Here is a 41680-nt window from a genome sequence, read left to right as displayed (position 1 = left end):
GTCCTTGCCGCGAACATTACTTGGTGGTTCACGTCGCCAGCTTTTGCGGGTCGACCGCCTCCTCGCCGGCAGCCTGTCAACGAGCGCTGCTGGCCGTAGAACGTTCGCCCGTAGCATCCAACGTTACTCGATGAGCGTGCGTCTGAGTGAGGTAAGCGACTTCTCCGGTCACCTCCGCAGGGTCCGCGTAAAATAGGTCAAGATTCGCGGGCTGGAGCAAAGCGTCGCGACCGTCCAAATATCCTTGACAAGCCAGTCGTCTTCTAACGATTGCAAATCACGTCTACCGCTGCGGTCTCGCAGTTTCGTTTCAACGTCAGAAGCTGTTCTGGACTTCATGGAAAGCAATACCGCGTACCCCAACAAAGACGAACTTGCCGGGCGGGGAGCAAGGCAGCCGGACTATGCGCTGAAAAACAGTGCGCTAGTTAGGCTTGCCAAGGCCCAGATAGGGCCGAGGGCCAATCTGCTGCAAGAAATCGTGGCGACGGCACAGTCGATTTGTGGTGCAGAAAGCGCAGGTACCGTTGATTCGCGTTGTCTGGACATCAATGTTTTCAGATTGCTCCGACACTTCAAGCTCCGTTCACCATCCCAGACTTGCAAATCGTTGAGAAACTCGCAATCGAAGGTCATGGATGGACCGTCCTTCCGGATTACCTGTGCGCCGATGCACTTGTTTCCGGCCGACTTGTGGAAATTCCACCTGGACATGCCGCCCCTACCAACAACCTCCTCCTGACCTGGAACAAGATGGCGATGCGCAATCCGCGCATCGCCTAGGTCCGCGACATCATTCTTGGATTGTTCAATTCCGAATCAGAGGTTTGACCATTCCCACGTACAACGTCGTAGGTGTTGGTCCGCACAGCGCGGATGATTGCCCGCAGACGTCAGGGGATGTAGCGCTGCCGTCTGAGGTCCTCCAACATCTCGAGATACATCTCTTCGCTGTCGATGCAGTCATGGAATCCGTGCTTGCGCGCCTTGATAGTGCTCGTGATGTTGTCGAACGTCGACTTGAAAATCATGTCCCCAAACTTCCAGGACACAATATCTTCGTAGGCGTAGGGACGAAGGCCGTGCTGCTGTACCAACTGATTCCACAAGCCGGCCTTGTCCGCCATCATCTGTTGCAGTGACATGGGGAATGGCTCACCAGGGGAAACATCAAAGAATTCGGCCAGCCGAGGCCAAACGCGAGACCACCGGAAGTAGTCGCCGTTGGTGATGTTGTAGACCTCTCCCTGGCAATCCTTCGTTTCACCAGCCCAATCGACAGCTCGGGCGAGGATTCTGGTGTCCGTTACTTGATACAGCGCGTCGTAAGCAGCGCGAGGCCCAGGGAACGACATGGGGACCCCAAGAGCTTTCGCGAACGTTCCGTAGACGGCAATCACCATCAAAAGGTTCATCGGATTGCCGACTGCTATCCCCGCAACTCCCTCGGGGCGAAAAGCGGTCCAAGACCAGGCTTTCCCCTTCGAGCGCTCACGAAGAAAGTCCTCCTGGTCATAATAGAAATTGGGTGGCATATGCCGGGGGTCACTCTCCTTTGCAGGAGAGAGAGGCATCGCTCCAAGATGTACACCATACGCCTTGCCCCCTTGCATCAGAGTGATATGTTGGAGATTCGAAGCATGCTTCTCCATTACCTCGACCATGTTCCTGAGCATCAGCAGATTTACTTCGACCAGCTCGGCAGGCGTCGGTTTCTCCTGATAAGCCGCGAATACGAGATGCGTCGCATCCGGTACCTGCGAAAGTAGTGCCTCACAGGAATCACGGTCAAGAAGGTCTACCGGCAGGTGTTTCGCACGCGAAGGAAAATCGGGCGTTCGACGCGAGACAGCGACCAGATTCACATCTTTATCTTCGTAATGAGCGAGGACTCCGCGACCAATTACTCCGACAGCACCAGCAACGACAACGGTCTTCATGGTTTCGAAAATCTCCCATTTTTGCGATAAGTTCTACGTTGACGACGACACTTCTTCCTCGCTTAGGCCGCGTAGATTCTTGACACTTTCACGACTAAAACCTAGGCGACATGCAGGCAGACTCAATCCGAGTATGGTATGTGGTCGGCATGAGTAGTAAGAAAACGACTGGCAGCCGTAAATCTTCCTATGCACGACCACATTTCGGCGTCGCACCACCCGACAGCCCATGGCGCGACGAGGTCTACGAATCCCCGGGCTCATTTTCTTCCATAGTGTCCTCCCCGCGCATCGGTCAGGTCTGCTAGCTGCCCTGGTAGATATCGCAGGACAGGCCCACCACGCACGGCGCACCGTTTCTGGCTCTGCCGCTGCTGCTGCTTCTGCCAGGCTCGGGTCCGTATCCCGGGTCAGGGCTGCGGTCCATATTTGTAGCCGGCTGGGCAGTTGTCATGGGCTGCTGGGAAGCTGACGGGCCGGCGGTGCCCGAAGGTTGCGTGTCCTGCGAATGAGCGGCGCCCGCAGCGAGCATAGATACCGCACTGATTACAGCGAAAAGTTGCACTTTCATCTCGTCACCTCTTTCCGGTCGGCACCAGGCACCGTGGCCCGGTTAATTTCCGTGGTAAATATCGCAGAAGGTCCCAGCACTAAAGGGCGCACCGTATAGTGTTCGCTCACCCGTTTGCGTTCTGGACATCGGCATGCCACCCACCGAGGTGTCGCGCACCTGTTCCTCTGTCGGCGCCGCACCTTGCTGCTGTCTGGCCGACTGATTCATTTGCGCAGACGGAGTTTGCTGCGCGTCCTGTGAATACGCGGCACCGGCTGCCGTCAATAGGCAAAGCGCACTTGCCCTTACCATCGCCTGTACGTTCATCTTGACGCCTCGCGTGGTGAGCAAGTTTCCGGACGACCACCTCGGGATACTTGCGGCTTCACTTCCGCCCCCCGAGTAGCAAGGCCCCCTGCACCGTCGGCGAGCAATGTTGTCGGTGAATCGACGCGAGACTGCCGCGACCGAGTGCGACCGTGTGGATGTGGGTGCTGCGCCGCTAAATACGTGTGTAGCTGATTAGCGCTGGCAGAATAGGTGCTGAAGGGCCGCACGGAAGCCTGCACGTGATGACCTCGTGGGTCCGCAACGGCACAAAGATTACGTTGCTCAGTCAGTTGCCTTCCATTTCTGGCTCGCGCGCCCTCAGCAGATTTTTAGCTCCCTCCGAAAAAAATGTTGCATTGCGGGTCCACCCTGCACGGCCTGGCATGTCTTGCGCCGCTTTGTACGCTTGTAGCAGGCATGCCGCCGTATGCTTCCATCCCTGGACCGGCAGAGGAAGCACTCTGAGTCGCGGCGTTTTCCTGTGGGGGGGGTTGTGGTATCTGCGTTGTGCTTTGGGAATGAGCAAGTCCTCCCATGACAAGCAACCCGGCAGCAGAAGCGACCATCAATTTTGATTTCATGTTAGCTCCTTGAATTGCGTTGAATTCCAATCATGCGATTCGCTATTCACGTGCGTGCACACGGCATAATCGGGCACGCGAAGTGTCCTTCGCATCTGCGGGCCAGTTGCCCGAGGCGAACCTTTCAGGTCGTTAGCAAAACGAGGAAAGCAGTGCGCCGAGCCGAGGTCCCGGGGGCGCAAGGTGGCGTGCCAACTGGCAATGTCAACGGATTTTGTGGACCCCCGACACGTAATAAGCGCCCTGCAACTAGGTTATAGGGCGCGGAATACCGGAGCGGTAGTGAATATTCGCGCCGCACTTCGCCCGCTATCTGGCAGGCGGCTTTTTACGCTAGTCCAGGCTTAAATGCTGGCGCCTGGCGGATTTGACCAGTGGCTGATATGGAGCCGGTCGCTACTGCATTGACGCTGCAGCGACAATATTGCGTTCAGCCTGCGCCAATGGTCGGCGCCGGACAAGAGCGCTGCCGTTATCGATGTCGGCGGAGGTGAATCGACGCTCGCAGATTATTGACGTGTACGCGGATATCCAAACCTGACGGTGCTCGATTTGTCCGCCGTTGCTCTCGATGCGACAAACGTCGGTTGGGTACTCTCTCCGACCAGATACGAAGGCAAAACACCGCTGACCGACTGCTGGCAGCGTTACCTTGACTCGCGTCTTGATACCTGTGCATCCGCGGGCGAGCAGCGTCGACTTGCCGCCCGTCCACACCCGAGTTCGGCTACGAACGGTACTGCATCAGTCAGTGTTGGGCACCGCCTTGTTTTCCAGGACGGCTCCATTCCGCGCGTCGACACGGAACTCCTCCTGAACGGTAAGGGGAGCACCTTGTGCGCAACGGTGGCCCGCCACGTCGACTATCAGGCGTCGCGAAGACCGCCGCAATACGGGAAACAAAAGGCCGATGCAGGATGTCAGCTCGTTTGGCGACGGTCGTTACGACAATACCGCGCGAATACGGAATAGCGGAATACTCATTGCTCGCCTCAGTCATGTTCAACGCAACCGGAGACCGACATGGCCACCCCGAAGGAACCGGACCGCACAAGTGAAAACTCCGACAAGGATGTCGATAAGGCTGTTGAAGACACTTTCCCCGCCAGCGACCCACCGGCGACGGGTGGAACCAGCCGCATTGTGTCGGAGGACGGCGAAGAAGCGGATGAAGATTCGCCCGAGTAATGAGAGGCGCACGCAAGGAGGGATCATTGCAGACATCTTTAAACCCGGCGAGACCGTCACGGTGTCGGGTATCTATTCGGTCATTCTTGAGGGCGGCGACAACGAGGGCCGGTCATTTGATGCTATTGTAAAATTCAAGAACCAATTCTAACAGTCGCTGAAAACAGGCGCATTTCCAAGAAAGCCATGGCATATGAAAGCGTTGAAATCGCTCAGTTGCGGACGCAGCGGGAGGCGTTGGATAGACAGTTGGCGGAAGCCAAAGAACGAGAGACGCAGCACGTGCTGCGGGAAATCGTGCAGAAGATGCACGAGTATGGAATCACACCCGATGAGCTCTTGGGGCGCGAGCCAAGCGCGCAGCCAGCCAGGTCTTCAGCAAAGTACCGCGACCCGGTAAGCGGCTCAACGTGGAGCGGCCGTGGGCGAGCGCCCGCCTGGATTGCCGGCAAGGACCGCAACGAATTCCTGGTCGATAAGCGCTCTGCGCCCCCGTCGATGGTGCAAGCGGCACTGTTCCCGGAGCACCACTGAGCCGTCAAAGGGCCTAGTCGACAGTAATTAAGCAAGCGCGTGCGGTCACACAAACTGGCAACTCGTCGGCAGGTCGCGCCCCACACAGTGAAAGTGCGCACACGCCGCGCACCGCCATCTGCAGCCGGGCTCATGTCGAAGCAACTTCACATGCAAGAGGTCGTTCCAGCTAACGAGCCTGACATGTCGAACATTCCTCGCCAGATGTACGGTCCCTGCAGCAACGGAAAGATTCGCAAGAAGGGAGCGACCGTAATCATGGAAGTACAAATCTTACGTTCGCCCGCGAAGCGCTGGCAGAAGCAAACTCGATGCGAAATCGATGATACGTTAAAATGTATTTGCATCGCAGTGATTCGAGGCATTGCATCGCTCTTCTAATCTGACACTCCCTAACTTCCGCCTGGATTTACATGAAACTCGTTTTCAAGAAGACTCTTGCTTTCCTCATCGTATCCTCGTTCGCAGCCCCCGCAGTGTCGTTCGCTGATACGCACCGCGACAGCCGGCACGCCCCGGTGCGGCACCATGCTCAGCCTCACCATTCTCAGCCTCACCATAACGAGCACTCGCACGACTAAGCGTCCGGCGCCGTCAAGGCTGGCCTAGGTGAGAAACGGTTTGACCCGCGACGGGCGAACCGTTTCTGGTTTGACCGCATATGTGTTGCGCCTGCCTCTTCGTTTTCGCTCAGACCCGCATGCAACCCCGTCGCAAGGCAAGACAGGTTCGCAATGAGACGCGGATTACAGAATCCGTAACCGGCGCGTCAGCTTTCGGTCAAACCAGGAAGTTCGCTATAGGGACGCAGTCCTGCGGAACACAGTGGGGCGGGCAGACCTTCGTCGTGCGTGCCGTGACGGACAGAGGCATCATCAAGCTCGTAGCGAGCGCTAGCGGCACATTCGACGACTCGGCCGACGGAGGCGTTTGCAGAGCCTGAATGTTGGCCGACTCAGGGTGCGCTCCCACAAATGGTATCGCAGACATGAGGTCATGCGCCAGATAATGGCCTGCGTGCACTGAGACCTTTGTCAGAGGTGGCGCCGGTTCTGCCGGCGACGAAGGCGATTCGTCATTTAGCACAGACGACAAACGTGACGTCACTCACCAAGAGGGTGGCATCACTGCCGGCGCGCAATCGACTGAACATCGGGCGCTGCGTTAGCTGACCACGTGCTGACGACGCGGCTCACCGTGGGGCAGACGCAGGTGTAATTTCCCAACTTTTGCTTGAGATACCCTTCGCGTCACGCAAAACCTCCGAGGAAAATAGAGGGGGAATTTTGGATATTTCTTCGCAGGCAAAACCTCGTTGCAGTCTCAATCAAATTGGCTGCAAAGCTAAGCTGGTGGAGGTGTCGCGGCTCTGACCCTGCAGAATTCCCAACTGTTGTGTACCGAAATTCACGACTATGATTGTGCTGTTTCAGCTGGCTCGTTTGAATAGCTTGCCGTCCGCTTTCTCTCTCGTCGCTGCCACAACCACCGCATCCCGACAGCTTTAACGCTGGAAAGAAACAGAGCCCGGTCCATCCAGACCGGGCTCTGTTTTTTTTGCTGACGCAATCCCTCACCAATTCCACCGCCACAGCCGAAACAAACTCGGCGCGTATGCTGTCGCCGACTTTCAACTCATCGAGCGGAAGGTCGCTGGCCAACAGCTTCCGCACGCCCGGGTCTACAACTCCGGACGCGCGAGGTCGCTGGTCACGATGTGCTCGCCATACACCTGGGCTGCCGCGACCGCTTCCAGCTTGGTCGCGTACGGACCGAGTTCGGGTGCGCCGTCGAAAGGAAAAAGCACGCGGCCGTCGGTGGTCCGCACCACTTTCAACACGCCGAAAAAACGCCGGTAGCCGGCCAGCTTCGACGTCGCCAATACTGCGAAATCGTTCTCCGACGTGCCGGGCACGCTGGGAATAAAAGCGGTCTTGCTCATACCTGAAAACATCTCTTGTTCAATGGATCGGCGCATGCGCGAAACGTCAAGGCTACACCCGGCACGCGCGGGCGGCGCTCATTGTCTCAAATCGGGGCGGCTTCAACCGGCCACGCACGCGAAGCGGCAACCTGCGGTCACCCGACGACCGATCTCACCAACACCCAGGAAGCGCCGAGCGCAGCCGTGCCGCTCGGCGATCACTACGCGACGCGCCACGACCGGTTCGAGTATTTCCACTCGATCATCGATTCGCCGGATTGCGCGAAGAACGTGGTCAATCTCAACAACCTGACCAACGACCGACCTGAAGTCGATCGACACGACAGCGAACTTCAACCTGATCACGCCGAACATCTGCGACGACGGCCACGATGCGCCTTGCGTGAATGGTCAGCCGGGCGGCCCGACGAGCGCCGACGCGTTCCTCAAGAAATGGGTGCCTGTCATCACCGCGTCGCCGGCGTTCCAGAAGGACGGGCTGCTGATCATCAACTTCGACGAAAGCAGCTACGCGACCGTCACTGCGTCGGCCAAGGAGGAAGATCTGATCTTCGCGGACACCACCTGCTGTAGCCAGCAGTCTGGCCCGAATCTCGACGCCTTCCCGCAAACCTCGTCGCTCGCCTACCGGGGCATGACGATCAACCTGACCAAGCAAAGCTTCGGCGGCGACCAGACCGGTGCGGTCATGATCTCGAAGTTCATCAAGCCGGGCACGGTGTCGACGGTGCAGTACAACCACTACTCGAGGCTCAAGAGCATCGAAGACATCTTCCAGCTTGATCATCTCGGGTATGCAGGGCAGGCCGGTCTGGTCGGCTTCGGCAGCGACATTTTCACGAACCTGTGCAGCGATTCGAAGCTGTCTTCTGCAACTCGGTCCACCGCGCGCTTCGGCGCGCGGTGCTCGCTGTTCTGCTCAGTGCGGCGCTGCTATCAGGTATGCAGGCCGCGGCAGCGGCGCCTGTCGATGCGGCGCCGACGACCTATAGCGACGCCGCTGCGCTCGGCAAGCTCATGTTCTTCGATCCGTCGTAATCGGCCTCGGGCAGGATGTCGTGCGCCAGCTGTCACAGCCCGTCGCACGCGTATGGGCCGCCCAATGGCCTCGCGGCGCAGCTCGGCGGGGTGGACATGCGCTCGCAAGGCACGCGCGCCGTGCCGAGCCTGCGGTCCGTGCTCAACCGCACGCCGATCTGGAGTCACCCACAGGCGGTGAGCCTGTCCGAACGGCTCAGCGAACGGACAACGCGCCGATGGGCGGCTTCGGCTGGGACGGCCGCTTCAATAAGCTGCACGACCAGGCGAGCTTCCCGCTCTTCAATCCGAACGAGATGGCGAACAAGGATCCCGCCACGGTGCTCGCCAAGCTGCCGCGCACGCCGTACGCGGCGCGCTTCAAGGAAGTGTTCGGCCAGAACATCTTTGCCGACCCCACCAAGGCGTTCACGCAGGCGATGTATGCGATCGAACGCTTCGAGCTGGAGGACCCGAGTTTCCGTCCGTACACCAGCAAGTTCGATGACTACCTCGATGGAAAATTGCAACTAACGGCACAAAAATTGCGAGGCAAAAGACTGTTCGACGACTCCGCGGGCGGCAATTGCGCGTCATGTCACATCGACCAGCCCGGCGTTAACGTCGCCCATCCGTTGTTCACCGATTTCACTTCCAGGCGCTCGGCGTGCCACCCAATGCCGAGCTGCGCGTGAATACCGATCCGAAGTACTTCGACGGGATTTGTGCGGGCCGATCCGCACCGATCAGTCGAGCGACAAAACCAACTGCGGACTTTTCAAGTCGGCCTCGCTGCGCAATACCGCGACCCGTCAGGCGTTTTTCCCTAACAGCCGCTTCCACACACTGAAGGACGCGCTGCGTTTCTACGTGCAGCGCGATACCAATCCGGCGAAGTGGTATCCGAAGGATGCACACGCCAAAGTCAACAAGTTCTACGACTTGCCGCTCGCTTTACGCGTGAACGTGGACACGACGGACGAGCCGCTCACGCGCAAGACCGGCGAGCTCCCCGTCTGGTCCGAGCACGATATCGACGATGTCGCGGCCTTCCTCACCACGCTCAACGACGACTACGACCTGAACGCGAAGCGTTCAAGGTAAAGCGTGCAGGATTCCCGTTGGCCTTGATTTCAAAAGAGAAATTCCGGTCAACAGGAGCCTCTGGACGAGGCGGCGCTATAATGCGCGAACCCTCCCTTTTTTCCGTCTTCCGTTATGAGCCGGTTACTTTGCCTGATCTTGCTTTCGCTCGGCCTGATGCGAACCGCGACGGCCGACGAAAACACCGACCGCATGTCCGCCTATCTGACGCACAAGTTCGGTCTGGCGAAGGAAAAAGCTCAAGAGATTTCCGACGCGGTGCAGTCCGCCGCTTCCAAATACTCTCTCCCGCCGGCGCTTCTGCTGGCCATCATTTCGATCGAATCCCGCTTCAAGGAAAAGGCCAAGGGGGCCAACGGCGCGACCGGGCTGATGCAGGTGGTGCCGCAAGCTCATCGCGGGCTGCTGAGGAACGTCAAGGACCTCACCGAACCCACCGCGAACATCGAAGCGGGTTCTGCCATCCTGTATGGCTATATGCGCTCGGCCAATGGCGACCTGAACGCAGCGCTCAAGAGCTACGGTGGATCGCAGGCATACGCGCAAAAGGTGAGCTTGCGCGTCGACGACTTTGCCGCAGCCGTGTCGCAGCAAGACGCGGGCGCGCATCCGGATGCGCGCGCCGGTCTATGCGAGGCCGATCGCTGCGCCGCACGCCGCTACTGGACCAACTTCTTTACCGTGCCGGTGGGCAATAGTGCAGCGGCGAGCGGCGCGTCGTCGGCGGCCTTGTCCACGGCGGCACACTAAACTCGGCGCGGGCTTGCGCGTTTTCCTTCTTTTTGCCAGTGGCGATGCTTTCGACGCGGTAATTGCTCGTCATGGCGCGTAAGGTGTTTGCTGCCTGCTTTCCACGCACACCTGGCCACCCGCTCTACAATGCATTTCCATTCGCGCTCCCGCAGCGCCCCTTGCGATCGACCATGTTGAACTCGTTTTCAAGAATCACGACCGCAGCCCTGTGCGGGCTGCTGACCCTCGCCGCGTGCAGCAGCACACCGCAGCCGAAATTCCAGCAGGAATTGTTCGAAACCGGCGCCAGCCCTTACGCACGCAATTTCAATTCGAGCACCACCGACAGCTGCGAAGCCGCGCGCCGTGCATTGTTGAGCCAAGGCTACTTGACGACGATGCTGCGCCCGGACACCGTCGACGGAACCAAGAATTTCCAGCCGACCAGCGATACCCATGTCGTCGTTGAATTTCACGTGGTGTGCACGCCGGGTGAAGAGGCGAGCGATACGAGCATCGTTTACGTCAATGCCGTGCAGAACGGTTTCGCGCTGAAGAAAAGCGATACGTCGGCCAGTGTCGGACTCAGCGTGCTGGGCTCGCTCTCGCTGCCGATCCGCTCGAATAGCGATGCGATGGTCAAGATCTCGAGCGAGACGATTCCGTCGGGCAAGTTCTACGACCGTTTCTTCGGACTGGTCGATCATTACTTGCAAACCGTGGTACGTACGCAGCCGGTCGCAAACAATCGGATCGAAACGCGGTTGTTGCCTGGGCCGGTGGAAGTGACCACCCCGGCGCTCGTGCCCAGCCTGCCGGACGCGATCAATCAGGCGGCTGCCGCCGTCCAGCCTGCAAGCGGAGTGGCGCCGTGAGGTGTCTTCGAGAAGTTGGCTTGACGGCTGATCAAGTGCTGATCAGCCTGCGTCTCTGCGCGTAGCGGCACTTATCCTATGTCTTTTACTTCAGATGTATACATATGTAGTAGTTAACAAGGGTTAACCCGTTCGGTGGATAACTCCCAAATGTTCCTTCGCATCAACATGATGCGAAACCCATAACCCTGCGCAACGATTCTGCACAAGAACTACAAAGCCGGGATAACTTTGACCCGGCGTTCTCGGCACCCCGCCTTATCAAGATTCCGCACACAGGCTGCGCCCTACGCTATCCCGAAGTTATTCAGAGATAAATGTGGATAACTCGGAGCGCCAGACTAGTTCTCCACAGGCCGTTCGCGATGACTTCACAAGGTGCGAAGCGCTCGCCAGCGCACAGACTGTCGGCCCTCGCACGCGCACATTGAAGCTGGAAGGTACAAAGATTGCGTCTCTCTTTTTGCAAGCGCAACTGTTGCTATTTAGTCAAAAACATTTCAGCAACGCCCGATCCAGGCATAGAGTTAAAGTGTTTTCTGAAGTTATTGGTGCAGTGCGGGGGATGTATGAAACGCAGATCAGCACGACAGCTTGTCCGGCTTCTCTCGGATATCCGGCACGCAACCCATTGCAGCACGTTGCGGGCGGCGGCTACCAATCGGGCGATCGCCCTCGCTTCCGCTGAAAGTGAAGCGGAAGCCGCCGACAGCGACGACAACACGGAGTCCACGCGCGACACTCGGCAGCACAAGCCAGTCAGGAGCGAATCATGAGATCCGCGAGCGAGCAGTCGCTGCGCTTTCTGGTTGAAAAGTGGCTCGCGCCGGCGGTGTCGGATGCGCTGCACGTCACTGAATTCAGCCGCACCCGGCACGGGGGCCGGCGCTATGTGCGCGTCGAGACTTCGTCCAACGGGACGGGCTCACGGAGCTTGTTCTTCTTTCGCCACGACGACGGTTGCTGGTGCGTGTTTCCGCCAACCGCCGATACCCGCAGTACCTCGCGTACGCCCAGTTTCTTTGCCTACCCGCGCGCGGCGTAGCGCGCAGAGGCAGCCGAACGACGCGCAGACAACTCGCGCGCCAAGGAACGGGACGATGGGCTACGGAGTCACGACGCGTGGGACACGCGGTCGCGTCCGCGTCGCCAGCCCGGCATCACCTGACACACGATCAAACCCGCCAGCATCAGCGCGCATCCGAATAGCGAGCGCGCGCTCAGCGTTTCGTCGAGCACCAGCCACCCCGCCAGCGCGGCGAACACCCCTTCCATGCTGAAGATCACCGCCGCATGCGACGGCGCCGCGTATCTTTGCGCGACCACCTGAATCGTATAGGCGACGCCGACAGACAGCGCCCCGCCGTACAAGATCGTCGGTGCTGCGCGCGTCAGCGCGGCGAGACTGATAGGTTCGATGACGAGCCCCACGGCGAGGCACACCACACCGCACGTCACGAATTGCACGAGAGCCAGCATCAGCGTGTCGTGCCGCAGCGCGAAGCGCCCCACCAGCATCATCTGCACGGAAATCACGAGTGCGCCGGCGAGCTGATACCAGTCGCCGTACAGCATCGAAAAGTGTTCGTCGACGCTCAGAAAATACATGCCGATCGCCGCGAGCGATGCGCCGAGCCAGGTCGCGAGTCCCGTGCGATGCCTGAACAGCACGCCGAGTAGCGGCACGATGACCACGTAGAGGGAACTGATGAATCCGGCATTGGCGACTTTCGTGTATTGCAATCCGACCTGCTGCAGCGAGATCGATACGGCCAGCACCGCGCCGAGCAGCGCGCCGGCACCCAGCAGCTCACGTGCTCCGCCGGGTTCGCGCTTCGTCAGTTCGGCAAGCGCGGAGGGGCGCACGCAGACGAGCATCGTCAGCACGACCAGTGCGCCGAGGAGGAAGCGCAGGCCGGTGAACAGAAACGGTCCGATCGTCGCGAGACTCAAACGTTGCGCGACGAATGCGGAGCCCCAGATCATCGCGGCAATCAGCATCAGCAGATTGGCGCGCAGGTGTTGGCGGGTATCGGAATTCAAAGGCTTTGAATTTTCTGGTTCGGTGATTCGCGCGACGCGCTTCCAACCGCGCGACGCGACGGCGCGGCGTGCTACACGGGGCGGATCGGGTTCGAGTGTGCTCGGCCACCGGTTTGGGATCGCAACATGATACGCGGGCAGGCGGCGACCGTCGGCACAACCACGCCGCGAATCGCGGCGTGGTGTCGCGGTGTCGTTGCGCGACCGGCATGGAGCTGCGCAATTTCGTCTGATATCGACCTAGGGAATATACCTAGTACGGGATGCTTAATGATTAAAAGTGTGACGAAAGGGGCGTTGTCTCCCGGAAAATACATATCGAGTTTTGCGCATGACAAACCGCCTACGCCAGGTAATACTCTCCCGCGGAGAGCGGGAAGGCGCCTGAGGCCCAGCCTGCTTTACCATGCAGTTTATTCATTCACATTGACTCAGTCGTCAGGTTTGGGGAACAACACATGAAAAAAGTTATTGTCTCGCTCGCAGCCGCATCGATCGCGCTGGTCTCCGTTCAAGCTTTCGCACAGGCATCGGGCGCTGCAGCGCCGGCCGCCGCAGCAGCTAGCGCACCGAAGAAGCACCACACCAAGGAACTGAAGACGCACGGCAAGCGCGCTCCGGTTTCGGCAGCAGCTTCGGCCGCTGGCACGAACGACAAGGGCACGCAAAACTAAGCTGAAGCCCGATTCTTCGGGCGAGCCGCTTCCCTTCGTCGCCATTCGCCGCGAGTCTGCCACGGCGGCGCGGGAGTAGAACAGGGCGTTGCCAGTAAAAAGGCCAGAGCATCAGCTCTGGCCTTTTTGCATGGAACGGCGGTTTTTTGCGGCGCGCGGATCAGCCGGCGAGGCCACGCTTGATCACTTCGTTCAGCAGCCCGGTCATGCCCTCGGGATGCGAGGCGGCGCGCGTTTTCAGTTCTTCGACCAGTTCGATATTGAGCTTGCACGCGAAGGCGACCAGGCCTTGCGCCTGATCGAGCTTGCGCTGTTCACGACGATCGAGCTTCGGGTCGGCGGCCGCGCTTTTGCCGAAGCGATCCGCGGTTGCCAGTTTCATTGCGTTGTTCAGCTTGAGCGCCTTGTTCTTTTCAAGGTCGGTTTTTTTCATCGACATACGGAAGGCCTCTGCCAGATAAGTAATCCCGCATTGTACGCGTCGCGCAAGAGGCAATCCGAGCGGCGAGCGACGCTCAGCCGGAGCGGTCCGGCGCGGCTGCCACGCTGTCCATCAGCGCGCGCATCCGTTGCCAGTGCGTGCCTTCCCAGAACACGCGCCGGCACACGTCGCAGGTGACGAACTGGTTATGACGCTCGAGCACGCCATCCGGCGCGCGGGTGCCGACTTCCTCCTTGCCGATGCGCCGTAGCGGCGCATTGCACATCAGGCATAGTCGGAACGGCTGCGCGCTGCCCGCCAGATCGAGCCGTTCGAACACTTCGCGCAATTGCTCGCGCGGCCGCAGCATGCGGACGTAGCACCCGTGCGTGATGCTGCGGCGTTTCAACAGTTCGCGATCGCGGGTCAGCACGATGCGCTGCTGCGCGGCGGCGAGCGCCTCGATATCGGCGTCGGGGAAGTGATTGTCGTAAAGCGTATCGAAGCCGGCCAGCCGCAGCAGCGGCGCAAGTCCGCCAAGGTGCGCATCGGCGATGAAACGCACCACGCGCAGCGGCCGTTCGCGCACGCGCAACAGCGGCTGAATGTCGAGCGCTTCGAACTTCGGATAGACGGCGACGCGGTCGCCATCCGCCAGCGGGTGGTCGAAACCGACCGACTCGCCGTTCACCAGAATCAGTTCGACCTCGGTATGCGGCACGCCGAGCGCCTCGATCATGTGCTTGGCGGTGGCGTCGGCCGCGCAGGCATAACTGAACGCCCGCCGCCGCAGCGGCCGGGCGAGAAAATCGTTCAGCTCCTCGTAGAAGCGGAATGTCGCGGTGACCATCGCACCAGTATCGCACCGTGTTTTGTTGCGCGCTGTCCTGCACATGTCGCATGGGTGTGCTTTACTGCCAGTTCTTTAGAAGACGGAGCGACAGATGGACATCGGTTTTATCGGTCTCGGCGAGATGGGCGCCGCGATGGTTGCAAACATTTTGAAAGCCGGGCATCAGGTGCGGGTGTGGAACCGCTCGCCGGAACGGGCGCAGCCGCTCGCCAAACTCGGCGCGCGGGTCGTCGGCACCCCGGCCGAAGCGTTTGCCGGCGACGCGGTGTTCTCGATGCTGGCCGACGATAGCGCGCTGCGCGAGGTCATCACCGCGCCGCTGCTGGAGCATGCCCCGCGCGGGCTGATCCACGTGAACATGGCGACCATCTCGGTGACGTTGGCCGAGGAACTGGCGACGGCGCACGCGTCGCGCGGCGTCCATTACGTCGCCGCGCCGGTGCTGGGGCGCCCCGATGTGGCGGCCGCGGGCAAGCTGACGATCGTGGCGGGTGGCCCGGCCGAGTCGATCGACCGGGTTCAGCCGATTTTCGACGTGATCGGCCAGAAGACCTGGCGCATCGGCTCGCTGCCGCAGCAGGCAAACGTGATGAAGCTAGCGGCGAATTTTATGCTGGGCGCCGCCGTCGAGACGCTCGGCGAAGCGGCTTCGCTGGTCACGGGGCATGGTCTCGCGATGCAGGATTTTCTCGATGTCATCACGAGCGGGCTGTTCCCGGGGCCGGTCTATTCGGGCTATGGCAAGATGATCGCGGAGCAGCGCTTCGAGCCGGCGCTGTTCAAGGCGCGTCTCGGGCTGAAGGATCTGCGCCTCGCGCTGGCCGCAGCCGATGCGGTGACAACCCCGATGCCGATCGCCAGCGTCGTGCGCGACAGTCTGATCGAAGCGGTGGCACACGGCGACGGCGAGAAGGATTTCGCGGTGCTGGGGCAGGTGGCTGCGCGGCGGGCTGGGCGGTAAGTAAGGGATGCCGGAGGGGGCGGGGTCGAGTTCGGAGTGGACGCTGATGGACTGATTTGGTCGTGGCTCGTGGCCCTCGGCCCCGGCTCACGGCTCACGGCTCACGGCTCACGGCTCACGGCTCACGGCTCACGGCTCACGGCTCACGGCGGGCCCGGGCTGTTGAGCCGGTGTCGCGATGTTGACGCGCTTCCACGCTGCTCACGCTTTACCCGACCAACCCGGCAAATCTCCTCGCACTCAGAGTCTACCCGGCGCCACGGCCGCCAATCCCGGACGCCACCGCCGCCCGCAGGCGCAGCTCGCCGCCGCGAACCGAACAGGCCGGGCATAATAGCCGCCCGATCCCAAACCCGTTTCGATTCCAATGACTCTACATACCTGGTGGCTGTTCGTTGCCACTGTCTTCGTCGTCTCCGCGATTCCCGGACCGAACATGCTGCTCGTGATGACCCACGGCGCCCAGCACGGCTTGCGCCGCTCCAGCGCGACGATGGCAGGCTGCCTGTCGGCGCTGGTGCTGATGCTGGCGGTGTCGGCGGCGGGTCTCGGCGTGTTTCTCGCGGCGTGGCCGGCCATGTTCAACGCACTGCGCATGATCGGCGCCGCTTACCTCGTCTACCTGGGCATCAAGGCATGGCGCGCTCCGGGTGAAGAATCCGCCGCTGGCAGCATCGACGATCTCGCCGCGAAACCCGCGCGTTCGCGCTTCGCGCTGTTTCGCAACGGCTTTCTGGTGGCGGGCAGCAACCCCAAGGCCATCCTGTTCGCGGCCGCATTGCTGCCCCAATTCATCAATCCCGCGCAGCCCAAGCTGCCGCAGTTCGGCGTCCTGGTCGCCACCTTCGCAGCGATCGAGGTGAGCTGGTATCTGGTGTACGCGGGTTTTGGCACGCGCATCGGTGTCCGGTTGAAGAGTCGCAATGTGGCGCGGATGTTCAATCGACTGACGGGCGGGGTATTCATCGGTTTCGGCGCGATGATGGCGCTGGTGCGCCACTAGGCGAACAGCCCGCAAAGGGCCGGTTCAGGTCAGCAATGGAAAGAGACGACGTTCAAATGTGACTGTTGCCTGAAAGCAACAGTGAGGGTCAACCCTAATTTGTATGTTGCGGCGCACCAAACTCTTTGCTATAGTACCTCTTGTCTCCTCCATGTCTCCTCTGATATGGATTCAGCCCGCCCACATAGGCGGGCTTTTTTTTGCCCCGAATTTTCCCGCGCCGACGATCTTCAACGCCATCCGGAAAAAACAAAGCCGGCGGACCCCTGCGTCGGGTCGCCGGCGTTGCCGTATTGGAAAATGGGCTTAGCGTTTCAAGCCGCTTTCTTCTTCCGCGCCGATGGCGAGGTTCATGCATTGGATCGCCGCGCCCGATGCTCCCTTGCCCAGGTTGTCCAGACGCGCGACGGTCACGAAGCGCTCTTCGTTGCCGAACACGAACAGGTCGACGCGGTTGGTGTCGTTGTTCGCCTGCACGTCGAAGAAGCCGCTGTCCAGATTGGCTTCGGCGTCGAACGGCGCGACGCGCACGAACGCTTCGCCCGCGTAGTACTCGGCAAACAGCGCCTGCACGTCTTGCGGCGTCGCCTTTTTTGCCAGCTGTTTCGGGGAGAAGAACGTGGTGACCGCGAGACCCTTGTAGAAGTCGCCGACGATCGGCGTGAACACTGGCGCCGAGGTCAGACCCGTGTGCGCGGCCATTTCCGGCAGATGCTTGTGGGTAAGGCCGAGCGCATAAGGACGCGGGCTCCTGAGCTTGTCGTTGCCGCCGGCTTCGTAGTCGGCAATCATCTTCTTGCCGCCGCCGCTGTAGCCGGTGATCGAATAAGCGTGCGCGGCGAAGTCGGGCGCCACCACACCGGCTTCGACGAGGGGACGCATGGCGAGCACGAAGGCCGACGCGTGGCAGCCCGGCACGGCGATGCGCGTGGCCGTGCGCAGGCGCTCACGCTGCGAGCGCGCCAGTTCGGGCAGACCGTAGGCCCAGTCGGCGGAAGTGCGGAACGCGGTGCTCGCGTCGATCAGCACGGTGCGATCGTTGTCGACCAGCGAAGCGGATTCGCGCGAAGCGACATCCGGCAGGCACAGGAACGTGACGTCCGACGCATTGATGAGACGGCGGCGCTCTTCGAGGTCTTTGCGCTTCGCTTCCTCGATGCGCAGGATCTCCACGTCGGCGCGTTGCGACAGGTATTCAAAAATCTTCAGGCCGGTCGTGCCTTCCTGTCCGTCGACAAAAACTTTCGTGCTCATCTCGATCTCACTCGCTTGCAAAAGACGGGGGCGCGACGCCGCGCCGGAACGCTATTTTAAGACCTCATGGCCGGCGGCGCGCAAAACGGGATGAAAAAGCGACGATGCGCGCTGAAAGTGACACCGGCGTGACCTGATGCACGGCAGATACAAGCTGATGCGACCAGGTTCGCGACAACCAGCCCCGCACTACCCGCGACTGGCAATCCACCGCGCCGTGACGCCCGCGACGCGTGCGCCGAACATCCGCGCCGTTTCCAGATCGCCCTCAGGCGGCGCCTCTTCCGGCGACGCGTCGGCGGGCGACTGCGTGAGCAGTCCCGTGAAGCCGCCCACATAGTTCAGATCGTTGCGGGTCGCTGCCTTGGTATTCGACGGCATCATGCCAGTGCCCGCCCAGATCATGCTGTGCTGCATCGCCAGCGTGACGAAGTACTGGATCGTCGAGAACTTGTCGCCGTTCATGGTCGCCGAGTTGGTGAAGCCGGCCGCGATCTTGTCCTTCCACGCCTGGCCGAACCACGGCTTCGAACTCGCATCGGCGAATTTTTTGAAGTCGGCCGACGGGCCACCCATGTAGGTCGGCGCACCGAAGACGATCGCGTCGGCCGCGGCCAGTTCGGCCCAGCCGGCGTCGTCGATGTCGCTGACCGGCATGAGCCGCGCCTCGGCGCCAGCTTCGAGGATGCCGGCGACTACGGCTTCGGCGACTTTCTTCGTGTGGCCGTAGCCGCTGTGATAAACGATGACGATCTTCGACATGACACTCCCCTTTGGACGTGAATCAGGATGGATCAGGCGCGGCAATGGTGTGCAGGTGCAGCGGCGCCGCACCGACTCGCATTGCGCACAGCGCTTCGCCGCACATTAGCGTGATGACAGGAATTCCGCGCGAATCGCAATGTGGTGCAAGCCGCACGCCACGCCGATGTGTGTCCTTGAATGGGCTCGACGGCCGAAGCTACCGCCCGTAACTGACCACCATCTTCGCGCTGCCGAGCGCGGCGGTGCCGATCTCGTGATCGAACATCAGCGCCGGACGCCCTTGCGCGAGACGCAGGTCGGCGGTGCCGAGCGCATACACGGTGATGATGTAGCGATGCGGTTTGCCCGGCGGCGGACAAGGGCCGCCGTAGCCGTCGGTATCGAAGTCGTTGCGCGCCTGCACCGCGCCGAGTTTCGACAGGAAGCCGGAGGCGCTCGCGTTTTCCGGCAAGCTGTCGACCTTCGCCGGAATGCCGGCGACCGCCCAGTGCCACCAGCCGCGTCCGGGCGCATCCTGATCGAACATGGTGATGGCGAAGCTGCGCGTGCCGGCCGGCGCGTCGCGCCACGTCAATTGCGGCGATCGATTGCCGCCTTTGCAGTCGTCCAGATTAAAAACTTGCGCGTCATCGACGGTGCCACCCGGATGGAAACTGGCGCTGGTTAGCGTGAACGTGCCTTCTGCAAACGCGTGCGGACTATGCGCTGTAAATAGCGCAAGAGCGAGCATCGCGCAGGTGAACAACAACTTACGGCACGACAGTAAAGCAAGCGAAACGACCAGGCAACGCGAGCGCATATGCCGGTTCTCCTATCAGGGCGCGAGGCGCGTGTCCTCGCGATGGTTATTGTCCTTAATTGAGCCCCAAGGTTGGACCAAGTCTAACATTAGCAATGCGATGCATCATTGTTGCCATACCGAGGATTTGCAGGGGGAAATCGGCTATAGTCAGAGGAATTGTCCGCGCGACCCTGGCCCGCGCTTCCCATTCGTTTCAACATCCAGCATAGAAAGACATGGTAGAAGTCGTGGAGAGTGGCTCATCAATCGAGAGGAGAGCGATGCAAGTTCCAATCAGGGTCGTGGTCGCCGACGACCATCCGGTCATCCTGTTCGGCGCGGAACACGCACTGCTCAAATTTCCCGGTCTGCAGATCGTCGGACGCGCGCGGCAGTCCACTGAACTGGTGAAGATGCTGCAAACCGCGGCTTGCGACGTGCTCGTTACGGATCTGGCAATGCCCGGCGGCCAATACGGCGACGGCCTGCAACTGATTGGCTATTTGCGCCGCAATTTTCCCGACCTTCCGATCGTCGTGCTTACCATGCTGGAGAACGCTGCGTTGCTCAAGCGGCTGAGCGAGCTCGGCGCGACCTCGGTCGTCAATAAGTCGGACGATCTGAGCCACATAGGGCTTGCCGTGCAGCATGTGAGCCGCAAGCTCGAATACATGAGTCCGTCGGTCAAGGCGTCGCTTGATGCTCTGCGCATGAATTCCGGCGGCAAGGGCGACGAAGTGATGTTGTCCAGGCGCGAACTCGAAGTCGTGCGTCTGTTCGTGTCGGGCATGACGATCAAGGAAATCTCGGAGCAACTGAACCGCAGCATCAAGACCATCAGCACGCAGAAGAATACGGCCATGCGCAAGCTGGGCATCGATCGCGACTCCGAACTATTCCAGTACGCGCAGAGCAACGGTTTGCTGAATCTGTCGTCGCGTTCGCCGGATCACGCGGGCGACATGGCTTGACGTCGCGTCGCCCGCATGCCGGACACATGCCGGGGCGGAAAAAAAGCCGCCAGTCGTGAAGACAGGCGGCTTTTTCAAATCAATCCGCTAAAAGCGGCTGCGCTTACTGCGGCGTCGAGGTTGCGCCACCATGCGCCGCCGACCATTCAGCCGGTGCGTGCAGGAATTTTTCCACTTCGTCCAGCGTCTTGGTGTCGAAGTACTTGTTTTCCTTGGCGACGCGCAACACGTCCCACCAGGTGGCCAGCGCGTGCAGATCGACATCGATGTCTTTCAGCACCGACACGCTTTCCTTGAAGATGTTGTAGTGGAACAGCACGAAGCAGTGGTTCACCGTGGCGCCGGCGGTGCGCAGCGCGTTGATGAAGTTGATCTTGCTGCGGCTGTCCGTGGTCAGGTCCTCGACCAGCAGCACGCGTTGACCTTCGGTCAGCAGGCCTTCGATCTGCGCGTTACGGCCGAAACCCTTCGGCTTCTTGCGCACGTATTGCATCGGCACCATCAGGCGATCGGACAGCCAGGCCGCGAACGGAATGCCTGCAGTTTCGCCGCCGGCGACCGCGTCGATCTGCTCATAGCCGACATCGCGCAGGATGGTGGTCTCGGCCATTTCCATCAGGCCACGGCGCACGCGCGGATACGAAATCAGCTTGCGGCAGTCGATATAAACCGGGCTCGCCCAGCCGGACGTGAAAATGTACGGTTTCTCCGCGTTGAAGTGCACTGCCTGTACTTCCAGCAGCATTTTAGCGGTCGTGTCGGAGATCGTCTGGCGATCGAAGCCTGTCATGGGCGGATCCTTGGGTGTGAGCGAGGAGAAGCGGGCGCGGGGCCCGGTGGCGCAGCAAGCGGGGTATGCCGCGCCATGTTGGGCGGAATACGCTGCCGGTCAGTGGCGCCGTTTAGTGGACAAAGGCCGGTTTTTGCTGCGCGCGTAGGCCGATATTTTACCCGAAACCGACCCTTCGGACGAGGCTGTCGTGCGCGGCTATCGCGAATGGCGGGCATAGCGGCCGCGCTGGACGGGTTTCCTGGGCCGCGCCGGTGCGGGGCTCGGGCAGGCAGCGTGACGCACTTTTGGCTGGCTTGTGAGGAGCCAGGGGCGCCTTTACACTCACGCGAATTTCTCCGGGCGCCGCCGCCCGCTGCCCGCCCAACTCACCTACGGAATGCTTTCAATGACCGCCGCTTCTCCCGCCACCGACACCCGTGCATCCGCCAAAAATGGCTACGCGGGCCGCGCGTTGCTCGCGTCGGTGCTCGGCTACGCGATGGACGGCTTCGATCTGCTGATTCTCGGTTTCATGCTGCCGGTCATCGCCGCCGACCTGCATCTGAGTTCGACGCAAGCAGGCTCGCTCGTCACGTGGACGCTGATCGGCGCGGTCGCCGGTGGTGTGATTTTCGGCGTGCTGAGCGACTATCTCGGGCGCGTACGGATGCTGACCTGGACGATCCTGATCTTCGCCGTGTTCACCGGGCTGTGCGCGCTGGCGCAGGGCTACACGGACCTGCTGATCTATCGGACCATCGCCGGCATCGGACTGGGCGGCGAATTCGGCATCGGCATGACGCTGGTGGCTGAGGCGTGGCCGGCGTCGCAGCGGGCGCGCGCGTCGTCGTATGTCGGGCTCGGCTGGCAGCTCGGGGTGCTGGCCGCCGCATTGCTGACGCCGCTGTTGTTGCCGGTGATCGGCTGGCGCGGCATGTTCGCGCTCGGATTGCTGCCCGCGGTCGTGTCGTTTTTCGTGCGGCGCCGCGTCGAGGAGCCTGCGCTGTTCAACGAACGCGTGACGCGCGGTATGCGCAAGCTGCCATTCAGATTGCTGGTGGCTGACGGCCGCACCACGCGCGCGAGCATCGGCGTGGCGATTCTCTGCTCGGTGCAGAACTTCGGCTATTACGGCCTGATGATCTGGCTGCCGAGCTATCTGTCGCAAACCTTCGGCTATTCGCTGACCCAATCCGGCGTGTGGACCGCGGCGACGATTCTCGGCATGACCTGCGGCATCTGGCTGTTCGGCATCGCCGCCGACCGCTTCGGCCGCAAGCCGGCTTTTCTGTTCTACCAGGCCGGCGCGGTGGTGATGGTATTCGTCTACGCACACCTGAGCACGCCGACGGCGCTGCTGATCGGCGGCGCGGCGATGGGCGTGTTCGTCAACGGGATGATCGGCGGGTACGGGGCACTGATCTCCGAGCTGTATCCGACCCATGCGCGCGCCACCGCGCAGAACGTGCTGTTCAATGTCGGCCGGGCGGTCGGCGGTTTCGGGCCAGTGGCGGTCGGCGCTTTGGCCGCGCGCTATTCGTTCGGCGCTGCGCTCGCGCTGCTCGCGTCGATCTATCTGCTCGACATTTTCGCGACACTGTTTCTCATCCCTGAACGCCGCGGCGCCGAGCTCCAATGAGCGCGCAAACCTGGCCTATCGCTTGCGCGTGACTCGCGTATGACAAACGGCACAACGCCGCTTGCGATGCCGCAATGCAACAACGCAGGCTCCTGTTTCGCCGATGGCGAGTCCTGTTAACCACTCAGTGCATCGACGCATGCGGGGTGTACACTAACCGGCCCGCGAAGCACTCCGCATTGTCATCGCATCGTCCTGCTTGCCGTCGCGATTCAACGCCGCGCCCCAACCGGTGTATGCGCAAAACCGCGTCGGCCGGTGCTTCATTCGACCGAGGCAGGCGAACATAGCTGTGCGGTGTGCCGGGCCCAATTACTTACGTCTCGCAGGCCAAAAAATGGACGAACAACTTAAGCAAAGCGCTCTCGCATACCACCAGAATCCGAAACCCGGCAAGATTTCGGTTACGCCCACCAAGCCGCTATCGAATCAGCTCGATCTGTCGCTCGCGTATTCGCCGGGTGTCGCCGCAGCCTGTATGGCGATCTACGACGAACCGCTCGACGCGCAGAAGTACACCTCGCGCGGCAACCTGGTCGGCGTCATCACGAACGGCACGGCCGTGCTGGGCCTAGGCAACATCGGCCCGCTCGCGGCGAAGCCGGTGATGGAAGGCAAGGGTTGTCTGTTCAAGAAGTTCGCCGGCATCGACGTGTTCGACATCGAACTGTCCGAATCCGATCCGGACAAGCTGGTCGAAGCCATCGCGATGCTCGAGCCCACGCTGGGCGGCATCAATCTCGAAGACATCAAGGCGCCCGAGTGCTTCTACATCGAGAAGAAGCTGCGCGAGCGCATGAAGATTCCCGTTTTCCACGACGATCAGCACGGCACTGCGATCATCGCGTCGGCGGCGATCCTGAACGGCCTCAAAGTGGTCGGCAAGAAGCTCGATGAAGTGAAGCTGGTGTGTTCGGGCGCGGGCGCGGCTGCCATTGCGTGTCTGGATCTGCTGGTGAACCTGGGTCTGTCGAAGCAGAACATTCTCGTCACCGATTCCAAGGGCGTGATCTACGAAGGCCGGGGCAACCTCGATCCGTCGAAGGAACGCTACGCGGCGAACACCGAAGCGCGCACGCTCGCTGACGCGATTCGCGGCGCCGATGTATTCCTCGGCTGCTCGAGCGCTGGCGTGCTGAAGCCGGAAATGGTCGCTGAAATGGGCACCCAGCCGCTGATTCTCGCGCTGGCGAATCCGGAGCCGGAAATCCGCCCGGAAGAAGCGCGCAAGGTTCGCCCGGACTGCATCATCGCGACCGGCCGTTCGGACTACCCGAACCAGGTCAACAACGTGCTGTGCTTCCCGTTCATCTTCCGCGGCGCGCTGGATGTCGGCGCGACCACGATCACCGAAGAAATGAAGCTCGCGTGCGTGCGCGCGATTGCCGAACTGGCCGAAGAAACGGATCAGGGCGATGAAGTCGCGAAAGCCTACGAAGGCCACTCGCTGGAATTCGGTCCGGAATACCTGATTCCGAAGCCGTTCGATCCGCGCCTGATCATCAAGATCGCGCCGGCTGTAGCCCAGGCGGCGATGGACTCGGGCGTCGCGACCCGTCCGATCAAAGACATGGACGCGTACCGCGAAGAACTCGGCACCACGGTGTATCGCACCGGCATGGTGATGCGTCCAGTGTTCGCCGCGGCGAAGTCGGAGCCGGCGCGCATCGTGTTCGCCGAAGGTGAAGACGAGCGCGTGCTGCGCGCCGCGCAATTCGTGCTGCTGGAAAAGATCGCCAGGCCGATTCTGGTCGGCCGTCCGTCGGTGATCGAGATGCGTCTGAAGAAGATGGGCTCGAAGCTCAAGTGCGGCGAGGACGTCGAGATCGTCAATCCGGAAGACGATCCGCGCTATCAGAAGAGCTGGCAGGCATATCACGAACTCGGCGCGCGCCAGGGCGTGACGCCCGACGTCGCGAAGGCCGCGATGCGCAAGTTCAATACGCTGATCGGCGCGATCCTCGTGCATCTCGGCGACGCGGACGGCATGATCTGCGGGATGATCGGCCAGTACCACATGCATCTGGACTTCATCGAACAGGTACTTGGCAAGGCGGACAACGTGGAGACCTTCGCCGCGATGAACCTGCTGATGCTGCCGGGCCGCAATCTGTTCATCTGCGACACCTACGTGAATGAAACGCCGACCGCCGAACAGCTCTCCGACATGACGATGCTGGCTGCGCGCGAAATCGAGAAGTTCGGTATCACGCCGAAGGTCGCGCTGCTGTCGAATTCGAACTTCGGCAGCGCGCCGTCGTCCTCGTCGCAACGGATGGCCGCGGCTCGCAAGCTGATTACCGAACGTGCGCCGGCGCTCGAGATCGATGGTGAAATGCACGGCGACGCGGCATTGTCGGAAGTCGTCCGCAAAGCTGCGTTCCCGGGCACGACGCTCACCGGTGAAGCGAACCTGCTGATCATGCCGAATGTCGAAGCGGCGAACATCGCGTACAACCTGCTGAAGATGGTCGGCGGCGAAGGCGTGACGGTGGGTCCGTTCCTGCTGGGTGCGGAAAAGCCGGTGCACATCCTGACGCCGGCAGCGACCGTGCGCCGGATCATCAATATGACGGCAGTGGCTTCGGCAAACGCACGCAAGCACGCGAACGCGAAGTAGTGCGGATGGGTTGAGGTTGACGCGGCGCTGCCTCAACGCGTGCGCCGTCAGCCAACGAGAGAACGCCACGGAAGTGATTCCGTGGCGTTTTTTTATAGCTGGAAAAAAAGCGGCTGTCCGTGAGAGGACAGCCGCTTTGCCGTTTCACAGCGCTTTTTACGCCGCGTGTTGCGTCTTGCCCGCCTCTGGCGAACGCCAGCGCGTCAGCAACTCGTTCCACTTGATCCGCACGCCCTTCAGGTTGTTTTCCTTCACGTGCCCATAACCGCGGATGCCGTCCGGCAGATTCGCCAGTTCTAGCGCCAGCTCACGGTTTTGCGCGCTCAGCCCGCCGATCAGTTCGCGCACCAGCGCTTCATACTCGACGATCAATGCGCGTTCCGTACGACGCTCCTCGGTCTTGCCAAAGACGTCGAACGCCGTGCCGCGCAGGAACTTGAATCTGGCGAGCACCTGCATCGCGCTGAAAACCCAGGGGCCGTACTTCTTTTTCACCAGATGGCCCTGAGCGTCCTTTTTCGAGAACGTCGGCGGCGCGAGGTGGATGTGCAGCTTCCAGTCCCCTTCGAAACTTCCCTTCAGCTTTTCGACGAACGCTGGGTCGCTATACAGCCGGGCGACTTCGTACTCGTCCTTGTACGCCATCAGCTTGTGCAGGTTCTTCGCGACTGCTTCGGTCAACGGCAACTGGCCGTCGATCGAATCGAGCGCCGATTCCGCTGCGCGGACTTGCGACACCAGTGCGCGGTAACGCTCGGCATACGCGCGGTTTTGCCACGCGGCGAGGTAGTCGGCACGTTTGTCGATCAGCGTGTCGAGCGCCTTTGGCGTGTGCAGCGCGATGATCTTGCTGCCCGCCGTATCCGCTGCGGCGCCTCGTCCCGGAGCCTGCGCGAGCTTGCGCACCGCAGCCAGATCGTGCGCGGCGCGGCGGCCCCATTCGAATGCCGCGCGGTTCTTCTCGATCTGCACGTCGTTCAACTCGATCGCGCGCATCAGCGACTGATACGTCAACGGCACCCAGCCGCGCTGCCATGCGTAACCGAGCACGAACGGATTCGTGTAGATCGCGTCGCCGAGCAGCGCGACCGCGAAGTGATTCGCGTCGACCGTATCGACGTTCTCGTCGCCCGCGCCGGCGCGCACGTCGGCTTCCGTGCTGCTGCCCGGAAAGCGCCAGTTCGGATTCTTGATGAGCTCGGCAGTCGGCGTATGCGCACTGTTCAGCACCACTCGCGTGCGGCCCGCCTGCATCCGCGACACGCATTCGTCGCTCGCGGTGACGATCGCATCGCAGCCGATCACGAGGCTCGCTTCGCCCATCGCGATGCGGGTCGCGTGGATGTCGGCCGGATGCGTCGCGATCTGCACGTGGCTCATCACGGCGCCGCCTTTTTGCGCGAGGCCGGTGACGTCGAGCACGGTGACGCCCTTGTTCTCCAGATGCGCGGCCATGCCGAGCAGCGCGCCGATCGTCACGACGCCCGTGCCGCCGACACCCGTGACCAGCACGCCATACGGACGGTCGATTGGCGGCAGATCCGGTTCCGGCACCGGCGGCATCGCGTCGCCTGCGACGCCCGAGGCCGCCTTCGGCTTGCGCAACTGGCCGCCTTCAACGGAGACGAAGCTCGGACAGAAGCCGTTCACGCACGAATAATCCTTGTTGCAGGTCGACTGATTGATCTGGCGTTTGGTGCCGTACTCGGTGTCGAGCGGCTCGACCGACAGGCAGTTCGACTTCACCGAGCAATCGCCGCAGCCTTCACACACGGCCTCGTTGATGACGATGCGCCGCGCCGGGTCCGGATACGTGCCGCGTTTCCTGCGACGGCGCTTCTCGGTCGCGCAGGTCTGGTCGTAGATCAGGATCGTGGTGCCGGAGATTTCGCGCAGTTGGCGCTGCACCTCGTCGAGCTTGTCTCGATGATGGATGTCGATGCCCGGCGCGAGGCCGACGTTGGCCGAATACTTCTCCGGCTCGTCGGTGACGATCACGATTTTCGACGCACCTTCGGCGGCCAACTGATGCGTGATCTGCGGCACCGTCAGCACGCCGTCGACCGGTTGACCGCCCGTCATCGCGACCGCGTCGTTGTAGAGCAGCTTGTAGGTGATGTTCGCCTTCGAGGCGATCGCCGCGCGAATCGCCAGCAGCCCCGAATGGAAGTAGGTGCCGTCGCCGAGATTGGCGAACACATGCTTGTCATTGGTGAACGGCGCCTGGCCGATCCACGCGACCCCTTCGCCGCCCATCTGGCTGAAGGTGCTGGTGCTGCGGTCCATCCACACCGTCATGTAATGGCAGCCGATGCCGGCCATCGCGCGCGAGCCTTCCGGCACATTGGTCGACGTGTTGTGCGGGCAGCCCGAGCAGAACCACGGCTTGCGCTCGGCTTCCACGCGCGGGCGCGCGAGCGCCTTTTCCTTCGCTTCGATCACGGCGATGCGCATCGCGATGCGGGCGCGCACGTCCGACGGGAGATCGAACTTGTCGAGCCGCGTCGCGATTGCCTTGGCGATGATCGCCGGCGAGAGTTCGTAGTGCGCCGGCAGCAGCCAGTTGCCCATCGGCACCGACCATTCGCCGCCTGCGCCGTCCTTCTCGTCGAACTTGCCGAACACGCGCGGACGCTGCGCGTCGGGCCAGTTGTACAACTCTTCCTTGATCGCGTATTCGAGAATCTGGCGTTTTTCCTCGACCACCAGAATTTCGTCGAGACCGCGCGCGAAGGCCTGAGCGCCTTGCGCTTCGAGCGGCCATACACAGCCGACCTTGTACAGCCGGATGCCGATGCGCGCACAGGTTTCGTCGTCGAGACCGAGGTCGGTCAACGCCTGACGCACGTCGAGATAGGCTTTGCCGCCGGTCATGATGCCGAAGCGCGCATGCGGCGAATCGATTTCGACGCGGTCGAGTTTGTTGGCGCGCACGTAGGCAAGGGCGGCGTACCACTTGTAGTCGAGCAGACGCGCTTCCTGCACCAGCGGCGGATCGGGCCAGCGGATATTCAGGCCGCCTTCGGGCATCGCGAAGTCTTCCGGCAGGATGATCTGCGTGCGGTGCGGATCGATGTCCACCGAAGCAGACGACTCGACCACGTCGGTCACGCACTTCATTGCTACCCATAGGCCGGAATAGCGGCTCATCGCCCAGCCATGCAAACCGAAGTCGAGATATTCCTGCACGTTCGACGGGAACAGGACCGGCAAGCCGCACGCCTTAAAGATGTGCTCCGACTGATGGGCGAGCGTCGAGGATTTGGCTGCGTGGTCATCGCCGGCGAGCACGAGAACGCCGCCGTTCCGCGACGAACCGGCCGAGTTGCCGTGCTTGAAGACGTCGCCGGAACGGTCGACGCCAGGGCCTTTGCCGTACCACATCGAGAACACGCCGTCGTATTTGGCGCTGGGATACAGATTGACCTGTTGCGAACCCCACACGGCGGTGGCCGCGAGGTCTTCGTTGACGCCGGGCTGGAATACGACCTGATGCGCGGCGAGATGCTTCTTAGCCTTCCACAGCGACTGGTCGAGTCCGCCGAGTGGCGATCCACGGTAGCCGGAGATGAAGCCGGCGGTATTGAGCCCGGCGGCCTGGTCGCGTTCCTGTTGCAGCATAGGCAGACGCACCAGCGCCTGGATGCCGCTCATGTACGCGCGGCCGCGTTCGAGCGTGTATTTGTCGTCGAGCGTGACGGAAGACAACGCGGCTTCAAGCGAGGCTCGCTGACCTGCGTCTAGCGGGGCATTCATTATGTGTACTCCTCCACTCAGTTTGGGATCGCCAAAACTTTGTTGGGCCGTAGCATCTTGTGAATGCGTTGGGCCGGGGCCGTCATATTGACGTGTTTTAAGTGATGGTAGCACTGGTGGAAACCCGCCGCAGTGCGTTGAAAAGGTTGGGCTGCGGCAGCTTTGCGCGCAAACCGAAGCGGGTTGCCGTGCGGCTTGTGGATTGCCTGACGAGGGCTCTGTAACAAGCTGTAAAAGCTAAAAATTCGTGGAACCGTAGGGTAAATCCCTGTCTAACCCGGCACCTGTGAGCAATGTCTACGCAACGCTCCGCATTCGGCGGAGCTTCACGACAACAGGGCAGTTAGAAAAGGAGTACGCATGAACACCAGAAACATCCAGACTTTCCTGATGGTCTCTGCCGCATTTTTCGCCATGAGCGCGCCGGTGCGCTCGGACCCGGGCAGCCCAGGGGCCTTCTCCAACGCCGTTACCCGGACAGCGCAGGTCGCGCCCGCACGCATTGCCATGGAGCGCGTCTCGCGTGCCACCAAGTCGGACGAGGAAAGCCAGAATTCGTGATGTGCCGCTGAGGCGGTACGTCGGTTGATAACCGGTCGTTGGTTCTATTCGAGGCAACGGCGTCAATGAAAAGGGCGAGGATCTTGCGATCCTCGCCTTTTTCATTTTGGTTTCATGGCGCCAAGTTTCCGCGCAACCGGCGGCCGCTTCTCGTCAGACTTTGTCCTGCACCACGCCGCGGCGAATCTGATCCAGTTCAATCGATTCGAACAGCGCCTTGAAGTTGCCCTCGCCGAAGCCCTGGTTGCCCTTGCGCTGAATGATCTCGAAGAAGATCGGACCGATCTGGTTTTCGGTGAAGATCTGCAGCAACAGGTCGTCCGGCGCGCCGTCGATCAGAATCTTGCGCTTGCGCAGTTCTTCGAGCGGCTCAGCGTGATTCGGCACGCGGCGGTCGACCAGTTCGTAGTAAGTGTCGATCGTGTCGAGCAGCGAAATGTTCGCCGCGCGCAAACCGTCCACCGTGCGATAGATGTCCTGAGTGCCGAGCGCGATGTGCTGAATCCCTTCGCCGTGATACGCGTCCAGATATTCCTGAATCTGGCCGGCGGTCTCCGAGCCTTCTTCGTTGATGGGAATGCGGATCTTTCCGCATGGCGAGGTCATGGCCTTCGACTTCACGCCCGTCACCTTGCCCTCGATATCGAAGTAACGCACCTCGCGGAAGTTGAACAGGCGCTCGTAGAACTCCGCCCATTCCTGCATGCGGCCGCGATGGACGTTGTGCGTCAGGTGGTCGATGTAAGTCAGACCGTGGCCGACCGGGTTCGGGTTCGCGCCCGCAATGGGTTCGAAGTCGACATCGTAAATGTCGATGTTGCCGATGCTGCTCGGCTCGGCGCCGTTCTTGCCGCGCCAGCGGTCGACGAAGTAGATCAGCGAATCGCCGATGCCCTTGATCGCCGGGATGTTCAGTTCCATCGGGCCGGTCTTGTTGTCGAAGCCCCACGCGCCTTTTTCCAACGCCTGCTTGTAGGCCTTGGCCGCGTCCTGGACGCGGAACGCGATCGCGCAGATCGACGGACCGTGCAAACGCGCGAAGCGTTGCGCGAAGGAATCCTGTTCCCCGTTGACGATGAAGTTGATCTCGCCCTGGCGATACAGCGTCACGTTTTTATGACGATGCCGCGCGACAGCGGTGAAGCCCATCTGTTCGAACAGCTTGCCAAGCGCTTTCGGGTCCGGTGCGGTGTATTCGATGAATTCGAAGCCGTCGGTGCCGACCGGGTTTTCCCAAGTTGAAACCTGCATATGTGTCTCCTGTTGTGCGCGGGCGATAGCGCGAGCGGGATGGCGATTAGGTGCGGCTTGATGACGCAAAGTTTAAAGTCCGGCCTGCGCCGAAAACTTGCGAATTTAATCGCGTACCGATACGATTGCGCTGTTTTCTAGCTCAAATTTCACAACGGACGGCAGAAGATGGCGAATGCAGAGATTGACGCGATCGACAGGCGCATTCTGGCAATCCTTCAGGAGAATGGACGGCTCTCCAATCAGGAGATCGCCGAGCGTATCAATCTGTCGCCGAGTCCGTGCCTACGGCGGATTCGTCGGCTGGAAGAAAGCGGCGTGATTCGCGGCTATGTCGCGCTGCTCGATGCTAAGCGGCTCGGACTCGACCTGCTCGCCTATGTCAATGTGCGGCTGGAGAAGGGGGGCGGTTGGGCGCTCAGTCCACGTTCGGGCGAAGCCACGCACGCAGATCTGTTTCGCGCGGCGGTTCAGACCTGGCCGGAGGTGGTCGCGTGCCACGCGATGACCGGCGAGATGGACTACCTGCTGCGCGTCCAGGTGGAGGACATGGCTCACTTTTCGCGCTTCATGCAGGATCAGTTGCTGCACCATCCGTCGGTGATCGACGTGAAAACCAGTTTCTCGCTGGAAAAGATCAAGGAGACGACCGCGTTGCCGATCGTGTGAGCACCGGCGCGGGGGCGGGCAGGGAGCAAAGAAAAAGGGCAGCCTCATGGCTGCCCTTCATCATTTCCCCGTAGCGTTTCTTTCAGGCTGCAACGGCCGTTGGCATGAATGATTCGAACAACTTCGACGCCTGGCGCGCCTGGCGCTTGAGCGCATAGTCGAATACGGCGGCCTGCTCTTGCAGCATCTCAGCAATGATGCTCGATTGGTCCGCCGGCGGGAGCGTCAGATAAGCGTCGGCTTCGCCATACGCGTATTCGATCTTCATGCCGGCCTTCTTCGCGATATGCATCATCGTCGAGTTGCGCGACAGGCAGTGCATGTAAAGCATCGTGACGTGCGTGTTGCGGCTGCGGATCGCGGCGCGCTCGAAGAGCTTCGAGCCGATACCCTGGCCGCGAACACTTTCCAGCACCGACACGCCGAATTCGGCCGTGCGCTTGTCGCCTTCAGCAGGCAGATAGGCAAGGTGGCCGACGCCGGTGAGTTCCAGGTTGTAGCCGAACACGCCGAAAACTGTGTCGCGCTTGAAGTCGATCGCCCGGACGTAGTTTTCGATCACGTGGTTCGGCACGACCTGGCCGAAGCGCAGCAGGCGGTCGTTTTCGTCGAGCGCGAGGAAGTGGGTCAACAACCGTTCACGGTCGACAACGGTGAGTTCACGGACCAGAGCTGGTGCGTGACCAGTTGGCTGCGACAAGCCATCGTGCGGGACGATCGGCCGGGCGGCGTGTGGGTGCATCAGGTTCATGGTCGGGTTCTCCTTTTAGTCGAGCGGCGTGCTGCACCGCAAAAGCGATTTTAACGGAAACCGCAATCGATCACTAGGGAAAACCCGTATCAAAATTTGAAGAGAATGCCTAAAACCTTCACGCCCTGTTTTTAATTAATTGATTTTTAACAATAATAAAAATTGAACGAACGTTCTCGATGTGGCGCTCTATGTCAGTAAACGCCAACGCGGCGGGGCATTCTATTGTTGCTCTGCGTCATTTGAGCGCACCGGCCTTAGCCCATGTTCCACCATGCCGACCACCTGTTCGGCGAATTCGCGGTAACCCATCCGACCGTCCGGCTTGAGCCAGGTGAACGTCCAGTTGATCATGCCGAACACCATCATGGTGAGAGCCGTCTGATTTTCGCGGGTCGCGCGCTCCGGATAAGCGCGCGACAGCTGTCGCGCGAAAGCCGCGACGACATCGCGCTGGCGGTTCAGGATTACTTCCCGCTGGGTGTCGACCAGATATTTGACGTCGTTCAACAGCGCGACGTGCCGGCTATGGGACGTTTCATACTCGGACAGAAAGGCCCGGATCAGCTCGGCGAAGGTCTCCCGCTCGCTGAGGCCGCGCCGCTGACTCGCGCCTTCCACTTCGGCGATGATCAGCATCAGCCGTTTCGTGTAGCGGTCCAGCAAGTCGAACAGGATCGCTTCCTTGCTCGCGTAGTAGTGGTACAGGCGTGCTTTCGACGTGCCGCTCGCGGCGGCCAGATCGGCCATCGAAGTGCTGGGATAGCTGGTCTGGGCGAATTTTGCCGCCGCCAGTTCGAGAATCTGCTCGCGTTGAGTTTCGTGGTCGGGGGCTCGAGTGCGGGCCATAGTCGTCGTTTTGTAGTGTTATTAGTTTGCGCAGGGCGCAAGCGCCGCGCACAGCTCCAACGTGCGCCATGCGCTGACGTCGCCGCGTAATCTGATGCGCCGGCTCGCGGCCATTTCGCGCAGACGCCATAGCAACACGATGTCGCTGACCAGAAACCCGAGTTCGGCGGCCGTCAACTCGGCGGCGACGCGCGCCGCGGGCTGCCAGTGTTCGGTCGCGTGTTCGAGAAGCTGCGCGTCCAGTTCGGCAAAACTGCCGCTCGTGAAAGTGTTGTCGCGCCAGCGCCGCGTCTCGCCGTTCGCCTGTTTGACTTCCTGCCATTCGAGCGCCAGCCGGCTGATGCGCAGCACGGAAATCGGCGCGGCGTCCGGCAAATGCGCCTGCAACACCGCAGGCGCAAACATGCCGACCGACGTCGCGCGATCCCGCCGGCTGTGCGCCCATGCGCCCGGATCGGTGAGGTCGCGAATCGACAGGCGGACCTCGTTCAGGCGCTGCGGGCTGTTGCGCAGGTGGTAGCACACGCGGCGCAGCATCAATTGATCGGCTGCGCTTTCTGCGTGCCAGACCACCAGATTCGATTCGCCGCGTCCGATATTGTCGAGCGCCGTTGCCTGGTCGCGGAATTCCCGCTGGAAATCACGCCGGGTATCCGTGCTGACGCGATCCCAGAAGTCCGCGCGCACGTCCGCCACCTCGTCGATGCCGCGTAAAGGGCCGACCGCCAGATCGTCGCGCAGCGCATACACGTCATCGTCGCGGCCCGCAGCGTGGAGCGCGGCGCGCAATGACTCGGCGGCGACATCGCCGTTAGTAAGGTGAATCGTGCTCATTGGCGGTGGCTTGCAGTGCAATGACAAAAGGGGCCGCTCGGCGACCGGAACCGAATTCCGATCGCGAGCGGCCCCTAGTGTAAGCGGATCGCGATGCCGCCGAAAGCGTTGCCAGTGTGACGCCAGGACAACCGGCGCGGGCGGCTCAGCGTTCGTCGTAGCTCACCACCACGCGGTCGCTGAGCGGATGGCATTGGCACGTCAACACGAAACCGTCGCGAATTTCGTGTTCTTCGAGCGTGTAGTTCTTTTCCATCTTCACTTCGCCTTCGAGCACCTTCGCACGGCAGGTGCAGCAAACGCCGCCCTTGCACGCGTAGGGCAGCGCGAGGCCGGCTCGCAGGCCCACATCGAGCACGCTCACGCCCTGATACGGCAGACGCAGCTTGCGCCGTTTTCCGTCGAGCACGATTTCGAGGTCCGCGGCCGGCGTGTCTTCCGTGATCTCGACCGGCGGCACGCCCGCTTGCGGCAACGGCGAGCCGAAGCGCTCCACGTGCACTTTTTCGGGCGGCACGCCGGCGGCCTTCAATGCGGCTTCGGCGGCGTCCATCATCGGGCCCGGGCCACAGATGAAGGCTTCGTCGATCGCGTCGGCGGGCAACAGGTTGTCGATGAAGGCCGCGCACTTTTGCTGATCGAGCACTCCGTTGAATAGCTCGACGTCCTGCAGATCGTCGGAGAGCACGTGATAGAGCACGAAGCGGTTCATGAAGCGGTTCTTCAGATCTTCGAGCTCTTCCGCGAACATGATCTGATCGACACTACGGTTGCCGTACACGAGCGTGAAGGTGCTGCGCGGCTCGACCTCGAGCGTCGTCTTGATGATCGCCAGCACGGGCGTGATGCCCGAGCCGCCCGAAAACGCAAGGTACTGCTGACCTTGCTCGGCGTTCAGATGGGTGAAAAAGCGACCGTCCGGCGTCATCACGTCGATCGTGTGGCCGGGCTGCAGCGTGTCGAACGCGAAATTCGAGAAGCGCCCGCCACGCACGCGCTTGATGCCGATGCGCAGTTCGCCGTCGCGATCGTAGTCCGTGACGCCGACGCAGATCGAATATGAGCGGCGCGTTTCCTCGCCGTCGATGTGCGTCTTCAGCGTGACGAACTGGCCTTGCGTGAAGCGATACTGGTCGCGCAGCTCGACCGGGACTTCAAAGGCGACCGAGACCGCGTCGGCGGTTTCGGGCCGCACTTCGCGGATACGCAGCGGGTGAAATTGCGGGGTGGCCATATCAGTATGGTTTGAAGTAGTCGAAGGGTTCGTGGCAATCGAGACAGCGGTACAAGGCCTTGCAGGCGGTCGAGCCGAATTGCGCGACACGCTCGGTATGCGCGGAGCCGCAACGGGGACAGGACGGCGCCGGCAGCGCCCGCGGCATGAAGCGCAGCACTTTTTCCTGCGACGGCCCTGCCGAACCGCAACTGCCCGTCGGCGGCGCGATGCCGTAGGCACGCAGCTTCTCGCGGGCCTCGGCGGTCATCCAGTCTGTGGTCCACGCCGGTGCGAGCACGGTGGCGATCCGATACGGCTTGAGTTCCGCCACGTCGAGCGCGTGCGCGACATCCTCGGCAATCTGCGACATCGCGGGACAACCGGAATAGGTCGGCGTGATCACGACTTCGAGCGTGCCGTCGGCGGCGCGACGCACGTCGCGCAGAATCCCGAGCTCACGGATCGACACCACCGGGATCTCCGGGTCGGGCACCGTTTCGAGTACAGCCCATGCGTGTTCAAGCGCGGCGTCGGTCGTGTGTGTGGCAGTCGAAGTCGTCATCGTCGGATTACCAGTTGGCGCCGGGATGCTGGCGTGCGAGGCTCTGCATTTCAGCCAGCACGAAGCCCATGTGCTCGGAATGTTCGCCGTGTTTGCCGGTCGTGATGTGCTTGACCGCTTCGGGCAGCGTCAGCGTGGCTTCGTCGAGCGTGGCGCGCACGTCGTCGAGCCATGCCGCCTCCAGATCGGACGTGCGTGGACCAATGCCGGCCGCGGCGATCGTCTCTTCCACGCTGTCCGTGCTGAAAAACTCGCGCGTGTATGGCAGCAGGTAGTTCAGCGCGTCTTGTGCGCGGGGGTGCGATTCCTCGGTCCCGTCGCCGAAACGGATCAGCCACTCGCGCGCGTGATGCACGTGATAGCTGGTTTCCTTGATCGACTTCGACGCGATGGCCGCCAGTTGCTCGTCGGTGGATGTCGTCAGCGCGGTCCAGAGATGCGCCATCAACGTCGAGTACAGAAAATTGCGCACGATCGTGACCGCGTAATCCTTCTCGGCTTGCGCGGTGCCGCACAGCGGCCCGAAATGCGGCAACTCGGCCAGCGTGTAGTTGGCGAACTCGCGTTCGGCGCGAAAGTACGCGTAGTCGTCTTCTGTACGGCTCCTGCCGGTGAGCTGCTGTTCGAGCGACGCGGCGTGCGTGTACAGCAGGCGCGCCTGGCCGATCAGATCGAGGCTCATGTTCGACAATGCGATGTCCTCTTCGAGGATCGGGCCGTGGCCGCACCACTCCGTATTACGCTGACCGAGGATCAGCGCGGTATCCGCGAGGCGCAGCACGTATTGGAGATGTTGGGGGGTGATGTCCATGGCCGCGCTTACATGTGGTTGACTTCGTCGGGGAGCGTGTAGAACGTCGGATGGCGGTAGATCTTGTCGCCGGCCGGTTCGAACAGTTCGGCCTTGTCCTCCGGAGCGGACGCCGTGATTGCCGACGACGGCACCACCCAGATGCTCACGCCTTCCTGGCGGCGCGTGTAGACGTCGCGCGCCATGCGCAGCGCCATCGGCGCGTCGGCGGCGTGCAGACTGCCGCAGTGTTTATGGTCGAGTCCCTGCTTGCTGCGCACGAAGACTTCCCAAATCGGCCATTCCTTGTTCATTGCTGATCTCCTGTGTCGACCGGAGTTAGCGCTTTAGCGCTTACTCCGGTCCCATGCAATCCTTGCGGTCGACCGGAGTTAGCGCTTTAGCGCTTACTCCGGTCCCATGCAATCCTTGCGGTCGACCGGAGTTAGCGCTATAGCGCTTACTCCGGTCCCATGAAAGACGGGTGCTGTTTCTTCCTGGCGCGCCCTGGTGGTCAGGCGGCGTGCTGTTGTGCGCGCTGGCGCTGCTTTTCGGCGTGGGCGAGCGCAGCTTCGCGTACCCAGGCGCCCTCGTTATGTGCTTTGACTCGGGTGGCGAGGCGTTCGCGATTGCAGGGGCCGTCGCCGTTTACGACACGCCAGAATTCTTCCCAGTCGATGTCGCCGTAGTCGTAGTGGCCGCGCGCCTCGTTCCATTTGAGGTCGGGATCGGGCAGCGTGACGCCGAGAACCTTGGCCTGGTCGACGGTGGCGTCGACGAATTTCTGGCGCAGGTCGTCGTTGGAAATGCGCTTGATGCCCCATTTCGACGACTGACTGCTATGGATCGAGTCCTTGTCGCTCGGGCCGAACATCATCAGCACCGGCCACCACCAGCGATTCACCGCTTGCTGGACCAGCTCACGCTGCGCTTCGGTGCCGGACATCATCGACATCAGCGCGTCGAAACCCTGGCGCTGGTGAAACGACTCTTCCTTGCAGATACGGATCATCGCGCGGGCATACGGGCCGTAGGTGCAACGGCACAGCGGGATCTGGTTCATGATCGCTGCGCCGTCGACCAGCCAGCCGATCACGCCGACGTCGGCCCACGTGGGCGTCGGGTAATTGAAGATGCTCGAATATTTGGCCTTGCCGGAATGCAGTGCGGCGATCAGTTGATCGCGCGACACGCCGAGCGTTTCGGCAGCGCTATACAGATAGAGGCCGTGACCGGCTTCGTCCTGAACTTTGGCGAGCAGAATCGCTTTGCGTTTCAGGCTCGGTGCGCGCGTGATCCAGTTGCCCTCCGGCAACATGCCGACGATTTCCGAATGCGCGTGCTGCGAAATTTGCCGCACCAGCGTCTTGCGGTACGCGTCAGGCATCCAGTCCTGAGCCTCGATCTTGCCGTCGGCGGCCATCACCGCATGGAACTGTGCCTGTGCGGGCGAACTTGCGTCCGCATCGAGCGGGGCGACATTGCCGGGAATATCCAGGGATTGCGTGTACATGGGGACGCTCTCTGCGGAAGTTGTCTGGGTTTGCGTAGTATAAACCAACCGACCGGTCGGTTAATAAATTTTTTGACCGTGGTCGATCGCGTCGATAGGGGCTAGACGGGGCTGCTTCCGGGTCGTTGCGACGGCGGATTCGTCGGCGTCTGCGCCCCTTGCTGACGCTTAACCTATAAAATTGCGAATTGGCCGCGATTTGCGGCCCACCTGCATCCCGGTACTCATGTTACGTCTAAGCGAAATCAAACTCCCGCTCGATCATCCCGACAGCGCCCTCGAAGCCGCCGTCCGCGCGCGCCTCGCGGAACTCGGTGTGGCCGGGGACGGGCTTATCCGATACACCGTGTTTCGCCGCGCGCACGACGCGCGCAAACGCGCCGACATCAAGCTCACTTACATCGTGGACGTCGAGGTAACGGATGAAGCGGCGGCGCTCAAGCGGCTCGCCGACGTGCCGCACTGCGGCGTGACGCCTGACATGACGTACCGCTTCGTCGCCAGGGCGCCCGCGCAATTGGCCACGCCGCGGCCGGTCGTGATCGGCATGGGTCCGTGTGGGCTGTTCGCCGGCTTGATCCTCGCGCAGATGGGCTTCCGGCCGATCATCCTGGAGCGCGGTAAGGCCGTGCGCGAGCGCACCAAAGACACTTTCGGGCTGTGGCGCAAGTCGGTGCTAAATCCGGAGTCGAACGTGCAGTTCGGCGAGGGTGGCGCCGGCACGTTCTCGGACGGCAAGCTATATAGCCAGATCAAGGACCCGAAGCACTACGGCCGCAAGGTGCTCGACGAATTCGTCCGTGCCGGCGCGCCGGAGGACATTCTGTATCTGAGCCGGCCGCATATCGGCACGTTCCGGCTGGTCAGCATGGTCGAAAAGATGCGCGCGACCATTTACGAGCTGGGCGGCGAGGTGCGGTTCGAGACCCGCGTCGAGGATATCGACATCGACGGGGGTAAGGTGCGCGGATTGAAGCTGTCGACCGGCGAGACGTTGCGCTGCGATCATGTCGTGCTGGCGGTCGGTCACAGCGCGCGCGACACCTTCCAGATGCTGCATGACCGCGGCGTCTATCTCGAGGCGAAGCCGTTTTCGCTCGGCTTCCGGATCGAGCATCCGCAGGGTTTGATCGATCGTAGCCGTTTCGGCAAATTTGCCGGTCATAAACAGCTTGGCGCCGCCGACTATAAGGTGGTGCATCACTGCAGCAACGGACGCGCGGTTTATAGCTTCTGCATGTGTCCGGGCGGCACCGTGGTGGCGGCGACTTCGGAGCCCGGGCGCGTAGTCACCAATGGGATGAGCCAGTATTCCCGGGCAGAGCGCAATGCCAATGCGGGGATTGTGGTCGGCATTACACCGGACGACTATCCGGGCGGTCCGCTCGCCGGCATCGCTTTCCAGCGTAAATGGGAAGAGCGGGCGTTCGAACTGGGCGGTGCCAACTATATGGCGCCAGGCCAGCTGGTTGGTGACTTTATTGCCGGGCGGCCGTCCACGTCGCTGGGTTCGGTCGTGCCGTCCTACAAGCCCGGTGTGCATCCGACCGACCTCAGCACCGCGCTGCCCGATTACGTGATCGAGGCAATTCGCGAAGCGCTGCCGCAGATGGACAAGAAAATCGCGGGGTTTGCGATGCATGACGCGGTGCTCACTGGGGTGGAAACGCGAACGTCGTCGCCGATTCGCGTGCGTCGCCGGGATGACTATCAGAGCATGAACGTCGAAGGGTTGTATCCGGCGGGCGAGGGTGCGGGATACGCCGGCGGCATCTATTCGGCAGCCATCGACGGGATCGAGGTCGCTGAAGCGCTTGCGTTGAATATGACTGGCGCGCAGGCGGCCTGATTTGGGCAGGGGCGGCCGGTCGCGGCCACCGGCTGTTGATGTTGTGATCGGGCACAATGCGCGTTTGGCCTCGAACCCATTACCCGAATGACCATTCGCTCTCTCGCTGCCGCATGTGGCACGGCGCTGCTTGTCCAATTTTCTATTTCCCCAGCGGTTTTCGCTGCCGACGCCCCTCCGTACTGGGTCGCCGCCTGGGCGACGGCGCTGCAACCCATCCCGCAGCGGTCCGACTTGCCGCCGTTGTACCGTGCGCCGGAAGTGGCCGGGCGCACCGTGCGGCAGATCGTCTATCCGACGCTGTCCGGAAAATCTGTTCGCGTCCACCTGAGCAACGAATACGGCAAAGTGCCGCTTGTCATTGAAGACTTGCGGATCGCGCGTTCGACGGGCGGCGGCGCCGCGGCCGGTGACGGCGCGGCACGCGTGACTTTTGGCGGCAAGAGCGCCGTCAGCATTCCGGCCGGCGCGGAGTTGGACAGCGACCCGGTTGCGATGGATGTCGCAGAAGGCGCGCCGTACGCAATCAGCGCTTTTATGGGACCGGAACAGCGGATTGCGGCATGGCACCGCGTTTCGAACCAAGTCAACTATGTTTCCACGCCGGGCAACCATGCAGCGGACGCCTCCGCGGAAGCTTTTCGCGGCCGGTTTACACAGTATGTCTGGGTGACCGGGTTATCGGTGGAGGCGGCTTCTTCATCGGCGGCGGTTGCGGCGATCGGCGATTCGATCACCGACGGCATGCGTTCCAGCTTGAACCAGAATCGTCGTTGGCCGGACGCGCTGGCCCGGCGGCTAGCCGGCTCCGGCGATCGTACGACCGCGATCGTCAATCTCGGCATCAGCGGCAATCGACTGTTGAGCGATTCCCCATGCTACGGCGATGCGCTCGCGAGCCGCTTCGAACGCGACGTTCTCCGGCGGCCCGGCGTCAAGACGGCGATCCTGTTGATCGGCATCAACGACATCAACTTCGCGGCGATGCCGGTCCGTAGCGGTCTCGATTGCGACTTTCCGCATACCTCGGTCACTGCCGCCGATCTGATTGCCGGCTACCAGCGGGTGATCTCCGCCGCGCGGCACGCCGGCGTGAAGGTGTTTGGCGCAACGTTGACGCCGGCGTCATTGCCGCCGGAGCGGGAGAGCATCCGTCTAGCCGTCAACCAGTGGATCCGCACCAGTCACGCTTTCGATGGCGTCGTGGATTTCGACGCGGCGCTGAGGGACCGGGTCCAGCCGGACCGCTTGCAACGCGCTTTCGACAGCGGCGACCACATCCATCCCAGCGATGCCGGCTATGCCGCGATGGCCGCGGCGGTTCCGGTGGACGCCCTTGTGAACTCGACCCGTAAGTGAGCCGCCAAAAAGACCTCACCAAATGCTTGTCACAAGGACGAAGCTCACCTATGATTCGGCCTCTCGTTTGCGAACGGGGGCCGCGGCGGAAACCAGCGGCTGTGGCGTCAGCAAGTTTTAAGCGAAAGCGAAAAAATCTTGTTGACGAAACGAAAAAGAGCCTT

37 protein-coding genes and 2 pseudogenes are annotated in these 41680 nt (G+C 61.6%); 19 read left to right on the top strand and 20 right to left on the bottom strand.

The annotated features are described in order from the left end of the window. Positions 1-537: 537 nt before the first annotated feature. Positions 538-783, top strand: a complete 246-nt coding sequence (locus PQR02_RS30800; RefSeq protein ID WP_408240572.1) for a LysR substrate-binding domain-containing protein — start codon at positions 538-540, stop codon at positions 781-783. 110 nt (positions 784-893) lie between these two features. On the opposite strand, the gene PQR02_RS30795 is transcribed toward PQR02_RS30800, so the two are convergent. After that, entirely contained in the window at positions 894-1940 is a 1047-nt protein-coding gene (locus tag PQR02_RS30795; RefSeq protein ID WP_408240569.1) for an SDR family oxidoreductase, read from the bottom strand. A gap of 2487 nt (positions 1941-4427) precedes the next feature. Here PQR02_RS30795 and PQR02_RS30790 point away from each other — a divergent pair. Beyond that, positions 4428-4592 carry a hypothetical protein gene (locus tag PQR02_RS30790; protein ID WP_408240566.1) on the top strand — a complete coding sequence of 55 codons (165 nt, stop codon included), beginning with the start codon at positions 4428-4430 and terminating at the stop codon, positions 4590-4592. Between the two features lie 186 nt (positions 4593-4778). Next, on the top strand, positions 4779-5126 hold the full coding sequence (locus PQR02_RS30785) for an H-NS histone family protein (RefSeq protein WP_408240563.1): 348 nt from the start codon (positions 4779-4781) through the stop codon (positions 5124-5126). A 1681-nt stretch (positions 5127-6807) separates the two neighbouring features. Here the strand turns inward: PQR02_RS30785 and PQR02_RS30780 are convergent. Beyond that, complete coding sequence (locus PQR02_RS30780; RefSeq protein ID WP_408240560.1) at positions 6808-7068, bottom strand: DUF6723 family protein; 261 nt, start codon at positions 7066-7068, stop codon at positions 6808-6810. Positions 7069-7170: 102 nt separating this feature from the next. After that, complete coding sequence (locus PQR02_RS30775) at positions 7171-7425, bottom strand: hypothetical protein (RefSeq protein WP_408240557.1); 255 nt, start codon at positions 7423-7425, stop codon at positions 7171-7173. 28 nt (positions 7426-7453) lie between these two features. Between PQR02_RS30775 and PQR02_RS30770 the strand changes: the two are divergent. The 6 genes and pseudogenes from PQR02_RS30770 to PQR02_RS30745 form a co-directional block, all read left to right on the top strand. Beyond that, positions 7454-7792 (top strand): annotated as a pseudogene (locus tag PQR02_RS30770) (alkaline phosphatase family protein); the annotation flags it as partial. A 332-nt stretch (positions 7793-8124) separates the two neighbouring features. Next, positions 8125-9192 (top strand): annotated as a pseudogene (locus tag PQR02_RS30765) (cytochrome-c peroxidase). Between the two features lie 114 nt (positions 9193-9306). Continuing rightward, positions 9307-9942, top strand: coding sequence for a transglycosylase SLT domain-containing protein (locus tag PQR02_RS30760; RefSeq protein ID WP_408240554.1), 636 nt, complete (start codon positions 9307-9309; stop codon positions 9940-9942). A gap of 173 nt (positions 9943-10115) precedes the next feature. Then, positions 10116-10799 (top strand): DUF2242 domain-containing protein, encoded by a 684-nt coding sequence (locus PQR02_RS30755; RefSeq protein ID WP_408240551.1) that lies wholly within the window; start codon positions 10116-10118, stop codon positions 10797-10799. 427 nt (positions 10800-11226) lie between these two features. Next, entirely contained in the window at positions 11227-11487 is a 261-nt protein-coding gene (locus PQR02_RS30750; protein ID WP_408240548.1) for a hypothetical protein, read from the top strand. Between the two features lie 84 nt (positions 11488-11571). Continuing rightward, entirely contained in the window at positions 11572-11844 is a 273-nt protein-coding gene (locus tag PQR02_RS30745; protein WP_408240545.1) for a hypothetical protein, read from the top strand. Positions 11845-11912: 68 nt separating this feature from the next. Here the strand turns inward: PQR02_RS30745 and PQR02_RS30740 are convergent, their stop codons facing one another. After that, a complete protein-coding gene (locus PQR02_RS30740) occupies positions 11913-12800 on the bottom strand; it encodes a DMT family transporter (protein ID WP_408240575.1) in 888 nt (295 codons plus the stop codon). A gap of 500 nt (positions 12801-13300) precedes the next feature. On the opposite strand from PQR02_RS30740, the gene PQR02_RS30735 reads away from it, so the two are divergent. Continuing rightward, positions 13301-13516 carry a hypothetical protein gene (locus PQR02_RS30735; protein WP_408240542.1) on the top strand — a complete coding sequence of 72 codons (216 nt, stop codon included), beginning with the start codon at positions 13301-13303 and terminating at the stop codon, positions 13514-13516. Positions 13517-13676: 160 nt separating this feature from the next. Here PQR02_RS30735 and PQR02_RS30730 read toward each other — a convergent pair whose 3' ends face one another. Together PQR02_RS30730 and PQR02_RS30725 are read right to left on the bottom strand one after the other, a co-directional pair. After that, complete coding sequence (locus PQR02_RS30730; protein WP_408240539.1) at positions 13677-13955, bottom strand: hypothetical protein; 279 nt, start codon at positions 13953-13955, stop codon at positions 13677-13679. A gap of 76 nt (positions 13956-14031) precedes the next feature. Beyond that, on the bottom strand, positions 14032-14787 hold the full coding sequence (locus PQR02_RS30725; protein ID WP_408240536.1) for a Mut7-C RNAse domain-containing protein: 756 nt from the start codon (positions 14785-14787) through the stop codon (positions 14032-14034). 94 nt (positions 14788-14881) lie between these two features. Here PQR02_RS30725 and PQR02_RS30720 point away from each other — a divergent pair, with 94 nt between their 5' ends. Both PQR02_RS30720 and PQR02_RS30715 read left to right on the top strand, forming a co-directional pair. After that, positions 14882-15751, top strand: coding sequence for an NAD(P)-dependent oxidoreductase (locus PQR02_RS30720; RefSeq protein WP_408240533.1), 870 nt, complete (start codon positions 14882-14884; stop codon positions 15749-15751). Between the two features lie 367 nt (positions 15752-16118). After that, positions 16119-16754 (top strand): LysE family translocator, encoded by a 636-nt coding sequence (locus tag PQR02_RS30715; protein ID WP_408240530.1) that lies wholly within the window; start codon positions 16119-16121, stop codon positions 16752-16754. A gap of 306 nt (positions 16755-17060) precedes the next feature. On the opposite strand, the gene argC is transcribed toward PQR02_RS30715, so the two are convergent. From argC to PQR02_RS30700, 3 genes are all read right to left on the bottom strand, one after another. Continuing rightward, complete coding sequence (gene argC / locus PQR02_RS30710; protein WP_408240527.1) at positions 17061-18008, bottom strand: N-acetyl-gamma-glutamyl-phosphate reductase; 948 nt, start codon at positions 18006-18008, stop codon at positions 17061-17063. A 189-nt stretch (positions 18009-18197) separates the two neighbouring features. Next, positions 18198-18770, bottom strand: a complete 573-nt coding sequence (locus tag PQR02_RS30705; RefSeq protein ID WP_408240524.1) for a flavodoxin family protein — start codon at positions 18768-18770, stop codon at positions 18198-18200. 199 nt (positions 18771-18969) lie between these two features. Next, positions 18970-19572 (bottom strand): YbhB/YbcL family Raf kinase inhibitor-like protein, encoded by a 603-nt coding sequence (locus PQR02_RS30700; protein ID WP_408240521.1) that lies wholly within the window; start codon positions 19570-19572, stop codon positions 18970-18972. Positions 19573-19835: 263 nt separating this feature from the next. Between PQR02_RS30700 and PQR02_RS30695 the strand changes: the two genes are divergently transcribed. Further along, on the top strand, positions 19836-20525 hold the full coding sequence (locus PQR02_RS30695; protein ID WP_408240518.1) for a response regulator: 690 nt from the start codon (positions 19836-19838) through the stop codon (positions 20523-20525). A gap of 103 nt (positions 20526-20628) precedes the next feature. On the opposite strand, the gene PQR02_RS30690 is transcribed toward PQR02_RS30695, so the two are convergent. Beyond that, positions 20629-21315 (bottom strand): orotate phosphoribosyltransferase, encoded by a 687-nt coding sequence (locus tag PQR02_RS30690; protein WP_007179868.1) that lies wholly within the window; start codon positions 21313-21315, stop codon positions 20629-20631. Positions 21316-21703: 388 nt separating this feature from the next. Here PQR02_RS30690 and PQR02_RS30685 point away from each other — a divergent pair, with 388 nt between their 5' ends. Further along, a complete protein-coding gene (locus PQR02_RS30685) occupies positions 21704-22936 on the top strand; it encodes an MFS transporter (RefSeq protein ID WP_408240515.1) in 1233 nt (410 codons plus the stop codon). Between the two features lie 337 nt (positions 22937-23273). Next, positions 23274-25556, top strand: coding sequence for an NADP-dependent malic enzyme (locus PQR02_RS30680; protein ID WP_408240512.1), 2283 nt, complete (start codon positions 23274-23276; stop codon positions 25554-25556). 156 nt (positions 25557-25712) lie between these two features. Here the strand turns inward: PQR02_RS30680 and PQR02_RS30675 are convergent, their stop codons facing one another. After that, the gene (locus tag PQR02_RS30675) at positions 25713-29312 is read right to left on the bottom strand and encodes an indolepyruvate ferredoxin oxidoreductase family protein (RefSeq protein WP_408240509.1); all 3600 of its coding nucleotides are present in this window, start codon (positions 29310-29312) and stop codon (positions 25713-25715) included. Positions 29313-29672: 360 nt separating this feature from the next. Here PQR02_RS30675 and PQR02_RS30670 point away from each other — a divergent pair, with 360 nt between their 5' ends. Continuing rightward, positions 29673-29873 (top strand): hypothetical protein, encoded by a 201-nt coding sequence (locus PQR02_RS30670; protein WP_408240506.1) that lies wholly within the window; start codon positions 29673-29675, stop codon positions 29871-29873. A gap of 153 nt (positions 29874-30026) precedes the next feature. On the opposite strand, the gene hppD is transcribed toward PQR02_RS30670, so the two are convergent. After that, positions 30027-31124 carry a 4-hydroxyphenylpyruvate dioxygenase gene (hppD, locus tag PQR02_RS30665; RefSeq protein ID WP_408240503.1) on the bottom strand — a complete coding sequence of 366 codons (1098 nt, stop codon included), beginning with the start codon at positions 31122-31124 and terminating at the stop codon, positions 30027-30029. A 168-nt stretch (positions 31125-31292) separates the two neighbouring features. On the opposite strand from hppD, the gene PQR02_RS30660 reads away from it, so the two are divergent. Then, entirely contained in the window at positions 31293-31793 is a 501-nt protein-coding gene (locus PQR02_RS30660) for an Lrp/AsnC family transcriptional regulator (protein WP_408240500.1), read from the top strand. 82 nt (positions 31794-31875) lie between these two features. On the opposite strand, the gene PQR02_RS30655 is transcribed toward PQR02_RS30660, so the two are convergent. From PQR02_RS30655 to paaA, 8 genes are all read right to left on the bottom strand, one after another. After that, complete coding sequence (locus tag PQR02_RS30655; protein WP_408240497.1) at positions 31876-32544, bottom strand: GNAT family N-acetyltransferase; 669 nt, start codon at positions 32542-32544, stop codon at positions 31876-31878. Positions 32545-32766: 222 nt separating this feature from the next. Next, positions 32767-33393: a TetR/AcrR family transcriptional regulator gene (locus PQR02_RS30650; RefSeq protein ID WP_408240494.1), complete on the bottom strand. Its 627-nt coding sequence runs from the start codon at positions 33391-33393 to the stop codon at positions 32767-32769. Between the two features lie 21 nt (positions 33394-33414). After that, entirely contained in the window at positions 33415-34227 is an 813-nt protein-coding gene (locus PQR02_RS30645; RefSeq protein ID WP_408240491.1) for a DUF1835 domain-containing protein, read from the bottom strand. A gap of 145 nt (positions 34228-34372) precedes the next feature. Continuing rightward, positions 34373-35461 carry a 1,2-phenylacetyl-CoA epoxidase subunit PaaE gene (gene paaE / locus PQR02_RS30640; protein WP_408240488.1) on the bottom strand — a complete coding sequence of 363 codons (1089 nt, stop codon included), beginning with the start codon at positions 35459-35461 and terminating at the stop codon, positions 34373-34375. A gap of 1 nt (position 35462) precedes the next feature. After that, positions 35463-36005 (bottom strand): 1,2-phenylacetyl-CoA epoxidase subunit PaaD, encoded by a 543-nt coding sequence (gene paaD, locus PQR02_RS30635; RefSeq protein ID WP_408240485.1) that lies wholly within the window; start codon positions 36003-36005, stop codon positions 35463-35465. A 7-nt stretch (positions 36006-36012) separates the two neighbouring features. Continuing rightward, on the bottom strand, positions 36013-36816 hold the full coding sequence (paaC, locus tag PQR02_RS30630) for a 1,2-phenylacetyl-CoA epoxidase subunit PaaC (RefSeq protein ID WP_408240482.1): 804 nt from the start codon (positions 36814-36816) through the stop codon (positions 36013-36015). 8 nt (positions 36817-36824) lie between these two features. Then, complete coding sequence (gene paaB / locus PQR02_RS30625) at positions 36825-37109, bottom strand: 1,2-phenylacetyl-CoA epoxidase subunit PaaB (RefSeq protein WP_007179854.1); 285 nt, start codon at positions 37107-37109, stop codon at positions 36825-36827. A 200-nt stretch (positions 37110-37309) separates the two neighbouring features. Further along, positions 37310-38308, bottom strand: a complete 999-nt coding sequence (gene paaA / locus PQR02_RS30620) for a 1,2-phenylacetyl-CoA epoxidase subunit PaaA (protein WP_408240479.1) — start codon at positions 38306-38308, stop codon at positions 37310-37312. A gap of 226 nt (positions 38309-38534) precedes the next feature. Between paaA and PQR02_RS30615 the strand changes: the two genes are divergently transcribed. Further along, positions 38535-40157 (top strand): NAD(P)/FAD-dependent oxidoreductase, encoded by a 1623-nt coding sequence (locus PQR02_RS30615; RefSeq protein WP_408240476.1) that lies wholly within the window; start codon positions 38535-38537, stop codon positions 40155-40157. An 87-nt stretch (positions 40158-40244) separates the two neighbouring features. Beyond that, positions 40245-41516: an SGNH/GDSL hydrolase family protein gene (locus tag PQR02_RS30610; RefSeq protein ID WP_408240473.1), complete on the top strand. Its 1272-nt coding sequence runs from the start codon at positions 40245-40247 to the stop codon at positions 41514-41516. Positions 41517-41680 lie beyond the last annotated feature (164 nt).

Source organism: Paraburkholderia sediminicola (assembly GCF_046026895.1).
GTDB lineage: Bacteria > Pseudomonadota > Gammaproteobacteria > Burkholderiales > Burkholderiaceae > Paraburkholderia > Paraburkholderia sediminicola_C.
The sequence above is the reverse complement of the archived record's forward strand: the minus strand, read 5'-3'. Positions and strand labels throughout refer to the sequence as shown.

Bases quoted from the DNA above. Each gene is read 5' to 3' on its own strand.
- paaD (WP_408240485.1), bottom strand. From the start codon at position 36,005: ATGACGACTTCGACTGCCACACACACGACCGACGCCGCGCTTGAACAC.
- PQR02_RS30700 (WP_408240521.1), bottom strand. From the start codon at position 19,572: ATGCGCTCGCGTTGCCTGGTCGTTTCGCTTGCTTTACTGTCGTGCCGT.
- paaB (WP_007179854.1), bottom strand. From the start codon at position 37,109: ATGAACAAGGAATGGCCGATTTGGGAAGTCTTCGTGCGCAGCAAGCAG.
- PQR02_RS30680 (WP_408240512.1), top strand. From the start codon at position 23,274: ATGGACGAACAACTTAAGCAAAGCGCTCTCGCATACCACCAGAATCCG.
- PQR02_RS30685 (WP_408240515.1), top strand. From the start codon at position 21,704: ATGACCGCCGCTTCTCCCGCCACCGACACCCGTGCATCCGCCAAAAAT.
- PQR02_RS30795 (WP_408240569.1), bottom strand. From the start codon at position 1,940: ATGAAGACCGTTGTCGTTGCTGGTGCTGTCGGAGTAATTGGTCGCGGA.
- PQR02_RS30645 (WP_408240491.1), bottom strand. From the start codon at position 34,227: ATGAGCACGATTCACCTTACTAACGGCGATGTCGCCGCCGAGTCATTG.
- PQR02_RS30615 (WP_408240476.1), top strand. From the start codon at position 38,535: ATGTTACGTCTAAGCGAAATCAAACTCCCGCTCGATCATCCCGACAGC.
- PQR02_RS30775 (WP_408240557.1), bottom strand. From the start codon at position 7,425: ATGTTCGGCGTGATCAGGTTGAAGTTCGCTGTCGTGTCGATCGACTTC.
- PQR02_RS30675 (WP_408240509.1), bottom strand. From the start codon at position 29,312: ATGAATGCCCCGCTAGACGCAGGTCAGCGAGCCTCGCTTGAAGCCGCG.
- PQR02_RS30755 (WP_408240551.1), top strand. From the start codon at position 10,116: ATGTTGAACTCGTTTTCAAGAATCACGACCGCAGCCCTGTGCGGGCTG.
- PQR02_RS30610 (WP_408240473.1), top strand. From the start codon at position 40,245: ATGACCATTCGCTCTCTCGCTGCCGCATGTGGCACGGCGCTGCTTGTC.
- PQR02_RS30730 (WP_408240539.1), bottom strand. From the start codon at position 13,955: ATGTCGATGAAAAAAACCGACCTTGAAAAGAACAAGGCGCTCAAGCTG.
- PQR02_RS30780 (WP_408240560.1), bottom strand. From the start codon at position 7,068: ATGAGCAAGACCGCTTTTATTCCCAGCGTGCCCGGCACGTCGGAGAAC.
- paaE (WP_408240488.1), bottom strand. From the start codon at position 35,461: ATGGCCACCCCGCAATTTCACCCGCTGCGTATCCGCGAAGTGCGGCCC.
- PQR02_RS30720 (WP_408240533.1), top strand. From the start codon at position 14,882: ATGGACATCGGTTTTATCGGTCTCGGCGAGATGGGCGCCGCGATGGTT.
- PQR02_RS30650 (WP_408240494.1), bottom strand. From the start codon at position 33,393: ATGGCCCGCACTCGAGCCCCCGACCACGAAACTCAACGCGAGCAGATT.
- PQR02_RS30690 (WP_007179868.1), bottom strand. From the start codon at position 21,315: ATGACAGGCTTCGATCGCCAGACGATCTCCGACACGACCGCTAAAATG.
- PQR02_RS30715 (WP_408240530.1), top strand. From the start codon at position 16,119: ATGACTCTACATACCTGGTGGCTGTTCGTTGCCACTGTCTTCGTCGTC.
- PQR02_RS30760 (WP_408240554.1), top strand. From the start codon at position 9,307: ATGAGCCGGTTACTTTGCCTGATCTTGCTTTCGCTCGGCCTGATGCGA.
- PQR02_RS30660 (WP_408240500.1), top strand. From the start codon at position 31,293: ATGGCGAATGCAGAGATTGACGCGATCGACAGGCGCATTCTGGCAATC.
- paaC (WP_408240482.1), bottom strand. From the start codon at position 36,816: ATGGACATCACCCCCCAACATCTCCAATACGTGCTGCGCCTCGCGGAT.
- PQR02_RS30790 (WP_408240566.1), top strand. From the start codon at position 4,428: ATGGCCACCCCGAAGGAACCGGACCGCACAAGTGAAAACTCCGACAAG.
- paaA (WP_408240479.1), bottom strand. From the start codon at position 38,308: ATGTACACGCAATCCCTGGATATTCCCGGCAATGTCGCCCCGCTCGAT.
- PQR02_RS30705 (WP_408240524.1), bottom strand. From the start codon at position 18,770: ATGTCGAAGATCGTCATCGTTTATCACAGCGGCTACGGCCACACGAAG.
- PQR02_RS30725 (WP_408240536.1), bottom strand. From the start codon at position 14,787: ATGGTCACCGCGACATTCCGCTTCTACGAGGAGCTGAACGATTTTCTC.
- PQR02_RS30785 (WP_408240563.1), top strand. From the start codon at position 4,779: ATGGCATATGAAAGCGTTGAAATCGCTCAGTTGCGGACGCAGCGGGAG.
- PQR02_RS30735 (WP_408240542.1), top strand. From the start codon at position 13,301: ATGAAAAAAGTTATTGTCTCGCTCGCAGCCGCATCGATCGCGCTGGTC.
- PQR02_RS30655 (WP_408240497.1), bottom strand. From the start codon at position 32,544: ATGAACCTGATGCACCCACACGCCGCCCGGCCGATCGTCCCGCACGAT.
- argC (WP_408240527.1), bottom strand. From the start codon at position 18,008: ATGAGCACGAAAGTTTTTGTCGACGGACAGGAAGGCACGACCGGCCTG.
- PQR02_RS30670 (WP_408240506.1), top strand. From the start codon at position 29,673: ATGAACACCAGAAACATCCAGACTTTCCTGATGGTCTCTGCCGCATTT.
- PQR02_RS30745 (WP_408240545.1), top strand. From the start codon at position 11,572: ATGAGATCCGCGAGCGAGCAGTCGCTGCGCTTTCTGGTTGAAAAGTGG.
- PQR02_RS30695 (WP_408240518.1), top strand. From the start codon at position 19,836: ATGCAAGTTCCAATCAGGGTCGTGGTCGCCGACGACCATCCGGTCATC.
- hppD (WP_408240503.1), bottom strand. From the start codon at position 31,124: ATGCAGGTTTCAACTTGGGAAAACCCGGTCGGCACCGACGGCTTCGAA.
- PQR02_RS30740 (WP_408240575.1), bottom strand. From the start codon at position 12,800: ATGCTGATTGCCGCGATGATCTGGGGCTCCGCATTCGTCGCGCAACGT.